At 41.7% G+C, this 56,780-nt stretch carries 60 protein-coding genes, 6 tRNA genes and 1 other annotated feature (1 of these 67 running past the window's edge); of the genes, 57 read left to right on the plus strand and 9 right to left on the minus strand.

What is annotated here, in order from left to right; genetic code table 11:
• Positions 1–95 precede the first annotated feature (95 nt).
• The 6 genes from O3602_RS02700 (at position 96) to O3602_RS02725 (ending at position 652) form a co-directional block, all read left to right on the plus strand.
• Positions 96–168: transfer RNA gene (locus O3602_RS02700), tRNA-Thr, on the plus strand.
• Positions 169–191: 23 nt separating this feature from the next.
• Positions 192–263, plus strand: a tRNA-Gly gene (locus tag O3602_RS02705).
• Between the two features lie 7 nt (positions 264–270).
• A tRNA-Leu gene (locus O3602_RS02710) sits at positions 271–356 on the plus strand.
• Positions 357–375: 19 nt separating this feature from the next.
• A tRNA-Arg gene (locus tag O3602_RS02715) sits at positions 376–449 on the plus strand.
• Between the two features lie 36 nt (positions 450–485).
• Positions 486–559, plus strand: a tRNA-Arg gene (locus O3602_RS02720).
• A gap of 19 nt (positions 560–578) precedes the next feature.
• Positions 579–652 (plus strand) — tRNA-Pro (locus O3602_RS02725).
• Between the two features lie 97 nt (positions 653–749).
• Here O3602_RS02725 and O3602_RS02730 read toward each other — a convergent pair.
• Together O3602_RS02730 and recX are read right to left on the minus strand one after the other, a co-directional pair.
• Entirely contained in the window at positions 750–1,283 is a 534-nt protein-coding gene (locus O3602_RS02730; protein ID WP_371611101.1) for a DUF402 domain-containing protein, read from the minus strand.
• 95 nt (positions 1,284–1,378) lie between these two features.
• Positions 1,379–2,161, minus strand: a complete 783-nt coding sequence (gene recX, locus O3602_RS02735; protein ID WP_371611102.1) for a recombination regulator RecX — start codon at positions 2,159–2,161, stop codon at positions 1,379–1,381.
• Between the two features lie 37 nt (positions 2,162–2,198).
• On the opposite strand from recX, the gene rlmD reads away from it, so the two are divergent.
• The 10 genes from rlmD (at position 2,199) to O3602_RS02785 (ending at position 11,701) form a co-directional block, all read left to right on the plus strand.
• Positions 2,199–3,551 (plus strand): 23S rRNA (uracil(1939)-C(5))-methyltransferase RlmD, encoded by a 1,353-nt coding sequence (rlmD, locus tag O3602_RS02740; RefSeq protein WP_003011951.1) that lies wholly within the window; start codon positions 2,199–2,201, stop codon positions 3,549–3,551.
• A gap of 10 nt (positions 3,552–3,561) precedes the next feature.
• Positions 3,562–4,005, plus strand: coding sequence for a cytidine deaminase (locus tag O3602_RS02745; protein ID WP_270298987.1), 444 nt, complete (start codon positions 3,562–3,564; stop codon positions 4,003–4,005).
• A gap of 13 nt (positions 4,006–4,018) precedes the next feature.
• Positions 4,019–4,255: a DUF1858 domain-containing protein gene (locus O3602_RS02750; protein WP_049474395.1), complete on the plus strand. Its 237-nt coding sequence runs from the start codon at positions 4,019–4,021 to the stop codon at positions 4,253–4,255.
• Positions 4,252–5,598, plus strand: coding sequence for a DUF438 domain-containing protein (locus O3602_RS02755; protein WP_049474396.1), 1,347 nt, complete (start codon positions 4,252–4,254; stop codon positions 5,596–5,598). Before O3602_RS02750 ends, O3602_RS02755 begins: the two co-directional genes overlap by 4 nt.
• A 2-nt stretch (positions 5,599–5,600) precedes the next feature.
• Positions 5,601–5,855, plus strand: a complete 255-nt coding sequence (locus O3602_RS02760; RefSeq protein WP_013903179.1) for a DUF1912 family protein — start codon at positions 5,601–5,603, stop codon at positions 5,853–5,855.
• Between the two features lie 180 nt (positions 5,856–6,035).
• Positions 6,036–6,383: a helix-hairpin-helix domain-containing protein gene (locus O3602_RS02765; protein WP_371611103.1), complete on the plus strand. Its 348-nt coding sequence runs from the start codon at positions 6,036–6,038 to the stop codon at positions 6,381–6,383.
• A gap of 266 nt (positions 6,384–6,649) precedes the next feature.
• Positions 6,650–7,228 carry a flavin reductase family protein gene (locus tag O3602_RS02770; RefSeq protein ID WP_270298977.1) on the plus strand — a complete coding sequence of 193 codons (579 nt, stop codon included), beginning with the start codon at positions 6,650–6,652 and terminating at the stop codon, positions 7,226–7,228.
• Positions 7,215–7,778 (plus strand): GNAT family N-acetyltransferase, encoded by a 564-nt coding sequence (locus O3602_RS02775; protein WP_371611104.1) that lies wholly within the window; start codon positions 7,215–7,217, stop codon positions 7,776–7,778. Before O3602_RS02770 ends, O3602_RS02775 begins: the two co-directional genes overlap by 14 nt.
• Positions 7,779–8,293: 515 nt before the next feature.
• A complete protein-coding gene (locus O3602_RS02780) occupies positions 8,294–9,031 on the plus strand; it encodes a hypothetical protein (protein ID WP_371611105.1) in 738 nt (245 codons plus the stop codon).
• Positions 9,032–9,049: 18 nt separating this feature from the next.
• Positions 9,050–11,701 (plus strand): valine--tRNA ligase, encoded by a 2,652-nt coding sequence (locus tag O3602_RS02785; RefSeq protein WP_371611106.1) that lies wholly within the window; start codon positions 9,050–9,052, stop codon positions 11,699–11,701.
• A 72-nt stretch (positions 11,702–11,773) separates the two neighbouring features.
• Here O3602_RS02785 and O3602_RS02790 read toward each other — a convergent pair whose 3' ends face one another.
• Positions 11,774–12,388 (minus strand): TVP38/TMEM64 family protein, encoded by a 615-nt coding sequence (locus O3602_RS02790; protein ID WP_009732361.1) that lies wholly within the window; start codon positions 12,386–12,388, stop codon positions 11,774–11,776.
• 182 nt (positions 12,389–12,570) lie between these two features.
• Here O3602_RS02790 and O3602_RS02795 point away from each other — a divergent pair, with 182 nt between their 5' ends.
• The 17 genes from O3602_RS02795 (at position 12,571) to O3602_RS02875 (ending at position 28,665) form a co-directional block, all read left to right on the plus strand.
• Positions 12,571–13,098, plus strand: coding sequence for a YqeG family HAD IIIA-type phosphatase (locus O3602_RS02795; protein ID WP_371611207.1), 528 nt, complete (start codon positions 12,571–12,573; stop codon positions 13,096–13,098).
• 2 nt (positions 13,099–13,100) lie between these two features.
• The gene (gene yqeH, locus O3602_RS02800) at positions 13,101–14,207 is read left to right on the plus strand and encodes a ribosome biogenesis GTPase YqeH (protein ID WP_049472983.1); all 1,107 of its coding nucleotides are present in this window, start codon (positions 13,101–13,103) and stop codon (positions 14,205–14,207) included.
• Between the two features lie 219 nt (positions 14,208–14,426).
• Complete coding sequence (gene yhbY / locus O3602_RS02805; RefSeq protein WP_003005853.1) at positions 14,427–14,738, plus strand: ribosome assembly RNA-binding protein YhbY; 312 nt, start codon at positions 14,427–14,429, stop codon at positions 14,736–14,738.
• 21 nt (positions 14,739–14,759) lie between these two features.
• Positions 14,760–15,392, plus strand: coding sequence for a nicotinate-nucleotide adenylyltransferase (locus O3602_RS02810; protein ID WP_003012335.1), 633 nt, complete (start codon positions 14,760–14,762; stop codon positions 15,390–15,392).
• Positions 15,389–15,985: a bis(5'-nucleosyl)-tetraphosphatase (symmetrical) YqeK gene (gene yqeK, locus O3602_RS02815; RefSeq protein ID WP_049506414.1), complete on the plus strand. Its 597-nt coding sequence runs from the start codon at positions 15,389–15,391 to the stop codon at positions 15,983–15,985. Before O3602_RS02810 ends, yqeK begins: the two co-directional genes overlap by 4 nt.
• The gene (locus tag O3602_RS02820) at positions 15,986–16,486 is read left to right on the plus strand and encodes a cysteine hydrolase family protein (protein WP_342986548.1); all 501 of its coding nucleotides are present in this window, start codon (positions 15,986–15,988) and stop codon (positions 16,484–16,486) included.
• A gap of 14 nt (positions 16,487–16,500) precedes the next feature.
• Positions 16,501–16,854 (plus strand): ribosome silencing factor, encoded by a 354-nt coding sequence (gene rsfS, locus O3602_RS02825; protein WP_371611107.1) that lies wholly within the window; start codon positions 16,501–16,503, stop codon positions 16,852–16,854.
• 300 nt (positions 16,855–17,154) lie between these two features.
• Positions 17,155–17,895, plus strand: a complete 741-nt coding sequence (locus O3602_RS02830) for a class I SAM-dependent methyltransferase (protein WP_371611208.1) — start codon at positions 17,155–17,157, stop codon at positions 17,893–17,895.
• A gap of 6 nt (positions 17,896–17,901) precedes the next feature.
• On the plus strand, positions 17,902–18,996 hold the full coding sequence (locus O3602_RS02835) for a nucleotidyltransferase (protein WP_371611108.1): 1,095 nt from the start codon (positions 17,902–17,904) through the stop codon (positions 18,994–18,996).
• 251 nt (positions 18,997–19,247) lie between these two features.
• The gene (locus O3602_RS02840; protein ID WP_003014291.1) at positions 19,248–19,502 is read left to right on the plus strand and encodes a type II toxin-antitoxin system Phd/YefM family antitoxin; all 255 of its coding nucleotides are present in this window, start codon (positions 19,248–19,250) and stop codon (positions 19,500–19,502) included.
• Between the two features lie 3 nt (positions 19,503–19,505).
• The gene (locus O3602_RS02845) at positions 19,506–19,760 is read left to right on the plus strand and encodes a Txe/YoeB family addiction module toxin (RefSeq protein ID WP_013903192.1); all 255 of its coding nucleotides are present in this window, start codon (positions 19,506–19,508) and stop codon (positions 19,758–19,760) included.
• A gap of 120 nt (positions 19,761–19,880) precedes the next feature.
• Positions 19,881–21,989, plus strand: coding sequence for an N-6 DNA methylase (locus tag O3602_RS02850; protein ID WP_371611109.1), 2,109 nt, complete (start codon positions 19,881–19,883; stop codon positions 21,987–21,989).
• Positions 21,982–23,268, plus strand: a complete 1,287-nt coding sequence (locus O3602_RS02855; RefSeq protein WP_371611110.1) for a restriction endonuclease subunit S — start codon at positions 21,982–21,984, stop codon at positions 23,266–23,268. The genes O3602_RS02850 and O3602_RS02855 overlap by 8 nt, the downstream gene beginning before the upstream one ends.
• A 3-nt stretch (positions 23,269–23,271) precedes the next feature.
• A complete protein-coding gene (locus O3602_RS02860) occupies positions 23,272–24,240 on the plus strand; it encodes a DUF6731 family protein (RefSeq protein ID WP_371611111.1) in 969 nt (322 codons plus the stop codon).
• Positions 24,237–24,791 carry a hypothetical protein gene (locus O3602_RS02865; protein WP_371611112.1) on the plus strand — a complete coding sequence of 185 codons (555 nt, stop codon included), beginning with the start codon at positions 24,237–24,239 and terminating at the stop codon, positions 24,789–24,791. Before O3602_RS02860 ends, O3602_RS02865 begins: the two co-directional genes overlap by 4 nt.
• A gap of 88 nt (positions 24,792–24,879) precedes the next feature.
• A complete protein-coding gene (locus O3602_RS02870) occupies positions 24,880–27,849 on the plus strand; it encodes a type I restriction endonuclease subunit R (RefSeq protein WP_371611113.1) in 2,970 nt (989 codons plus the stop codon).
• A gap of 99 nt (positions 27,850–27,948) precedes the next feature.
• On the plus strand, positions 27,949–28,665 hold the full coding sequence (locus O3602_RS02875) for a YebC/PmpR family DNA-binding transcriptional regulator (RefSeq protein ID WP_003005873.1): 717 nt from the start codon (positions 27,949–27,951) through the stop codon (positions 28,663–28,665).
• 52 nt (positions 28,666–28,717) lie between these two features.
• On the opposite strand, the gene O3602_RS02880 is transcribed toward O3602_RS02875, so the two are convergent.
• The 4 genes from O3602_RS02880 to O3602_RS02895 are packed head-to-tail and all read right to left on the minus strand — an operon-like array spanning position 28,718 to position 31,485.
• Entirely contained in the window at positions 28,718–29,044 is a 327-nt protein-coding gene (locus tag O3602_RS02880; RefSeq protein ID WP_371611114.1) for a DUF5960 family protein, read from the minus strand.
• On the minus strand, positions 29,025–29,396 hold the full coding sequence (locus tag O3602_RS02885) for a hypothetical protein (protein ID WP_371611115.1): 372 nt from the start codon (positions 29,394–29,396) through the stop codon (positions 29,025–29,027). Before O3602_RS02885 ends, O3602_RS02880 begins: the two co-directional genes overlap by 20 nt.
• Positions 29,393–30,805 carry a Y-family DNA polymerase gene (locus O3602_RS02890; protein WP_371611116.1) on the minus strand — a complete coding sequence of 471 codons (1,413 nt, stop codon included), beginning with the start codon at positions 30,803–30,805 and terminating at the stop codon, positions 29,393–29,395. Before O3602_RS02890 ends, O3602_RS02885 begins: the two co-directional genes overlap by 4 nt.
• Positions 30,806–30,807: 2 nt before the next feature.
• Complete coding sequence (locus O3602_RS02895; RefSeq protein ID WP_004219840.1) at positions 30,808–31,485, minus strand: XRE family transcriptional regulator; 678 nt, start codon at positions 31,483–31,485, stop codon at positions 30,808–30,810.
• A 159-nt stretch (positions 31,486–31,644) separates the two neighbouring features.
• On the opposite strand from O3602_RS02895, the gene asnA reads away from it, so the two are divergent.
• The 14 genes from asnA to trpB all read left to right on the plus strand — a co-directional run bounded on the left by asnA (position 31,645) and on the right by trpB (position 44,539).
• On the plus strand, positions 31,645–32,637 hold the full coding sequence (gene asnA, locus O3602_RS02900; RefSeq protein WP_003002453.1) for an aspartate--ammonia ligase: 993 nt from the start codon (positions 31,645–31,647) through the stop codon (positions 32,635–32,637).
• A gap of 247 nt (positions 32,638–32,884) precedes the next feature.
• Positions 32,885–33,424, plus strand: a complete 540-nt coding sequence (rsmD, locus tag O3602_RS02905) for a 16S rRNA (guanine(966)-N(2))-methyltransferase RsmD (RefSeq protein ID WP_037599242.1) — start codon at positions 32,885–32,887, stop codon at positions 33,422–33,424.
• Positions 33,414–33,902, plus strand: a complete 489-nt coding sequence (gene coaD / locus O3602_RS02910) for a pantetheine-phosphate adenylyltransferase (protein ID WP_003011880.1) — start codon at positions 33,414–33,416, stop codon at positions 33,900–33,902. The genes rsmD and coaD overlap by 11 nt, the downstream gene beginning before the upstream one ends.
• Positions 33,886–34,968: a SepM family pheromone-processing serine protease gene (locus O3602_RS02915; RefSeq protein ID WP_024054874.1), complete on the plus strand. Its 1,083-nt coding sequence runs from the start codon at positions 33,886–33,888 to the stop codon at positions 34,966–34,968. The genes coaD and O3602_RS02915 overlap by 17 nt, the downstream gene beginning before the upstream one ends.
• A gap of 161 nt (positions 34,969–35,129) precedes the next feature.
• Positions 35,130–35,840, plus strand: coding sequence for a thiol-disulfide oxidoreductase-associated membrane protein CcdA2 (ccdA2, locus tag O3602_RS02920; RefSeq protein WP_004219721.1), 711 nt, complete (start codon positions 35,130–35,132; stop codon positions 35,838–35,840).
• A gap of 26 nt (positions 35,841–35,866) precedes the next feature.
• Entirely contained in the window at positions 35,867–36,202 is a 336-nt protein-coding gene (locus O3602_RS02925; protein ID WP_155125474.1) for a hypothetical protein, read from the plus strand.
• A 59-nt stretch (positions 36,203–36,261) separates the two neighbouring features.
• Positions 36,262–36,822, plus strand: a complete 561-nt coding sequence (locus O3602_RS02930; protein ID WP_037606648.1) for a redoxin family protein — start codon at positions 36,262–36,264, stop codon at positions 36,820–36,822.
• A gap of 12 nt (positions 36,823–36,834) precedes the next feature.
• Complete coding sequence (msrB, locus tag O3602_RS02935) at positions 36,835–37,956, plus strand: peptide-methionine (R)-S-oxide reductase MsrB (protein WP_371611117.1); 1,122 nt, start codon at positions 36,835–36,837, stop codon at positions 37,954–37,956.
• A gap of 58 nt (positions 37,957–38,014) precedes the next feature.
• Entirely contained in the window at positions 38,015–38,749 is a 735-nt protein-coding gene (locus O3602_RS02940; RefSeq protein WP_003011571.1) for a response regulator transcription factor, read from the plus strand.
• Positions 38,746–40,458, plus strand: coding sequence for a sensor histidine kinase (locus O3602_RS02945; RefSeq protein ID WP_371611118.1), 1,713 nt, complete (start codon positions 38,746–38,748; stop codon positions 40,456–40,458). Before O3602_RS02940 ends, O3602_RS02945 begins: the two co-directional genes overlap by 4 nt.
• A gap of 284 nt (positions 40,459–40,742) precedes the next feature.
• Complete coding sequence (locus O3602_RS02950; RefSeq protein ID WP_045759156.1) at positions 40,743–41,318, plus strand: YutD-like domain-containing protein; 576 nt, start codon at positions 40,743–40,745, stop codon at positions 41,316–41,318.
• Between the two features lie 6 nt (positions 41,319–41,324).
• A complete protein-coding gene (rlmN, locus tag O3602_RS02955; protein ID WP_049483934.1) occupies positions 41,325–42,413 on the plus strand; it encodes a 23S rRNA (adenine(2503)-C(2))-methyltransferase RlmN in 1,089 nt (362 codons plus the stop codon).
• Positions 42,400–42,927: a VanZ family protein gene (locus O3602_RS02960; RefSeq protein WP_371611209.1), complete on the plus strand. Its 528-nt coding sequence runs from the start codon at positions 42,400–42,402 to the stop codon at positions 42,925–42,927. Before rlmN ends, O3602_RS02960 begins: the two co-directional genes overlap by 14 nt.
• A gap of 67 nt (positions 42,928–42,994) precedes the next feature.
• Positions 42,995–43,230, plus strand: a binding site (T-box leader).
• Between the two features lie 121 nt (positions 43,231–43,351).
• Positions 43,352–44,539, plus strand: a complete 1,188-nt coding sequence (gene trpB / locus O3602_RS02965; protein WP_003011775.1) for a tryptophan synthase subunit beta — start codon at positions 43,352–43,354, stop codon at positions 44,537–44,539.
• Between the two features lie 7 nt (positions 44,540–44,546).
• Here the strand turns inward: trpB and O3602_RS02970 are convergent, their stop codons facing one another.
• Positions 44,547–45,206, minus strand: a complete 660-nt coding sequence (locus O3602_RS02970) for an A24 family peptidase (protein WP_371611119.1) — start codon at positions 45,204–45,206, stop codon at positions 44,547–44,549.
• An 88-nt stretch (positions 45,207–45,294) separates the two neighbouring features.
• On the opposite strand from O3602_RS02970, the gene O3602_RS02975 reads away from it, so the two are divergent.
• Positions 45,295–45,513, plus strand: coding sequence for a YqgQ family protein (locus tag O3602_RS02975; protein WP_003017930.1), 219 nt, complete (start codon positions 45,295–45,297; stop codon positions 45,511–45,513).
• A complete protein-coding gene (locus O3602_RS02980) occupies positions 45,513–45,896 on the plus strand; it encodes a rhodanese-like domain-containing protein (RefSeq protein WP_342986535.1) in 384 nt (127 codons plus the stop codon). Before O3602_RS02975 ends, O3602_RS02980 begins: the two co-directional genes overlap by 1 nt.
• Positions 45,897–45,940: 44 nt before the next feature.
• On the opposite strand, the gene O3602_RS02985 is transcribed toward O3602_RS02980, so the two are convergent.
• Positions 45,941–46,666: a 16S rRNA pseudouridine(516) synthase gene (locus tag O3602_RS02985; RefSeq protein WP_003012315.1), complete on the minus strand. Its 726-nt coding sequence runs from the start codon at positions 46,664–46,666 to the stop codon at positions 45,941–45,943.
• A gap of 178 nt (positions 46,667–46,844) precedes the next feature.
• On the opposite strand from O3602_RS02985, the gene typA reads away from it, so the two are divergent.
• The 8 genes from typA to ftsZ all read left to right on the plus strand — a co-directional run.
• Positions 46,845–48,692, plus strand: coding sequence for a translational GTPase TypA (gene typA / locus O3602_RS02990; RefSeq protein ID WP_003017941.1), 1,848 nt, complete (start codon positions 46,845–46,847; stop codon positions 48,690–48,692).
• Positions 48,693–48,715: 23 nt separating this feature from the next.
• Positions 48,716–48,973, plus strand: a complete 258-nt coding sequence (locus tag O3602_RS02995; protein WP_003011812.1) for a DUF3165 family protein — start codon at positions 48,716–48,718, stop codon at positions 48,971–48,973.
• A 111-nt stretch (positions 48,974–49,084) separates the two neighbouring features.
• Positions 49,085–50,323: a hypothetical protein gene (locus tag O3602_RS03000; RefSeq protein WP_371611120.1), complete on the plus strand. Its 1,239-nt coding sequence runs from the start codon at positions 49,085–49,087 to the stop codon at positions 50,321–50,323.
• A gap of 754 nt (positions 50,324–51,077) precedes the next feature.
• Complete coding sequence (gene murD / locus O3602_RS03005; protein WP_342986532.1) at positions 51,078–52,427, plus strand: UDP-N-acetylmuramoyl-L-alanine--D-glutamate ligase; 1,350 nt, start codon at positions 51,078–51,080, stop codon at positions 52,425–52,427.
• Between the two features lies 1 nt (position 52,428).
• On the plus strand, positions 52,429–53,511 hold the full coding sequence (locus O3602_RS03010) for a UDP-N-acetylglucosamine--N-acetylmuramyl-(pentapeptide) pyrophosphoryl-undecaprenol N-acetylglucosamine transferase (protein WP_371611121.1): 1,083 nt from the start codon (positions 52,429–52,431) through the stop codon (positions 53,509–53,511).
• Complete coding sequence (locus O3602_RS03015; RefSeq protein WP_371611123.1) at positions 53,495–54,706, plus strand: cell division protein FtsQ/DivIB; 1,212 nt, start codon at positions 53,495–53,497, stop codon at positions 54,704–54,706. Before O3602_RS03010 ends, O3602_RS03015 begins: the two co-directional genes overlap by 17 nt.
• 142 nt (positions 54,707–54,848) lie before the next feature.
• On the plus strand, positions 54,849–56,237 hold the full coding sequence (ftsA, locus tag O3602_RS03020; RefSeq protein WP_003012265.1) for a cell division protein FtsA: 1,389 nt from the start codon (positions 54,849–54,851) through the stop codon (positions 56,235–56,237).
• A gap of 15 nt (positions 56,238–56,252) precedes the next feature.
• On the plus strand, positions 56,253–56,780 hold the 5' end (the start) of the coding sequence (gene ftsZ, locus O3602_RS03025) for a cell division protein FtsZ (RefSeq protein ID WP_003005955.1). 738 nt of this gene lie beyond the right edge of the window; 528 of the gene's 1,266 nt are visible here — the first part of the coding sequence; its start codon is at positions 56,253–56,255; the stop codon falls past the right edge of the window.

The following is a 56,780-nucleotide window of genomic DNA, read 5'->3' on the forward strand; positions in this document are numbered from 1 at the left end:
GTTTGGCGGAATTGGCAGACGCACCAGATTTAGGATCTGGCGCTTTACGGCGTGGGGGTTCAAGTCCCTTAACCCGCATAATAGAATAATAATGAGCCGGCTTAGCTCAGTTGGTAGAGCATCTGATTTGTAATCAGAGGGTCGCGTGTTCAAGTCATGTAGCCGGCATTTTTTTATATAAAGAAAGCAATGCGAACGTAGTTCAGTGGTAGAACACCACCTTGCCAAGGTGGGGGTCGCGGGTTCGAATCCCGTCGTTCGCTTGAGGAGGCCGGGGTGGCGGAACTGGCAGACGCACAGGACTTAAAATCCTGCGATTGGTAACGATCGTACCGGTTCGATTCCGGTCCTCGGCATAGACAAAGGTTGAAAGAAGCACCCTTAGCTCAACTGGATAGAGTACCTGACTACGAATCAGGCGGTTAGAGGTTCGACTCCTCTAGGGTGCATGGTCGGAAGGCTATGTAATAATTGAATAGGAATGAGCACCCTTAGCTCAACTGGATAGAGTACCTGACTACGAATCAGGCGGTTAGAGGTTCGACTCCTCTAGGGTGCATAAAGCGGTAGCTTTAGATCGGGAAGTAGCTCAGCTTGGTAGAGTACTTGGTTTGGGACCAAGGTGTCGCAGGTTCGAATCCTGTCTTCCCGATAGTGTATCGAAAAAGTCTAATGGTTGACATTAGACTTTTTTTGTAGTTATTTTTTTATTAATTTATAAGAAAAAAGAGCTTTCGCTCTTTTCAACTTTATTTATTTCGCAGTTCAACATAACGGTTATACCAAATTTTGATATATTCCTCAGAAAAAGGACCTTTGCTTTGGTTTATCCAATCTACTAGAACCTTAACATTTTTCTTTAAAATAAAGTCGATGTCATCTGAATAGTGCATTTTTTCTTTGTGCTGCTCGTATTCTTCAACATCTAACAATTTTTTTTCACCATTGGTAAAGACCTTGACATCGAGATCATAGTCGATATATTTTAAGGCTTCTTGGTCAATGTGAAAAGGACTTGCTAGGTTACAGTAGTAAGACACACCATTGTCACGGATCATGGCGATGATGTTAAACCAATATTTTTTATGGAAATAAACGATCGCTGGTTCACGCGTGATCCAACGTCTACCATCACTTTCAGTAACAAGTGTATGATCATTTACTCCAATAATTGCATTTTCGGTTATCTTTAATACCATGGTGTCACGCCATGTACGGTGTAAACTGCCATCATGTTTATAACTTTGAATTGTAATAAAGTCGCCTTCTTTAGGTAGTTTCATAACTTACCAACTTTCTACAATCTAAGTATATCCTCTATATTGTATCATATTTTTTCAAATTTTTTCTTATTTTTCTATTTAATTTTCAATTTGGTTTATGAATCTAAAAATTCTCTAATGGCTGATGTTATATCACTATAATCGTAGCCTTTTCTGGCCAGTACTTGGGTTAAACGTTGTTTTAGGTCATAGCCTTCATATTTTTTACTGTATTTACGGTATTGTTTTTCTAACTCTTTTAGAATGAGCTCATTTGTTGTTTCTTCATCTGCTTCTAGTTCGAGATTTTGGAATGCTGTCTTTGCTTGGTTGTAAGCAAAACCTTTTGAAATGAGTGCTTGGATGATTTTCGTTTCAATGGCTTTTAACGGATATTTTCCTTGGTATTTTTTTAGGAGTTTTATTGCGGTACGGTCGATCACTTCTGAAAAATCATAGTCTGCAAGAATTTCTTGAAGGGTAGATTTTGAGATTCCTTTTTGTTGAATTTTTTGTTGTAATAAGGCAGGGCCCTTATCGCCACTGAGAAGGTTGGCCTCTATCAGGTTTCTTGCATATTGACGATCATCTAACCACTTGTCTTCTTTTAGCTGTTGGACCACTTTATCAATAATGCCACTATCAATCTCATATTTTGTCAGGTAGTCTCGGACTTCTTTTGTTGTTCGAGCTTTAAAAGAAAGATGGTAAAGGGCCAGGTTTTTACCATAGGAGTATTGAGCAAACTCTTGGATTTCTTTTAGTTCCTCTTCACTGATTTCTTTCTCTTTGGAAAGGAAATATTTGACGATGGTGTCTTCTGTAATATAAAGTTTTTGATCATTGTCTAATTCCAGGAGGTAGAGTCTTTTTTTCTTTTCTAGTTTTGTAATTTTCATGTTTTTATTATACCGAAAAATGTGTTAAGATAGGGATATGAACGTTAAAGTAAAACAAAAAATTCCTTTGAAAATTAAACGAATGGGAATTAACGGAGAAGGGATTGGCTTTTATAAAAAAACACTTGTCTTTGTGCCAGGTGCCTTGAAGGGAGAAGATATCTTCTGCCAAATTACAAGTGTCAAGAAAAATTTTGCGGAAGCCAAACTCCTATCTGTGAATAAGGCATCTAAGTTTCGTGTGACGCCCATGTGTGATATCTATGAGACCTGTGGTGGCTGCCAAATCATGCATTTGAAGTATGACAAGCAGCTGGAATTTAAAACAGATTTATTGCAACAGGCCTTGAAGAAGTTCTCACCTGAAGGATTTGAACAGTATGATATTCGGCCGACAATTGGAATGCAGGAGCCTCTTTACTATCGGGCAAAATTGCAATTTCAAACAAGGAAATTCAAGGGCCAGGTGAAGGCGGGACTCTATGCTCAAAATTCACATTATTTGGTGGAATTAAAAGATTGTTTGGTTCAAGATCCGGTTATTCAAGCTATCGCCAACGATCTAGCGGATTTATTGACATATTATCAGATTCCGATTGCTGATGAGCGTAAAGAACTGGGTGTCAGAACCATGATGGTTCGACGGGCTCGGAAGTCTGGTCAGGTTCAGATCATTGTGGTCACCAGTCGTCAGATTAACGTAAACAATTTGGTGCAAGACTTGGTCACGAAACACCCTGAGATTGTCACAGTTGCCGTTAATAAAAATACGTCTCGTTCCAGTGAGATCTATGGGGAACAAACGCAGATTATTTGGGGAGAAGAGGCCATTTTGGAAGGTGTTTTGGATTATGAATTCTCCCTGTCTCCTCGAGCCTTTTACCAGTTGAATCCGGAACAAACTGAAGTATTGTATAGTGAGGCTGTCAAGGCTCTAGATGTTTCTCCAGAGGATCACCTGATTGATGCCTACTGTGGGGTTGGAACGATTGGGTTTGCTTTTGCTAATAGAGTGAAAAGTGTTCGGGGGATGGATATTATTCCTGAAGCGATTGAAGATGCCAAATACAATGCTAAACGGATGGGATTTGAGAATACCCACTATGAGGCTGGTACAGCAGAAGAGATCATTCCTCGCTGGTACCAAGAAGGCTATCGGGCCAATGCTGTGATCGTGGATCCACCTCGTACGGGCTTGGGGACAAAATTAATCGAGACCTTGTTGCACTATGCACCTGAAAAGATGGTCTATGTCTCTTGTAATGTCTCTACTTTGGCACGGGATCTAGTGGCTTTGACGAAGGTTTATCAGGTTGAATACATTCAATCAGTGGATATGTTTCCCCATACAGCACGGACGGAAGCAGTTGTGAAGTTAGTGAAGAAGTGAAAGTAGAAGAATGGATATTTGGGAAAAACTTTATCTTGAGGCTAAAGCTCTCTATGCGCCTCAAGAGGTTTCAGATTTTGTCTATGCTCGACATGTGGTTGCTGCTGTTGAGGCTGCAGATGGTCAGATTTTTACGGGCTTTTGTATGGAAGGAACCTGCGGTGTCTTTCATTTATGTGCCGAAAGAGCAGCTCTCTTCAACATGTATCAACAATCAGGACAGACTAAGGTCAAGCGTATTATTGCTTTTCGAGACAAGCCTCCTTATGGAGAAGGTTCCGGGATGCCTTGTGGAGCCTGTCGTGAATTTCTCCTTGAGCTAAATGCAGAGAATCGTCATCTAGAATTTATGGTGGATTATGAAAGTCGTAAGATCATTACTTTAGGTGAACTGATGCCTCTTTGGTGGGGCGAAGAACGGGCTCGTCAAAGAGAAAATAAAGGGAATGAGTAGAGGAAATAAATAAATGGACAATGTTATTGATGTATCGATTCCAGTGGCTCAAGTCATTGATCAACATCCGGAAGTATTGGACTTGTTGGTGGAGTTGGGCTTTAAACCTTTAGCCAACCCCATCATGCGTAATACAGTTGGGCGCAAGGTTTCCTTGAAACAAGGATCAAATTTAGAAGGTACCCCCATGGAGAAGATTGTACAAACGCTAGAAGCTAATGGCTATGAAGTAGTGGGGCTAGACCAATGAGTGATGAACGAATTCATGTCTTGAGAGATATCTTATTAGACCTGCATCATGGAGCATCTCCTGAGTCGGTCCAAGAGCGCTTTGATGCGACCTTTGCAGGGGTTTCTGCGATTGAGATCTCTCTCATGGAGCATGAACTGATGAACTCCGATGCAGGGGTTACTTTTGAAGATGTTATGGAGCTTTGTGATGTCCATGCCAATCTCTTTAAGAATGCGGTTCAAGGGGTCGAAGTAGCAGATACTGACCACCCAGGGCATCCTGTTCAAATCTTTAAACAGGAGAACTTAGCCCTTCGAGCCGCTATGATGCGGGTACGTCGCTTGCTAGACAATTATGAGACGACTGAGGATCCTGAGATGATTCAGGAGATTCATAAGGGCTTGTTACGTCAGCTGGGCTTGGTGGGTCAATTTGACCGGCATTACCGTCGTAAGGAAGAGTTGATGTTTCCGATTATGGAAAAATATGGTCATGATTCCCCACCAAAAGTGATGTGGGGAGTAGATGACCAGATTCGGGAACTCTTTGCTAAAACTTTGGATGCGGCAAAGAAATTACCGGATTCTAGTATTTCTGAAGTCAAGGAACGCTTTGAAGCCTTTGCACAAGAGTTTGAGGGCATGATCTTCAAGGAAGAGTCGATCCTCTTGATGATTTTGCTGGAGTCCTTTACCCAGGATGACTGGCTCTCCATTGCAGAAGAAAGTGATGCTTATGGTTATGCCATTATTCTCTCAAGTGAGAAATGGGTGCCGAAACGTGTGGACTTCAAGGAAGAAGGAGCAAGAGAGTCAGAGAGTTCAACTGAACCGCTTCCTTCTTCAAAAGGAGATGAGCACCGTCAGGTCATTGAGACTCCTGAGGGACAATTGACGATTACCTTCACGCCTAAGAAAAAAGAAGAGAGCTTCGATCGCAAGCAGCCACAAGCTTTTGGTCATGGATTTTTATCGGTGGAGCAAGCGAATTTAATCTTGAACCAGTTACCAATGGAGATCACCTTTGTCAATAAGGATGAAATTTTCCAATATTACAATGATGCTGCGCCTTTTGAGGAAATGATTTTTAAGAGGACGCCATCGCAGGTAGGACGCAATGTTGAGCTGTGTCACCCACCGAAATATTTGGAGAAGGTCAAAGCGATTATGCAGGGGCTTCGTGAAGGGAAAAAAGACAAGTATGAAATGTGGTTCAAATCAGAATCGCGTGGGAAATTTGTCCATGTCACCTATGCAGCAGTGCGTGATGAAGCGGGAGACTTTCAAGGCGTCTTGGAATATGTTCAGGACATTCAACCTTATCGGGAGATCGATACGGATTTTTATAGAGGAATGGAATAAAGATGAGTTACGAAACAGAGTTTATGAAGGAGTTTGAGGAGTGGATCAAGACCCAAGTTATGATCAATGAAATGGCTCTCGAAGAAAGTAAAAAGGTTTTTGATGAAGACCAGGACGAACGAGCTAAAATAGCCATGATTCGCTATGAAAGCCGTTTAGATGCTTATCAGTTCTTGCAAGGAAAGTTTGAAAATTTCCATGCTGGAAAAGGATTTCATGATTTACCAGATGGCCTCTTTGGTGAAAGAAAATATTAAAAACACCATATTGAAGGCGTTTAACTAGCTAGATTTACCTGAAAATTGAGCAATGACTTGATTTTTTAGGGGATTGTGATACAATAAAAAAGTTGAAATGACATCAACGGATTTTTGAATGGAATGATAGTGATGAAACCTTGTTGCCTTAGGAATTGATCACTGAATTTAGGAGGAAAAATGGCAAAGAAGAACGTAAACCGTGCGAAACAATACAAACATCAAAATAGACATCTTTTGAAAAAAGCTGTCGCAACTGTAACTGCAGCTGTGAAAGAAGCACCTAAAAAGGTTGAGAAAGCTACAAAAGCAGTGGCGAAAGAAGTGAAACATGCGGCTTCTTCAGTGGAAGAATTTGCTGCAAGTTTGGAAGGTGTAGCACTTGATCGTGCGCAAACATTCTATGATGAAGGTATTCGCTCTGTTGCGGACTTCGCAAACTGGACAGAAAAAGAGTTGTTGGCCCTTAAAGGAATCGGCCCAGCTACAACCAAGAAATTGAAAGAACTAGGCGTTAAATTTAAATAATCGCTTTTATGATTTCTTGCTATTTCCAGGAAAACTTGCTAAAATGAACCTATTAGAGGTGTTTTGAATCCCACATTTTACAGAAAGTGGCGGTGCTGAGAAGTCCACAAATGTGTCAAAACTAGTTGCTAATGGATGAAAATGAAATAAACAAAGTTGCGGGCATTGCCCGAAATTGGGTGGTACCGCGGATCAACACATTCGTCCCTGTCAGATTAATGACAGGGACGATTTTTCTTTTATCCCGCTAGCTGAAGGAGCTTGTCATGAAACAATCTTTTAACACCAGCAAACTCTACTACGGTTTTCCGATTTTCATCTTGGGGTATCAGGACCAGAACTTTGGGTACAATATCACAACCTGCAGTTCCTCTTATAGCTTGGGAGATTGGCTGGTCATCGGTGTTGGTGCTGAGGAAAATTCGGCTGACCAGATTAAGCATTACCAACAGTTCACTGTGAACATCCCTGACGAAAACCTCATGCTCCATATGGAACAGGCTGGCTTTATCAGCCATCGGGAGAAATTGAAACTCCTGGGGCTTGACTACGAGATTTCTGAACGGACCCAGGCTCCTATTTTAGAGGCTTGTCCAGTCGTTTTGGATTGCCAGGTGGATCGGATTATCGAGGAAGATGGCATCTGTCATATTTTTGCCAAGATTCTCAAGCGACTGGCTGATCCAGAGCTCTTAGATGACAAGGGGCATTTTAAAAATGACCATTTTGCACCGACTTACTTTATGGGGGACGGTCATCAGCGCGTTTATCGTTATCTGGACGACCGAGTCGACCCTATGGGAAGCTTTATGAAGAAAGCGAGGAAGAAGAATGACAAGAGCTGAGTTGCCAGATAAAATCGAAACGGAGCGTCTGGTTTTACGAGTCCGAACAGTGGCGGATGCTGAGGATATCCATGCTTACGCTAGTCTCCCAGAGGTTTCTTACCCAGCAGGCTTTCCACCCGTTAAGACCTTGGAAGATGAGATTTATTATCTAGAGCATATCCTTCCCGAGCGCAATGAAAAGGACAATCTCCCAGCAGGCTATGGAATTGTGGTCAAAGGAACCAATAAAATCATTGGCTCTGTTGACTTCAACCATCGCCACGAAGACGATGTGCTGGAGATTGGCTATACCTTGCACCCAGACTATTGGGGCCGAGGTTATGTTCCTGAAGCGGCGCGTGCTTTGATTGATCTAGCTTTTGAAGAATTGGGACTTCACAAGATAGAATTGTCTTGCTTTGGCTACAATGTCCAAAGTCGACGAGTCGCTGAGAAACTTGGTTTTACCCTCGAAGCTCGCATAAGAGACCGCAAAGATGCTCAAGGCAACCGCTGTGATGATTTGAGATATGGCTTGCTGAAGAGTGAGTGGGGGGTAAACTGTTAGTTGAACTGTTCGATAATTTCGAACAGTTTGGTGAGAATTAGACTTATAATCTGGACACTATCACATCTGCAGGTTATCTGGTGAGATCTAACAAAGCAATTCTGTATTGTACCTGAGTGTCCAATCCTTTGAAGAAGCTTATCATCAAAGAATATTTTGAATGATTATAGGTTTAAACAAGGAGATGTTCTGTAGTCTGGATTGCTTTTGTGAACTTTTAGTGTGAATTCAATCTATATGTGCAAGTGAGTAACATATTACTTTTTATTGCAATGAGTAGCAAAAGTGTTGCTCTCTTTCTATCTTTAAAGTAATATGAAATTTTAGAAGAAAAAGGAAAGATTTATAAGGAACAGAAAGATGAAAAAGCCATTTAGGGATTTAAAAAGTTTAACAGAATTCAGATAATTGTGTCTGAATTTGATATCTTGGTGGCTAAAGTCACAGAAGGGTATAGCTATACTTAGGATAGTTAAGATGTTTTCTGTAATAAAGATGATAAAGAGGGAAGTGAAATGGATAAACTAGAAAGTTTATTGAATTCAAAGGGAGTAACTTATTCAAAGCGTTGGAAACCCAATTTAGTGAATCAGTATAAGAATGTAATTTCTTCAGGATATTTACAAAATTTAGCAGATGAGGTTAGAAGTAATATTTCTTATAGTTTACAGTATCTAGAATTTTTACAATTACAATTAAATGAATTAAACCTTCATAGTATGATTGAAAAAATGATTTATAAGAATTATATCATCATTTCTATATCTGTTATTGAAGCTATTCTTGAGGAAATGATAAAATTTAATGGACTACAAACACAGGTCCACTTTACAATTGTTGGAAAAGAAATAGACTCAAATGAATTTTTAGATGAGCATGGGATTAGAAAAAAAGTTAGAACTCAAATTTTGCAAGCCGTTGAAAAACCTATTGATGTTCAAATGAAATTAGATGATTTACTAAAAAAGGTGAAATCTAGAAATAATAAGAAAAATAAACCTAAGATATTAAATTTTGATCGTGAAGAATTACGTGCTTTAAACGAATTTAGAAGACTGAGAAATAAAGTTCATCTTTCTAATATTGAAGACGGAAAAACAAATTGGCATGAATTTTCAATGAAAGAATATGTAACAATTAAGTTTTTACTCCATAGTATTTTAACTGATCAGAATTTAGAAAATACAAATCAACAAAAATATATTAATTTTCTAATTCTAAATGATGAAGAAAGAAAATTATTAAATATATAAACTAGAAAGGACACACACATGTCTAAAGAACTTTCACCTAAATACAATCCAGCCGAGGTTGAGGCTGGTCGTTACCAAAAATGGCTTGACGAAGATGTTTTCAAGCCTTCAGGCGATAAAAAGGCTAAGCCTTATTCAATCGTTATTCCACCACCAAACGTAACTGGTAAACTTCACCTTGGTCACGCTTGGGATACAACTTTGCAAGATATCATCATCCGTCAAAAACGTATGCAAGGTTTCGATACGCTTTGGCTTCCAGGTATGGACCATGCTGGGATTGCCACTCAAGCTAAAGTAGAAGCGCGTTTAGCTGAGGACGGCATCTCTCGTTATGACCTGGGTCGTGAAAAATTCCTTGATAAAGTCTGGGAATGGAAAGACGAGTATGCGACGACTATCAAGCAACAATGGGGTAAGATGGGGCTCTCTGTAGACTACTCTCGTGAGCGTTTTACCCTTGATGAAGGGTTGTCAAAAGCGGTTCGTAAGGTCTTTGTAGAGCTTTACAAAAAAGGTTGGATTTACCGTGGTGAATTTATCATCAACTGGGATCCAAAAGCCCGTACAGCCCTTTCTGATATCGAGGTGATTCACAAGGATGTCGAAGGTGCCTTCTACCACATGAACTACATGTTGGAAGACGGTTCACGTGCCCTTGAAGTAGCAACAACACGTCCTGAGACTATGTTTGGGGATACTGCCGTAGCGGTTAACCCAAATGATGACCGTTATAAAGACTTGATTGGTAAAAATGTTATCTTGCCAATCTTGAACAAGCCAATCCCAATCGTTGGTGATGAACACGCAGACCCTGAATTTGGTACTGGTGTGGTTAAAATCACTCCTGCCCATGACCCTAATGACTTCTTGGTTGGACAACGTCATAACTTGCCACAAGTCAACGTTATGAACGATGATGGTACTATGAATGAATTGGCTGGCGAATTCAACGGCATGGACCGCTTTGAAGCTCGTAAGGCTGTTATCAAGAAGTTAGAAGAAATTGGTGCCCTTGTTAAGATTGAGAAGATGACCCACTCAGTTGGTCACTCAGAGCGTACAGGGGTTATGGTTGAGCCACGCTTGTCTACACAATGGTTCGTTAAGATGGATCAATTGGCGAAAAATGCTATTGCTAACCAAGATACAGAGGACAAGGTAGAATTCTACCCACCTCGTTTCAACGATACCTTCCTTCAATGGATGGAAAATGTCCACGACTGGGTAATCTCTCGTCAGCTCTGGTGGGGTCATCAAATCCCTGCTTGGTACAATGCTAAGGGTGAAATGTATGTTGGTGAAGAAGCTCCAGAAGGTGACGGATGGAAACAAGACGAAGATGTCTTAGATACTTGGTTTAGTTCTGCCCTTTGGCCATTCTCAACTATGGGCTGGCCGGATGTCGACTCAGAAGACTTCAAACGTTACTTCCCAACGTCAACCTTGGTAACAGGTTACGATATCATCTTCTTCTGGGTGTCTCGTATGATCTTCCAATCATTGGAATTCACTGGTCGTCAGCCATTCCAAAATGTCCTTATCCACGGTCTCATTCGTGATGAGCAAGGGCGTAAGATGTCTAAGTCACTCGGTAACGGTATTGACCCAATGGATGTCATCGAGAAATATGGTGCTGATGCCCTTCGTTGGTTCCTTTCAAACGGTTCTGCACCGGGTCAAGACGTGCGTTTCTCTTACGAGAAAATGGATGCGTCTTGGAACTTCATTAACAAGATTTGGAACATCTCACGTTATATCCTCATGAACAATGAAGGGTTGACCTTGGATGTGGCTCGTGAAAATGTGGCTAAAGTGGCTGCTGGTCAAGCAGGTAACGTGACAGACCGCTGGATTCTCCACAACCTCAATGAAACGATCGGTAAGGTCACTGAAAACTTTGATAAGTTTGAATTCGGTGTCGCTGGTCACATCCTCTACAACTTCATCTGGGATGAGTTTGCGGACTGGTATGTTGAGTTGACTAAGGAAGTGCTTTATAGCGACAATGAGGACGAAAAAGTCATCACTCGTTCTGTCCTTCTATACACCTTGGATCAAATCTTGCGTCTCCTTCATCCAATCATGCCATTTGTGACTGAAGAAATCTATGGCCAAATCTCTGAAGGAACGATCGTGACTGCGGAATACCCAGTGGTTCGTCCAGAGTTTGAAAACGAAGAAGCAGCAGCCGGCGTTGAAGCTCTTAAAGATGTGATTCGCTCTGTTCGTAACTCACGTGCAGAAGTGAACGTAGCGCCAAGCAAGCCAATCACTATCTTGATTAAGACAAGCGACAGCAAGCTCAATGCCTTCTTCAATGACAACGTTAACTACATCAAACGCTTCACAAATCCAGAACACTTGGAAATTGCAGCAGATGTCGAAGTACCTGACTTGGTTATGTCCAGCATCATCACAGGGGCAGAAATCTACTTGCCACTTGCTGACCTTCTCAATGTCGAAGAAGAATTGGCTCGTCTTGAAAAAGAATTAGCCAAATGGCAAAAAGAACTGGATATGGTCGGTAAGAAGCTCTCTAACGAACGCTTCGTAGCCAATGCCAAACCAGAAGTCGTCCAAAAAGAACGCGACAAACAAGCCGACTACCAAGCGAAGTACGATGCGACCGTAGCACGGATTGATGAGATGAAGAAGTTGGTTAAATAAACACAGAAACACGGCGGGATGCCGTGTTTTTTTGTATGATTCTGTAAGAGAAAAAGTTTAAGTAACCTATTTTTAGACCATTTTCCAGAAATAATCGATGATATAGGTCAGGCCGTAGGTGTAGATGACGAGGGTGATGGGTTTGCAGAGGATGATGATGGTCATGTAGCGTTTGAAGGTCATATTGGTCAGACCTGCCAGCATACAGATGAAGTCGGCGGGACTAACCGGCCAGATCATCATGAAGATAAAGAAGCGATCGAACCGCTTGCCTTCATTGAGCCAGCCAATGTACTTGTCGTAGGTTTTCTGACTGACCATGGATTGGACAAACTTAGGTCCGTACATTCTGGCTAGGTGGAAGATAATGGCACAGCCAATGACGATCCCGATGTAATTGTAAATGGTCCCGATAATATGACCATAGATGAAGACACCTGCTACAGATGTCAGGGCGCCGGGAATAATAGGGACCACTGTCTGAAGGATCTGAAGAAAGATAAAGAGAGGTGGTCCAAAAATACCTGCTTGCAAAATAAAGGCAGACAGAGTTTCCTTGGATTGAAGGATGCCAGCAAAGTAGGCCCAGATACAAAAGGCCAAGGTCCCAAGAGCTCCAATGATGGACGACCAATTAATGATGCGCTGGAGAAGAGGAGAGACCTCTTTTAAGCTTGTTTGTTTCATAAAAAATTCCGAGTTCTTTTTCTTCTACTATACCATGTTTTTGGAACTTTGTAAGGATTTTGTCTATTTTTTGAGTAGTGAAAGCGACCTGATCGGAGTCTGTCGCTGTTTTAGTCGTGAAGCGGGTGCAAAATGGGCCTTTTTATGCTACAATGAAAGGAGTATAAAAAATGGAGAAAAACGTGTCAATCGAAAATTACAAACCAGATTTTGCGGTGGAAGCAGCCTATGATCTCACCGTTACAGACTTGAAAAAAAAAGGTATTAAGGCGGTCCTTGTGGATTTGGATAATACCTTGATTGCTTGGAATAATCCGGATGGAACTCCTGAGATGCGCCAGTGGTTGCATGACCTTCGTGATGGAGGGATTCGGGTTATCGTGGTATCTAATAATAGTCCCAAACGGGTCAAGCGCGCTGTTGAGAAATTTGATATTGACTATGAAGCCTGGTCGCTCAAGCCCTTTACCTTTGGGATTGATCGTGCCCTCAAACGTTTCCACTATGAGAAAAAAGAAGTGGTCATGGTCGGGGATCAACTGATGACCGATATTCGGGCTGCCCATCGTGCAGGCATTCGTTCGATTTTGGTCAAGCCTTTGGTCGAGCATGACTCGATCAAGACGCAGATCAACCGGGCGCGTGAACGCCGTGTTATGAAGCAAATGGCCGAAAAATATGGTCCGATTGTATATAAAAAAGGAATTTAAGAATGGAAGAATTATTCTGTATTGGCTGTGGAGCCCCCATTCAGACAGAAAACAAAGAGGGATTAGGTTATACTCCCCAATCAGCTCTTGAAAAGGGCTTGGAAACAGGCGAAGTCTATTGCCAACGCTGTTTCCGTCTGCGTCACTATAATGAAATCACAGATGTGCATCTGACAGATGATGATTTCCTAAAGCTCCTTCACGAAGTAGGGGATAGTGACGCACTCGTGGTCAATGTAGTGGATATTTTTGACTTTAATGGATCCGTTATCCCTGGCCTGCCACGCTTTGTAGCAGGGAACGATGTCCTCTTGGTTGGAAACAAAAAAGACATCTTGCCCAAGTCTGTCAAGGATAGCAAGGTGACCCATTGGTTAATGGAGCGGGCCCACGAAGAAGGCATGCGTCCTGTCGATGTGGTCCTCACCTCTGCTCAAAACAAGAGTGCTATCAAGGACTTGATGGAAAAGATCGAGCAGTACCGTAAGGGCCGTGACGTCTATGTGGTGGGTGTGACCAACGTTGGGAAATCGACCCTTATCAATGCGATCATCCAAGAAATCACTGGGGACAAGGATATCATCACGACCTCTCGCTTCCCAGGGACGACACTGGACAAGATCGAAATCCCACTGGACGATGGATCCTACATCTACGATACACCGGGGATTATCCATCGCCACCAGATGGCTCACTACTTGACGGCGAAAAACCTCAAGTATGTCAGCCCTAAAAAGGAAATCAAGCCCAAGACTTATCAGCTCAATCCAGAGCAAACCCTCTTCTTGGGTGGTCTGGGACGCTTTGACTTTATCAAGGGAGAAAAACAAGGTTTTACCGCCTTCTTTGACAACGAACTCAAGCTTCACCGAACCAAGCTAGAAGGAGCGACCGCCTTTTATGACAAGCATGTCGGTGGCTTACTAACACCTCCTAACAGCAAGGAAAAAGAAGAATTCCCACCATTGGTTTCTCATGAATTTACCATCAAGGACAAGACAGACCTGGTCATCTCAGGACTCGGATGGATCCGCGTCAATGGAGAAGCCAAAGTAGCCGTCTGGGCACCAGAAGGCGTCGCCGTCGTTACCCGCAAAGCTATCATTTAAAAATTTGAAAGGAAATAGTTTCTTTGTAGACTGGGCGAGTGCAACGAGCCTAGAAAGGATACTTTTCGCTGTGGTGAAAGCCTAAGTAGATATTTTACTACTTAGTCGCGGAAAATTTGAGACTTTAGGCTCAAATTTAAGTCATGGAACTCCGCTAGGAGGTCGCTGACGACCGCCACCACATCAGAAAAGTATCAAAAAAGAAACAATGAAAAAAATATGACATTAACATCCAAACAACGGGCTTTCCTCAATAGCCAAGCCCACAGCCTCAAACCCATTATCCAAATCGGGAAAAACGGGCTCAATGACCAAATCAAAACCAGTGTGCGCCAAGCGCTAGATGCGCGTGAACTCATCAAGGTGACCCTTCTTCAAAATACGGATGAGAATATCCATGAAGTAGCAGAAATCTTGGAAGAGGAAATCGGTGTGGAAACGGTCCAAAAGATTGGTCGGATTCTCATCTTGTTCAAACAATCAAGCAAAAAAGAAAATCGTAAAATTTCAGCGAAGGTAAAAGAAATTTAAGACATCGAGGAGAGCAAACCTATGGCAATTGAACTATTGACTCCCTTTACCAAGGTAGAGTTAGAGCCAGAGATCAAAGACAAGAAACGCAAACAAGTTGGTATTTTGGGTGGAAATTTCAATCCGGTCCACAATGCCCATTTGGTCGTTGCGGATCAAGTGCGCCAACAATTAGGGTTAGATAAGGTGCTCTTGATGCCTGAGTATGAGCCACCGCATGTCGATGCCAAGGGGACGATTGCAGAGCACCATCGCCTTAAGATGCTGGAATTAGCTATTGAAGGGATTGAAGGTCTGGAGATCGAGACGATTGAACTCGAGCGGAAAGGGATTTCCTATACCTACGACACCATGCTCTTGCTCAATGAACGGGATCCAGACACAGATTATTACTTCATCATTGGTGCAGATATGGTGGATTATTTACCAAAATGGCACCGCATCGATGAATTGGTGGAGATTGTACAATTTGTCGGGGTACAGCGACCACGCTATAAGGCAGGGACTTCTTATCCGGTGATCTGGGTGGATGTTCCTCTCATGGACATCTCCTCTAGTATGGTGCGTGATTTTGTGGCCAAAGGCCGGACGCCGAATTTTATGTTGCCAAAACCAGTCTTGGACTATATCAAGAAAGAAGGATTGTATCAATGACCTATGAAAACTATCTAGGCTTTTCTCGTGAGGTCTTGCTTGAAAAAATGCGTCAAATCCTGCCAGAAAAGCGGCTAACCCACTGTTTAGGGGTTGAGAAGGCTGCGCGTGACTTGGCCAAACGCTATGGGGCTGACGAAGAGCAGGCTGGCCTAGCAGGTTTGTTACATGACTACGCCAAGAAACTATCAGATCAGGAATTTCTGGACTTGATTGATCGCTATGAGCTGGATCCAGCATTAAAAAACTGGGGCAACAATGTCTGGCATGGGATGGTCGGGATTTACAAGATCCAAGAAGACCTCGGACTGACAGATCCAGCCATTCTTCGCAGTATTGAGATTCACACCGTGGGGAGTGGACAGATGTCGACCTTAGACAAGATTGTCTATGTGGCTGATTACATTGAGCACAACCGGACCTTTCCAGGGGTAGATCAAGCACGTGATATCGCCCAAGTCTCTTTGGATCGTGCCGTGGCCTATGAGACGGCTCGCACGGTCGAACACCTAGCCCACCAAGGATTGCCCATTTATCCCCAAACCCTTGAAACCTATAACGCCTTTGTGAAGTATTTGAAAGAGGAGCAGTGAGTGAAGACAGCTTTTATCATTATTGATGTACAAAATATCTTAGTGGAAACAGGTTTTGAGACAGGAAAGCTCTTAGAGAAGATCGCTTATTTGCAAGATCAGGCTAGAAAACAGCAGGTTGAAATCATCTATATACAGCATATTGAAACGCCAGAGGCTTTAACTTCGGAAGATTGGCAATTATCGCCCCTGTTGAAAAGACAGGAGAATGAAAAGGTATTTCAGAAGCGATACAATAGCATATTTAAAGAGACAGGATTAAAAGAATACTTGGATCAACAAGGGATTGAACAACTGGTCCTGTGTGGTATGCAGACAGAATATTGTGTCGATACATCCGTCAAAGTGGGGTTTGAATACGGCTACAAGCTGGTCATTCCAGAAGGAGCTGTCACAACCTTTGATGGAGAGGATATTCCGGCAGAAACGCTTAATGAATTTTATGAAAATATTTGGGCAGAACGTTTTGCGGATGTCTTAGATTACAAATCAATTTTTTAAGGAAAGAGGATTACATGAAAGAAAAAGAACTACTTGAACTAGTTGTCAAAGCAGCAGATGAAAAGCGTGCAGAGGACATTGTAGCTTTGGATGTTCAAAGCTTAACCAGTGTGACAGATTACTTTGTCATTGCAAGCTCTATGAATAGCCGTCAATTGGAGGCTATCGCTGAAAATATTCGCGAGAAGGTCGTTGAAGCTGGTGGGAATGCTAGCCACGTCGAAGGTGACTCAACTGGAGGTTGGGTCCTTCTTGACTTAGGTAGTGTGGTGGTCCATGTCTTCTCAGAAGAAATGCATGCCCACTATAACCTAGAAAAGCTATGGCACGAAGCAAGTGCTGTCGATCTTTCGGCAGTCCTAGCATAAGCAGGTAAACTCAGTTGGTAGCAACTGAGTTTTGTTGGTTAAATTGAAATTCTATGGAAAGAAAGGATTTGAACCCGTCCTGTACTCCTCGGGAAATAGATAGGACTATGTCAAATTGTTAACTTTAAAATTTATTGTTTGACGCAGTAGCTGATTGGACTCTTCATTCGCTTTTTAAGCTCGGAAGAGTACCTAATCAGCCTTGCGGGGGTGAGACAACGAACGAATTTTTTTGAAAACTCGTTCTGTCTCACTCCCCTAATTTTCTATCGGATTACGGGCGGACTTGGTATCATGAATATGGCGACTTATGAAACGTTTGCGGCGGTCTACGATGCGGTCATGGATGATAGTCTGTATGACTTGTGGACGGATTTTTCCCTCCGGCATCTTCCTAAAAGCAAGGAGCGGAAAAAATTACTGGAATTGGCTTGTGGGACAGGGATCCAGTCTGTCCGCTTTTCCCAAGCTGGTTTTGATGTGACAGGATTAGACCTGAGTGCGGACATGCTGAAAATTGCTGAAAAAAGAGCTGCTTCAGCCAAGCAAAAGATTGATTTTATCGAGGGCAATATGCTGGACCTTTCGCAAGCAGGCACTTATGATTTCGTGACCTGCTACTCGGATTCTATCTGCTATATGCAAGACGAGGTAGAAGTAGGGGATGTCTTCAGAGAAGTATACAATGCCCTTAATGAAGATGGTGTTTTTATCTTTGATGTCCATTCGACCTATCAGACAGATGAGGTCTTCCCAGGATATTCTTACCACGAAAACGCAGAAGATTTTGCCATGCTCTGGGATACCTATGAGGATGCGGCCCCTCACTCGATCGTCCATGAGCTGACCTTCTTTGTTCAAGAAGAGGATGGCTCCTTTAGTCGGCACGATGAAGTTCATGAGGAACGCACCTATGAAGTTTTAACATATGACATCTTATTGGAGCAGGCTGGCTTTAAATCTTTCAAATTGTATGCGGACTTTGAAGACAAGGAGCCAACAAAGACCAGCAAACGATGGTTTTTTGTAGCACAGAAGTAGGAAAACATGACAGTTACAGGTATTATTGCAGAATTTAATCCCTTTCACAATGGTCACAAGTACCTGTTGAAACAGGCAGAAGGGCTGAAGATTGTGGCCATGTCTGGGAATTTTGTTCAACGTGGCGAGCCTGCCATTGTTGACAAGTGGACACGTGCGCAGATGGCTCTGGAAAATGGAGCGGATCTAGTGGTCGAGCTCCCCTTTCTCGTGGCTGTTCAGTCGGCTGATCATTTTGCCAAGGGAGCGGTAGAAATCTTGTCCCGTCTAGGAATCGACCAATTGACCTTTGGGACAGAAGAAGTCTTAGATTACCAAGCGATTGCGACAGTCTACTCGGAGAATGAGGCGGAAATGGAAGCTTTCCTGCGAAGTCTTCCAGACGATTTATCCTATCCACAAAAGACCCAAAAAATGTGGGAAACCTTTGCTGGAGTGGAGTTCACAGGGGATACTCCCAATCATATCTTGGGGTTAGCCTATGCCAAGGCTTGTGCTGGGAAGGGGATTGCGCTCAAGCCTATCCAACGGCAAGGTGCAGGCTACCATTCAGAAGAAAAAGAGGTGGCCTATGCTTCTGCGACTAGTCTACGCCTACACAAGGAAGATCAGGACTTTGTCGCTAGATTCATGCCCAATAGCCAACTCTTTCAGTCGGCTCCACAGGTATCTTGGGAGAATTATGACCAACTGCTCCTTTATCAAATCCTAACCCATTCGGATTTGACACAGATTTTTCAGGTCAATGAAGAACTGGCCAATCGGATAAAGGATGCGGTTCGGAGTGCTAGCTCTGTGGAAGACCTGGTGGAGAAAGTCGCAACCAAGCGCTATACCAAGGCGCGTGTGCGCCGCATCTTGACCTATATCTTGGTAGGGGCGATGGATCAAGCTCTTCCTGATGCCATTCATGTCTTAGGATTTTCCGCAAAGGGACAAGCCCACCTCAAAGGCTTGAAAAAATCAGTAGAAATCGTGACTCGAATCGGTAAGGAACCTTGGGATGCTTTGACCCAACAAGCGGATCAGGTGTATCAGCTAGGCCATCCCCAATTGCGAGATCAGATCTGGGGTCGGGTGCCAGTGAGGGTGGAAGAATAAAATGTCTCACGGAAATCTCCTTTTCCCCAAAAATAAAGGTGTTTTTGTCACATAAGGTAAGAAGTTTATGATGCACGGAAACAATGTTTATCTACTGTCTAAAAATTCCTTTTAGACAGTAGATTTTTTTTTACCAAATTTAGAAATTTTTTACGAATAATTAATTGGAGAAGGGAAAACTTGTACAAGTTCCTGACAAGTTTTTCTTTTTCATGTATAATAATAGAAAAGAGGTAGAATGAGGTATGGCAATGGAAGCAGTCGTTTATTCAACATTCCGCAATCATTTGAAGGATTATATGAAGAAGGTGAATGATGAGTTTGAGCCTTTAACGGTCGTGAATAAGAATCCAGACGAAGATATTGTGGTCATCTCTAAGAGCGAGTGGGACAGCCTACAAGAAACCCTGAGACTAGCTCAGAACAAGGAATTGTCAGATAAGGTCTTGCGGGGCATGGCAGAAGTCCGAGCTGGTCAGGTTCAACTCCATGAGATTGAGGGGTAACAGATGTTACTCAAGTTTACAGAAGATGCCTGGAAGGATTATTGTTACTGGCAAAGTCAGGACAAAAAAACACTGAAGCGAATCAATACCCTTATCAAAGAGATCCAAAGGGACCCATTTGCAGGGATTGGTAAGCCTGAGCCTTTGAAATATGACTTTCAAGGAGCATGGTCAAGACGGATTGATGCAGAGAATCGCCTGATTTATATGCTAGATGAGTCAGGTGTCGCTTTTCTGTCATTTAAAGATCATTACTAGGTCTTTGTACTTAAAGATCTTGTATAATCGTTTTACTTAAAATATTATTTGAGCCCGCTTTATAAGTGGGCTTTTATGGTATAATAAAAGCGAATGTTAATATAAAAACAGGGGAAGCAAATGTCTAATTTTAAAGAAAAACTACCATTATTTCAATCGAACGACGTTCAGATTTCAAATGTGGTCAATGCAGTTTGGTCGATAGCAAATACCTTACGTGGGGCTTATCGTGCGGATAAGTATCGAGATGTCATCATTCCGATGTTTGTCTTGACTCGTCTAGAAGCTGCCTTATTGCCAACCAAAGACGAAGTAGTGGCCCTTTATCAGTCAAATCCCAATACACCAGAGAAAGTTCTTGAGAACAAATCTGGCTACAAATACTATAATACCAGTCCTTTCACACTTGAAAACCTCCAAAATGATCCCAATGCGATCGAAGAAAATTTTATTGCCTATCTAGATGGCTATTCGCATCGTGTGAAGGATATTATTGAAAATCTGAAGTTTAAAGAACAAGTCCACACGCTTGCAAAGTCTGGGCGTCTTTTTACTGTCATCAAAAAGTTCTCTCAGATCGACTTATCGCCAAGTTCGGTGGACTCTATGGTGATGGGCTATATGTTTGAGGATATTATCCGTCGCTTTTCTGAAAATGAGGAAGCTGGATCGCACTATACACCTCGTGAAGTTATTGCTCTAATGGTCAATCTGCTCTTGATCGAAGCCGATGAAGAATTATTTGTCGATAAAAAAGAGTTGAAAATCTTAGATATGGCAGCTGGAACAGGTGGTATGCTAGCGACAGCCAAAAGTTACATCCGTCAACTAGATACAGGAGCGACTGTCCGTCTTTTTGGTCAGGAAATTTTAGATGAGACTTTTGGGATTGGTCGAGCGGATATGTTGATTCGTCAGGAAGATTCGGATTATTTTGTGAAGGCGGACACCCTAAAAGATCCCGATCCATTCCCAGACACGAAGATGAGTTTTGTTATTGCCAATCCTCCCTTTGGTCAATCTTGGGGCGGGAAAGATGCGGACGATGGCGTCGAAGAAGCTGTTAAGGCAGATCATAATCTCTTTGTGACTACAGAAGGTCGACAAGGACGTTTTGTAGCGACTCCGGGAACTGGCGATGCCCAGCTGCTTTTCCATCTTCATGGTTTAGCTAAACTAGAGGAAAATGGACGAGCTGCTATCATTTCAAACGGTTCCCCTCTCTTTTCTGGAGGTACTTCATCTGGGGAAAGTCAGATCCGTCGTTACATCCTTGAGAATGACTTGTTGGAAGCTATTATTGCCCTTCCAGGACAGTTTTTCTACAATACAGGGATTGGGATTTATATCTGGATTTACAATAAAAACAAATCTCCTGAGCGTCAAAACAGGGTCCAGTTCATCGATGCGACGGAAGAGTTTGTTCCTTTGCGTAAATCTCTGGGACAAAAACGTCGTGAGTTGTCTCAAGACAATATCCGCCAGATCCTCAAATGGTATGATGATTTTAAAGAAAATGACCATGTGAAGATCTTTGATAAGAATGAGTTTCTATACCGAGAATATACAGTCATGCAACCTCTGCAACGTCGTGGCTGGATTACTGAAGAAACCATTGAGAAGGCCAAAAGCGTTCCTTTCCTAGCTAAACTATTCGACGAATACCAGTATCAAGAATTACTAGAGATGGAACCACGATCAGCCAAAGATGAGAAGAAATTACAAGACTTCGAAGCTGGAAAAGCCAAACAAGAAGCTGTCTTAGATGCTCTTGGTGAAGGAATCACGGATGACAGTTATCCTAACTTTGAAAGCTTTGTCCAAGTCATTAAGGACTTATTGGGGGATATCAAGGTAACGCCTGCAAATATCAATGCTTTAGCCCTAGCTATGAGTGAAATGGACAAGACAGCAGAAGTCATCCGCACTAAGAAGAAAGACAAGCCAAATGAGATTGCTGGAGGGATTGTCTATGATAAGACAACCAAGGACAGTGAAATCGTCAAGCTGACAGAGGACGTTGAAGACTATTTTGCGCGTGAGGTCTATCCCCATGTACCTGACGCCCATTACTGGTTTGATGAGGAGAAGGGCTATGGAGCCGAGATTCCTTTTACCCGCTATTTCTATCAATACCAAGAACCAGAAAGTGCAGACAAGCTCTTGGCAGAATTTTATGACTTGGAAGCAGAACTACAGACTCTCTTGGAGGAACTAAAACATGACTAGGATGAAAGAGAGTGGTATCGACTGGATTGGACAGATTCCGGAAGAGTGGGAGAGTGGGAAAGTTAAGTATTTTTCAAAAATATCTGCAGGTGCGACTCCCGATAGAAATAATTTGTTGTTTTGGAACGGGGATATAAATTGGATGTCATCTGGTGAAGTTAATCAAGAAATTGTAAAATATACTGCTGAAACTATAACAAATTTAGCATTGAAGAACTCTTCGACAAAACTGTTGCCCATTGGTACGGTAATGCTTGCTATGAATGGGCAAGGAAAAACAAAAGGTACTGTAGCAATTTTAGCTATTGAGACGGCATCAAATCAATCATTAGCGTCATTTATAGTCGATGGAAACAGGCTAAATAATCAGTATTTATATTACTTTTTTAAAGCTGGATACTCTTATATAAGAGGGTTAAAAGGCGAGGATAGGGATGGACTAAACTTACAGTTAGTTTCAAATATTACTGTTCCTTTATTTGATATCAAAGAACAACAAAAAATTGCTGATTTTCTAGACAAGAAAACCACCCAGTTAGATAAAGCTAAAGCACTACTGGAGGAGCAAATTCAAAAGCTCAAAGACTACCGCTCTAGCTTGATTTATGAGACCGTCACAAAAGGACTGGATAAAACAGTCCCAATGAAAGATTCAGGAATCGACTGGATTGGACAGGTTCCTGAAGGATGGGGAGTGAAAGCTATCAAATATATCTTTGATGAAATTGGTAGTGGTTCTACGCCTAAAAGCGATAATGAAATATTCTATGATGGTGATATAAATTGGATTCAATCTGGAGATTTATATCAAACTGATACAGTGACGAGTGTAAGTAAAACTATTAGTTATCAAGGTTTTAGATCTACTTCGGCATTAAAAATATATCAACCACCTTTTGTTGCTTTAGCAATGTATGGTGCTTCAGTTGGCAATGTGGCTGTGAGTTATATTGATGCTTGTGTTAATCAGGCAGTTGTCGTAATGTCGGGATCCTCTGAAAAAGTTGGTTTTGGGAAATATGCCATAGAAGCAAGTAAAAGTAATTTAATTTTTTCTGCACAAGGTGGAACTCAACCAAACATCAGTCAAAATTTAATTAAAAATTGGAGTATTCCTCAGCCTAAAAGTGAAGAACAAGACCAAATTGTTGATTTTCTTGATAATGAAACAAGCAGAATTGATGAACTAATTAAAATCAAGTTCAAGCAAATTGAAAATATTAATAAACAACGACAAACGCTTATTTATGATTATGTAACAGGGAAGAGGAGAGTATAATAAATGGTTGCATATGGTGATGATAATCGAAAAAAGGTCAAATTCCTCTATTTTCAAACTCGTGTTGAGTATAGACAAAATAATAATATTGTTCATGAGATGTATGACTTAACTACGTGGTGTTCAGATGTGATGGCTAGTTTATCTATTTCAGATAAGAATTATGAATTTGGTGGAGACACAATTCGTTTGCAAAACATGCATGTGAATCATGATGGGCTATTGGAACTACGTTTTACGAGGTTAAGTGAAATCCAAACATCATATGTAGCTCGTAAGACTTCAGATATGGAATCAGATTTTATATTGGAAGAAAATGAGTATCCTGCTCAAGATACAATGATATTATTTGATCCTGAAAACTGTGTTGCTATGGTACAAAGAAATATTCAAGGTCTGTCTATTCATGGAATTATTGAATATATAAATTATTTCTGGAATTTAGAAAGAACAGATAAACAGAAAATAGATTTTTTACCAATAGTATCTAAAGAAATATTTCAGAGAGTACGAAGATGCAATGGGGTTAAAAAACTAACAATAAAAACAGCGAACACGTTTGACAAGGAGAATAATGTTGCAAGAAAGGTTTCGGATAGTCTTAACGGTGTTTTAGAAAAAATAATAAATGATGCTTCACCGTTAAATGGCCTAAATATAGAAGTTTCTTTTGTCGCAGCGCCTAGGACTAAAGAGGAAATACTAGACATTGAAGAAGTTGATGAAATTATGAAGCAAATCGAAGAAAATCCTCATTCATTTTCAAAGGCCCATATGTCTATATTGAATGAGTATAATAAAATTGAACCTTTGAACTTATTAAATGCGCTTATTTTTGACACTTATGAATTTACTTTACCACCCAAACAAAGATTAAATCCTGAAAGTGTTCTTTTTGAAATGAAGAGATTATATCTGGGTGATGAATATACAACGGCGCGCAAGCATGAAATAAATAGGACAATACAATGAAAAATTCTATTCTAAATATGACTTATCCTTGGTTTCTGGGATTATTTGTTTTATTTTTAAGTCTATGTTTGTCTATAGGACCTGACATGTTAGGGTACGAAAATATTCTAGAATCTCTTATTCAGTTTTCGGGACTAATTATTGGATTTTATACATCTATGTATGGGATTGTTTTAGTTGCAGGAAATTTACTACTTACTAAGTTTGAAGAAAATAGAGTTGAGAAAGTATTCAAGAATAATCTAATTCAATCCTTAATATCAGCTTTTGCTATATATATTTTTTCTGTTATTATGCAAGAACTGCGCCATCATGAAAATGTATTGTTTTTATTAGGTGAGAATCAGATAAAAATTAATTATGCCGGTTTTTATATTTGGATATTTAGTGCAGGTGTATTTTTAGGTATGTCATATCGTTCAATAAGATTGCTTTTAAAAATGTTGTTCTACAAACCTGAGAATGGTGTAAAATTGAAATCAAACACAGACGCAGAAACAGAAGAAGAAAAATCAGAAAGATACTCCCGAATTAACGGAGAAAAATACTAAATATTGAAGATTGTCTGGTATAGATAGTAAAATGAATTTTCTGTAAGTTGGTAAATACTGGAATTAGAGAAAAAGAAAGTGAGAAACTATGGCAAATTTGGGCTTGAAGGAGCGCTATGATTTCCAGCAGTGGATTATCAAAGACTTAAAAGAAAAAAATGGTTATATCCAGCGGGATGCTGCCCAGTACGACCCTCGATTAGCCATGGATGTGGAACTCCTCTGGGATTTTCTGATGGAAACCCAGGAGGAGACCATGGATTATCTTCTTAAAAAACTGAGTAAGGAGACGATCATCAATCTCATCAATACAGAAATCGTCAAGGGTGGGTTTTTGTTCGCCTTAAAAGAGGGTGTCTTTATTGAAAACAAGCAACTGCGTCTTCTCTATCGCAAACCTGCGACTAGTTTTAATGAAAAGGCCCTTCAGCAATACCAAGCCAATCGCCTGTCTGTGATTGAGGAGGTGGTTTATGAAGAGGATGATCGCATCGACCTTGTTATCTTCATCAATGGATTGGCTCTTTTTGCTATTGAGCTTAAGTTCAACCCAAATGGACAATCGGTCCAGGATGCTATTAAGCAGCTCAAGGGTCGTAATCCCAAGAATCGCCTCTTTCGTTTTGAGCAGGGAGTTTTGGCTTCCTTTGCTGTAGATATCTTGGAAGTTTACATGACTACCCAGTTAAAAGGTCAAGAAACCTACTTCCTACCCTTTAATATGGGAAAAGGAGAAGGGATTGACACAGGAAGTGGAAACCCCCATAATCCAGACGGAGTGGACACAGAGTATTTATGGCTAGATGTCCTGACCATGGATAGTATTCTCCAACTGGTTGAGAGTTTCATCTTTTATGAAGTCGATAAGACTAACTCTAAAAAGAAAACTCTTATCTTCCCAAGATATCATCAACGTAGAGCGGTCAGTCGTCTTCTGGAAGATATGAAGATCAATCATACGGATAACAATTATTTGATTCAACACTCAGCTGGTTCAGGGAAAACAAATACCATTGCTTGGCTTGCCCACAGTTTAGTGTCTCTTCATGATGATCAAAATAGAAATATCGTTGATACAGTTTTAATTGTCACAGACCGTATTGTAGTAGACCGTCAGTTACAAGACGCTGTTAGACAGATTAATCATAAGAACGGTGTCGTGAAAGTGATGGGTGATCGTGAGACATCAAGTGATTTAGCTGATGCCATCGCAGGGAATACAAAGATCATTGCTACCACAATCCATAAATTCGCACAGATTAATCAGTCGGATTGGATGTCTGTAGGCAACACTGCCAACAAGAAGTTTGCTATTTTGATCGATGAGGCGCATAGCTCTACGACGGGCTCTTATATGAGTTCAGTTAGTCAGGTCTTGACTGAAACGGATACAGAAGATAGAACCATCGATGAGGTTCAGGAAGTAACCGTTGCGGATGCGATTGAGCAGGAGATTGCGCGTACAGGTAAGCAAGATAACGTTTCAATCATTGCCTTTACAGCCACTCCTAAGGCAACCACCCTACAGTTGTTTGGTACGACACAGTCAGACGGGTCTAAAGTTCCTTTTGATGTCTACAGTATGAAACAAGCAATCAATGAAGGCTTTATCTTGGATGTCCTGAACAACTATACAACGTATAAGAGATACTGCAAGTTAAATAAAGCTGTAGAAGAAGATCCTGAACTGAAAACTACAATTGCCAAACGTAAGATTGCTAAGTTTATTGAATTATCTGATGAAAATATCAATCAAAAAGTTGAGATCATTATGGATCATTTTATCAGCCATGATATTATGGCTGAGTTAGGTGGACATGGGAAGGCAATGATTGTGACGTCTGGACGTGAAGCTGCGGTGAAGTACCAACTAGCTTTTCAGAAATATTTTGAAGAACATAGTATTACTAGTATTGGGACCTTGATTGCTTTTTCAGGTAAGGTAAATTATCGTGGTAAGGAATACTCTGAATCACAGATGAATCACTGTAAAGAAGATGCCCTAAAAGATCAGTTTAATACAGCTGACTATCAGATCTTGATTGTGGCCAATAAATACCAAACAGGATTTGACCAACCTAAGTTGGTGGCCATGTATGTAGATAAGAAATTACGGAGTGTTGCGGCTGTTCAGACATTGTCCCGTCTGAATCGAATCTTCAGAGGTTACAACAAGAAAACCTTTATTCTTGATTTTAAAAACACTTATGAAGACATTCAATCTGCTTTTGCTCCTTATTATCGAACAACGATTTTATCAGAAACAGTTTCGCCTCGGGATGTCTTAGACTTGGATCGGAAATTAGACGAATATGGTATTTTAGATACAGAGATTGTACATGAGTTTAATCAATATTTGTATCAAGAGAAACGCTCTAGCCGAGATAAACAAAAGATGGTGGCTCTTCTGAATCAAGGCTATGAGAGAGTTAGACGCTACACTGATAAAGAACAGTTATCCATTCGAAAGGTCATTCGAGGTTTCTTACGCATGTATACCTTCTTGATTCAAGCAACTGCATATCAAAATGAAGTCTTACACGAACGATACAATTATCTTCAACGCTTAGTGAAGATGATTGATGTTCGGATTGGTAGTGATGACTTTACGATCGCTGATAAGATAGTCGTTGATTATATGAAACATAAAAAGACAGGTTCATTTGTGGGAGTTTCTGAATTAGATCAAAAGTATGAGGTGAACTTACCTAAACCAAGTTTATCATCAGTGACAGAGGACCAAGAAAAGCGCTTATCTGAAATCTTGGAAGAAATAAATGAACAGTTTGATTTGAATATTGAACCTGAAGTTGGAATGAGCGGTGCAGTTTCTATTCGAGAGTTATTGAAGAAGAATCCAAGGCTCAAACAATCAGCACATGTGAACTCTCGTGAAGATTTTAAGTTTGCTTTTGAAGAGGAAATAGACAATGCATTAACAGAAGGGTATTCTCAAAGTCAAGATTTGTATGGAGCACTTCTCAACAATGAAGCCTTTAAAAAACGGATTGCCAATATCTTCATCGATGATGTTTATCGACATTTGAAAGCCGAATAGTATCCTCACTAAAAATAGAAAAATCTAGTCTAACTTCGATGATTTGTGATATAATGTTAAAGATTGAAAATAATTTGAAAAAATTTAAGGAGAATCCTCATGGGACGTAAATGGGCCAATATTGTTGCCAAGAAAACTGCCAAAGATGGTGCCAACTCAAAAGTGTATGCTAAATTTGGTGTGGAGATCTATGTAGCTGCTAAAAAGGGTGAACCAGATCCAGAACTAAATACTGCTTTGAGATTCGTTATTGACCGTGCGAAACAAGCGCAAGTGCCAAAACACGTGATTGATAAAGCGATCGATAAGGCAAAAGGAAACACTGACGAAACCTTTACAGAAGGACGTTACGAAGGATTTGGACCAAATGGTTCGATGTTGATCGTTGATACCTTGACGTCAAATGTTAACCGTACAGCTGCCAATGTCCGTGCTGCTTTTGGTAAAAACGGTGGGAACATGGGAGCTTCAGGTTCTGTATCTTACCTCTTTGACAACAAAGGTGTTATTGTCTTTGCTGGTGATGATGCCGATGCGATCTTTGAACTTTTGCTTGAAGCAGATGTTGATGTAGATGATGTCGAAGCAGAAGAAGGAACGATCACAGTCTATACTGCACCAACTGATCTTCACAAAGCGATCGTTGCTTTGCGTGAATCAGGTGTCGAAGAATTCCAAGTAACAGAATTGGAAATGATTCCTCAATCAGAAGTTGAGTTGTCAGGTGAAGATTTGGAAACCTTTGAAAAACTTTACAGCGTTCTTGAAGACGACGAGGACGTACAAAAAATCTACACCAACGTAGATGGATTCTAATCACTCGTAAGGACTGTAGTGAATCCCATAAATCAAGAAAAAGGATAGCTTCTTAGATCAAGCTATCCTTTTTCTCTGTCTGATGAGGATCTATCTTTTGTAAGTGATGTCCTGTATAAGCGTAAATACGGGTCAGGGGTGATTGGGAGAGTGTGGAAACCTTAAAATAGAAATAATGGTCTCGATGATCTCGACTTTTAGTATGGTGAAGACGAAAGTAGTTTCGCTGGCCTGCTGCCATGGAGTGGAGAATATCATCTTCTAAAAAGACGAGCGGTGTAGAAGTAGCTGCCCACTTGTAAAAGTCCATCTCAAATTGGTGGTAATTCTCGGAAAAATAATCAAATTGTAATTCGTGTCTAGTCTGAATAGGTTTCATAGGGTGTTTCCTCAGATTCAATAAAAATGATAGAGTCTACGAGGAGACGGTGGTAGTGGCCATCGCTTTTGAGAAGAAACTCAGAAGCAGATAAGGTGTGAATCGAACCTGTGTAGGTTGCAAATTGATTCCCCTCAAGAGTTGTGATCGAGATCGTCGTTTGTTGTTGAAAGGCCTGCTCCAGGAGCTGGATCTGTTCAGCAAGTGGAAGAACTGTGAGCTGACTGCGGTCAATTTCTTTTGTATGCAGGGCGGTTGTGTGCTCGGATAAAAAGAAGCCAGCCCATTTGGCCATGCCACGATCTTGAAATTCTCGGGCGGATTGATAAGGGAGATAAGAACGGTCGATCATGTTAATCCATCTAAGCCTCCTGCGGAATGTCCGCCTGTTAGTTTACTGCGTGCAATGGCGCGTGAGTTTTCTAGTAGTGAGGAGCCTTTCTGAAGAGAGGTAAAGCCAAATTGATCCCGAATGCGGTCAATGGTCTGCTGAAGTTTTTCCTCTTTTTCTAGAGCTATTGGATCGTCAAAGAGAGAAAAGAATTGGAGGGACTCCTCGACAAGTTCTCCATAAAAAACGCCGATCTGCCGAATGGCTCCTCCTTCGTACTTGGAGCGAAAGAGCTGCAGAACCGTATCGGATAAAACTTTGGTGGATTGGGTAGGCTCAATCTTTTGCTGGCAGTGAATGGACGGAAGCCCCTCGATTTTGGAGTAGGAGGCATGAATGGAGACCAGTTGGGTCTTCTTTTTTTTCCGTCGCAAGCGAATAGCCACCTGTTCAGCCATCTCCCGAAACACCAGTTCAATGTCGGCTTGTAGATGGTAGTCATAGGGCAAGATTTGAGAGTTGCCAATGCCTCGCGATTTCGGACGATAAGGCTTGTGGACATTGCTTTCATCAATGCCATGAGCATGAAACCACAGTTGAAGGCCCATGACTCCGAATTCTTTCTTTAAGAGATCTGGGTGAGCCTGAGCCAGTTCGGCAATCGATGTGATCCCGATCTTTTGCAATCGCTTTTCAGTACGACGTCCAATGCCCCAAAAATCAGTGAGCTGGGGCAGTTTCCAGACCTTACTTTCTACATCTTCATAAGACCAATTGGAGCGCATATTTCGGCAATGCTTGGCTTCATTGTCCAAGGCTAGCTTGGCAAGAAGGGGATTGGCATTGCTGAGGCCGATGGTAGAGTAGATGCCAGTTTCCTGCCAGATCCTTTTTTGGATCCTGGCAGAAAGGAGATCCAGTTTTTCCTTTCGAGAGAGGGAGGGATCTGGAATAAAATAATTTAAGGAAGAAGTCAGATCGATAAAACCTTCGTCAATCGAGTAAGGGAAAATATCATCTGGTGCCGCAAATTCCTGAAAGACTTTTTGAATCTCCATATTGACCTGAATGTAGGCATTCATCCGTGGAGGGACAATCAGGGTCCTCTTGGCCCAGGATTCAATGGATGCAATAAAGGCTGGATCTGTTGGCAATCCTTGTTTTTTAGCGACGTAGCTATTAAATTTTCTGGTTTTGAGGTCAAAAGGTAGGTCGTAGCTACGGCTGACATTTTTCTTGCCAAATACTTGTTTGAAAACGGGAGAGCTCGCCAAAATCAGGCCAGCAGAATTGTCGCTTCGACTCATGACGCAAAGGGAAGTCGTCAAGGGGTTGAGCCCCAGACGGACACATTCACAGCTAGCATAAAAACTTTTCATATCCACAAAAGCAATATCAGAATGAGGCTCACGTGAATAATCAAATAGCATATTTAAACCTCGAGTGGAAGAAAATGCCCGACCACAATGCCGACGATTTTGGGCTCGTCTTCATAGGGAGCAAATAAATCATCGTAGTCAGGGTTGATAGATTCTAAGCGCAAACCTTCCGCTTCCCGATAGACTTTCTTGATGTAGGTTTTTCCATTCCAGATGAGGGCATAGACAGCACCATCATAGTCAAAACCAGTCTGCTTCATGAGGGCAACAGAGCCATTGGGATAGAGAGGTTCCATCGAATCTCCGGATACCCAAGAAGCGAAATCGTGCTGGATCTCTTGATCAAAATAGACAGTTTCATAGTCCGTTTCGTTGTCATAAAAGGTGTGTCCTAAACCGGCTGCTAGCTCAATCGAAAGAACCTTATAAGCTGTTAAGGAAACAACTTTTTGCTGCTGTTCCAATAACTGGCTGGCCAACTGGTCGACTTTCTTTTGATGAGGTGGGGTTAATAAAGGGTAGGTGTAGAGTGCGGAGTCTTTGTTAATAAAGTAGTCCTCTTTAACGGAGAGGCGCTTGGCCAACCTCCTGAGATTTTTTTCGTGTGGCTCCGCTAAGCCATTCTCCCAACTGGAGTAAGTCTTGCGAGAAATCTTGAGATCCTCGTAGACATCTGCTTGGGTCAAGCCTTTTTCCAGGCGTCTTTCTTTTAGTTTTTTTGCATCAAACATGTCAGTTCTCCTATGTAACGTTTTAAAAGTTACATATAGTTTATCAAAAATGAATCCTTTTTGCAAGAGAAAAATTCAGTTGAAAACGAATGAAAAGACTTGATTTTGATTGAAAAAAGAGTATAATCATTTCTAAAATGTCTATAAATGAGGAACTATATGAAAAAAAGTTTTATCCACCAACAAAAAGAAATTTCGTTTGTTAAAACGACGTTTACGCAGTATTTAAAAGATAAATTGGACATCATTGAAGTCCAAGGACCGATTTTGAGCAAGGTCGGAGACGGGATGCAGGATAACCTTTCGGGGATTGAACATCCGGTATCTGTAAAGGTCCTTCAAATTCCTGATGAGACTTATGAAGTCGTGCATTCACTTGCAAAATGGAAACGCCATACCTTGGCACGTTTTGGTTTTGGCGAAGGAGAAGGTCTCTTTGTCCATATGAAGGCTCTTCGTCCAGATGAAGATTCGCTAGACGCTATCCACTCTGTTTATGTAGACCAATGGGACTGGGAAAAAGTCATCCCCAATGGTCAACGCAACATCGCCTACCTCAAAGAAACGGTTGAAAAAATCTACAAGGCGATTCGTTTGACAGAACTAGCAGTAGAAGCGCGCTATGATATTGAGTCAGTTCTTCCAAAACAAATTACCTTCGTTCACACAGAAGAGTTGGTGGAACGCTATCCAGATTTAACTCCAAAAGAGCGTGAAAATGCCATTGCCAAAGAATTCGGAGCTGTCTTCTTGATCGGGATTGGTGGAGAGCTTGCAGATGGCAAACCACACGATGGACGTGCACCTGACTACGATGACTGGACAACAGAGTCTGAAAATGGCTACAAGGGCTTGAATGGCGATATCCTCGTCTGGAATGACGTTCTAGGTTCAGCCTTTGAGTTGTCTTCAATGGGGATCCGTGTCGATGAGGAAACCCTTCGTCGCCAAGTTGCGATCACAGGGGACGAGGATCGTCTCCAATTAGAGTGGCACAAGGCTTTGTTAAATGGTCTCTTCCCACTCACGATTGGTGGAGGGATTGGACAATCTCGTTTGGCTATGTTCTTACTTCGTAAGAAACATATCGGTGAAGTCCAAACTAGTGTCTGGCCTCAATCTGTCCGCGATGAATATGAAAATATCCTATAAGGAAGAAAGAGAGTGGGACAGAAATCGGTAATTCGTTAGAATTCGATTTCGTCGTCCCACCTCCGCACAGTTGAGTCGGGCTGTAAAAGCTGATGAAATCAGCGTAGTAGAGCCCACTCAACCACTGCGTCTTACTCTACAATCCAAAAATAATTGAGAGGCTAGGACTTTTGTCCCAGCCTCTTTTAATTGTCGCTTGACCATATCAAATCGCAATTTTATGATTTTTTTTGGTATAATGGTCCCTATGAAAATAGTATCTGGAACCTATGGGGGACGTCCCCTCAAAACACTTGAAGGAAAAACAACAAGGCCAACTTCTGATAAGGTCAGAGGAGCCATGTTCAATATGATTGGTCCTTACTTTGATGGTGGAAGAGTGCTGGATCTCTATGCTGGAAGCGGTGGGCTCTCTATTGAAGCCGTTTCTCGAGGCATGTCAGAGGCTGTTCTAGTAGAACGAGATCGTAGAGCGCAGGAGATTGTAGCAGCCAATATTGCCATGACCAAGGAAAAGGAACGGTTTCAACTGCTAAAAATGGAGGCCAAGCAAGCCTTGGGTCTTCTAACGGGCACCTTTGACTTGGTGTTCTTGGATCCTCCGTATGCCAAGGAAGAGATTGTTCGCGATATCGAAACCTTGTGCGAGCGCCAACTTTTGTCAGAGGACGTCATGATTGTGTGCGAAACCGATAAACACGTAGAACTTCCTGAGGAAATCGGACAAGTGGGAATCTGGAAAGAAAAAATCTATGGAATTAGTAAGGTAACAGTATATGTCAGATAGAAGTGGATTGTTTACAGGATCGTTTGATCCGATTACCATTGGGCATGTGCAATTGATCGAGCGAGCTAGTCGCTTGTTTGACCGTGTCTATGTCGGAATTTTTTATAATCCGGAAAAAGTCGGACTCTTTTCCATTGAGCAGCGCGTGCGCATGGTGAAAGGGGCCCTGGCTCATTTGGAAAATGTTGAAATTGTGACGTCAACTCAAGAGTTAGCTGTGACAGTGGCGCGCAATCTTGGGGTCATCACCTTGATCCGGGGCTTGCGCAATGCACAGGATCTAGTATACGAAGCCAATATGGATTATTTTAATCACCAGTTGGCGCCTGAATTGGAGACGGTTTATCTCTATGCCCAGCCTCCTTACCAGGCCATTAGTTCAACACGTATTCGAGAGTTGCTGGCTTTTCAGCAGGATATCTCACCTTATGTCCCAAAGAGTGTAATGGAGGAAATCAAAGATGACACAAGCGAATAAACCAAGCTTGACCACTAAAAAGAAAAAGGGACGGTTGAAAGAATACCGATGGCCGATTGCAGGCGTTCTTTTCTTGCTCCTTTTGCTAGCTGCTTTTGTGATTCGCCTTCCCTATTATATTGAGATGCCAGGAACGGCAGAAGATATTCGATCCGTCATGACAGTAGATGGAAAAATGGACACCAAGTCAGGATCCTATGATTTTGTAACCGTAGCAGTGAAAGAGGCAACCCCGGCTGATTTGATCTATGCTTGGGCGACCCCTTTTACAGATATCTACTCTGCCAAGGATATGACAGGTGGTAGTTCGAGCCAAGAATTTACGCGGATCAACCAATTCTATATGGAAACCTCGCAAAATATGGCCATCTACCAAGGGTTAAAGACAGCTGGGAAAGAAACCCAGATGGACTTTCTTGGTGTTTATGTCATGCAAGTGGCAGATGATTCGACCTTTAAGGGAATCTTGAACATCGCGGATACTGTAACTGGGGTGAATGGCAAGACCTTTAAGAGTTCCAAAGAATTGATTGACTATGTTGGTTCTCAAAAAATTGGCGACCCTGTTTCGGTGACCTATATCGAGGATGGGCAAACAAAGACCGCAGATGGGAAGATCATCAAATTGTCCAACGGGAAAAACGGAATCGGGATTAGCCTGATCGACCGGACTGAAGCCAAAGGCGATGTTCCTGTCCAGTTTGCGACTCAAGGGATTGGTGGACCAAGTGCTGGCATGATGTTTAGCCTAGCCATCTATACCCAGGTGGCTGATCCAGATCTTCGTCAGGGACGCCATATTGCAGGGACAGGAACCATTAACCAAGATGGAACGGTTGGTGATATCGGTGGGATTGACAAGAAAGTCGTCGCAGCCGATAAAGAAGGAGCAGAAATTTTCTTTGCCCCTAATAACCCTGTTTCCAAAGAAGAAAAGAAAGCCAATCCTAAGGCCAAATCAAACTATGAAACAGCTAAAGAAGCAGCGAAACAAATTCATTCGAAGATGAAAATTGTCCCCGTCAAAACCTTGCAGGATGCCATCGATTATTTGAAAAAGAACTGAAGTAGCCTGTTTGACAAATTTCGTACTTGAACGTATGACATCGTGTTAGCAGAGGGGAACATTCATCTTCTAATCAAATTCAAGTTTTTGCTTATCAATCTCTCTATTTTTAGAGGGATTTTTTCTTTATACTGGTATCAGAAAGAAAGGGAGGTAGTGAAATGATTCAAACCAGTTTGTTTTCCATTTCAGTATTCTTAGCGGGAGTTCTATCCTTTTTCTCCCCATGTATTTTGCCACTGATGCCAGTCTATGTAGGGATTCTATTGGATTCTGAACGTGTGAAAACTGTTCGAATTTTTGGAAGAGATATTTCTTGGTATGGCTTGGTGAAGACTCTTTGTTTTATCGCAGGTCTATCAACTGTTTTCCTAATTCTAGGATACGGTGCAGGGGCTCTTGGTCAGGTATTGTATGCTCCATGGTTTCGCTATCTGCTAGGAGGGATTGTGATCTTACTAGGGATTCACCAAATGGAAGTGATCAATCTGAGACAACTCCAAAAGCAAAAGACTATCCAACTCAAAAAGAATCGGGAGCGCAATGAATTCTTCAATGCTTTTCTGATAGGGGTCACCTTCAGTTTTGGTTGGACCCCTTGTGTCGGACCAGTTTTGAGTTCTGTTCTAGCCATTGCAGCTTCTGGAGGAGATGGTGCATTGCAAGGCGCTCTCCTGATGCTGGTATATACATTAGGCTTGGCTCTGCCTTTCTTGCTTTTGGCCTTGGCTTCTAGCTGGGTTCTACAACATTTTGCTAAACTCAAGCCCCATATGGGAACCTTGAAAAAAATTGGTGGTGCCCTCATCATCTTGATGGGCATCTTGCTGATGCTAGGAAATCTTAATAGCCTCGCATCCCTGTTTCACTAATCTTGAATGATTAAAGGAGAAAAATCATGAAAAAAATTCTTGCACTTTCTATTGCTACACTTAGCATCGTCACTTTAGCAGCTTGTTCTGGACAGAAATCAGATTCAGACATGAAAAAAACGGACGATAGTAGTATGATGAAGAAGGACGATATGAAGAAGGACGATATGAAGAAGGATGACATGAAGGATTCATCCATGTCCGATGATAAAATGAAAAAAGAAGACATGAAAGATTCATCTATGATGTCTGACAGCAGTTCTGAAATGAAGGACGATATGAAAAAGGATGAGATGAAATCCAGCGATTCAGAAATGAAAGACGAAAAGAGTGGATCATCTGATATGAAATCAGACAACTAATGAAAGAAGGGAGAGGTCATCTGAGGATGACTTTCTCCTTATTTAAAGAGGTAATAATGATGAAGAAATTAGCTTTAGTAGCTGCAGGATTCTTGTGTACTGGACTTTTGGGGGCTTGCTCTAATCAAGGAATGGGATCATCCAACAAAAGTGAGACTAAGCAGACATCCACAACGGGACCTTCAGAGCAAGCTGGAAAGAAGGTTCAAGAGTTTAACCTGCAAGGAGTAGACGGTAAGACCTACCGCTTATCCGATTACAAGGGAAAGAAAGTTTACCTCAAATTTTGGGCTTCCTGGTGCTCAATCTGTCTTTCAACATTAGGCGACACAAATGATTTAGCAAAGGCAGAGGAGGGTAAGGATTATGTGGTCTTATCCGTTGTAGCTCCAACCTTTAATGGTGAAAAATCGGAAGCAGATTTCAAAAACTGGTACCAGTCTTTGGATTACAAGGATTTCCCAGTCTTGATGGACAGTAAGGGAGACTTGCTCAAAAAGTATGGGATTCGCTCTTATCCATCTGCTCTCTTTATTGCAAGCGATGGAACTCTCGCTAAGACCCATATCGGTTATATGAGCAAGGAAGACATCGTCCAGACTCTAAAAGAAATGAAGTAAGGAGGACATAAAATGGAAACAAAATGGAAACTCATTTCCATTCTTTTAGTGGGGCTATTTTGTTTTGGAATCTTTTTCCTTGTCAAAGGATCCATGGCCTTGGATACATCAGATGCGACGACTGAGCAGATCAAAAAAGCATCGATGAGTCAGACTCCAGTAGCCAAAAAAGAAACAAATGAAACGGTTGATCCAAAGGATCAGCGTGAAATTTATTTGGCTGGTGGTTGCTTCTGGGGCGTAGAGGAATATTTCTCCCGTGTTCCAGGTGTGATTGATGCCGTATCAGGCTATGCCAATGGAAAGGGAGAAACAACCAAGTATGAATTAGTCCCTCAAACAGGCCATGCTGAAACAGTTCATATCACTTACAATGTCAAGCAGGTATCTCTGAAAGAATTGCTCCTGCATTATTTCCGGATTATCGACCCAACGTCGAAGAATCGTCAAGGAAATGATCAAGGAACTCAATACCGAACAGGTGTCTATTATGTCTCCCAAGAAGACCTTCCAACTATTAACCAAGTCTTTGAAGAGGTAGCAAAAAAATACGACAAACCGTTAGCGGTGGAAAAAGAGCCACTGACTAATTTCATCAAGGCTGAGGACTACCACCAGGATTATCTAAAGAAACATCCGAATGGGTACTGCCATATCGATGTCAATCAGGCTTCTTATCCTGTTATTGATGCTAGTCGCTACTCTAAGCCAAGTGATGAGGAAATCAAAAAGAAGTTATCTCCTGAAGAGTATGCGGTGACACAAAAAAATGATACCGAACGGGCCTTCTCCAATCGTTACTGGGATCAGTTCGATGCCGGTATTTATGTAGATGTCGTGACCGGTGAGCCGCTCTTTTCCTCTAAGGATAAATTTGATTCTGGTTGTGGTTGGCCAAGTTTCAGTCGTCCTATTAGTCCTGATGTGGCAATCTATAAGGAGGATAAGAGTTTCAATATGACGCGGACAGAAGTTCGGAGCCGTGTGGGAAATTCCCATCTGGGCCATGTTTTTACCGACGGTCCCAAGGAAAAAGGCGGCCTTCGCTATTGCATCAATAGTTTGTCTATTACCTTCATTCCCAAAGCAGAAATGAAAGAAAAGGGCTACGGTTATTTATTGGACTATGTCTGAGACATTTGGAACCACAATTTGCTATAATAAGTATAGCAAAGACAAGTAGGTGAAAGACATGTATGCGATCATGATTGTGGAAGATGAAGAGCTTATCCGGCAGGGACTGACTTCCTTAGTGGATTATGAACAGTTTGGAATGACCGTCATCAACCAGGCAGAAAATGGCCGTGAGGCTTGGGAAAAGTTTAAAGAGCAACCAGCCGATATCCTTCTAACCGATATCAATATGCCACAAATGAATGGCTTGGATCTGGCCCATCTCGTCAAAGAGCAGTCTCCGTCTTGTCATATCATTTTTTTGACAGGTTATGATGATTTTGAGTTTGCGAGGAAAGCCATCAAGTTAGGTGCAGATGATTATTTGCTGAAGCCTTTTTCAAAAGATGATATTGAAGAGATGTTAGCAAAGGTGAAAGGAAAACTTGATCAAGAGCGTAAGAAAGCGCAAGTCGAAGATTTGGTCAGTCATGGTTATTCGACAGACTTGGAAGAAGCCATTCATGCTCGTTTAGCAGACTCTCAGTTAACTCTAAAGGATCTGGCCAATCAACTTGGTTTCAGTGCCTCTTATTTAAGCGTATTGATCAAGAAAAAATTGGGACTCCCCTTCCAAGACTACCTCATCCAGGAGCGAATGAAGAAGGCTCAACTCTTGCTTCTCACGACAGATCTAAAGATTTATGAGATCGCCGATCAGGTTGGTTTTGAAGATATGAACTATTTTTCTCAACGCTTTAAGCAGGTTGTTGGGGTGACACCAAGGCAGTACAAAAAAGGAGAGCATGAATGAAACGATATCCCTTGCTGATTCAGCTGGTCCTCTACTTTTTTCTCTTCATTCTCTTGCTGTTTGGTCTTATTGGTAGTCTTTACTATCAAACGAGTTCAGGGACGATCCGCCAGCAAACAGAGCGAACGACAAGAAATAGTATCGATCAAAGCAGTCAGTTCATCACCTCCTATCTAAAAAAATTAAAGCAGACCACCACGGTTCTTAGCAAAGAGCAGGCTGTTCGCCAATTTGCACAAGACAAGAGTGCGAATCAAGAAACGGTTCAACACCTGATGCGAACGATGATTGAAACGGATCCGGACCTAGTCTCAGCGGTCTTGGTGACCAAGGATGGACGTCTGGTAGCGACAGATTCCAAAATCAGCATGCAGACTTCCTCAGATATGATGAATGAAAGTTGGTATCAAGAGGCGATTAAGGAAAGAGCCATGCCGGTCTTGACGCCAGCTCGAAAGGAATCCTTGACTTTGGAAAAAGAAAAATGGGTGGTTTCTATTACCCAAGAAGTGGTCGATCAGGCTGGCCAAAATCTCGGAGTAGTACGCTTGGATATTGGCTACGATAGCCTTCAGGCTTATTTGGATCACCTGCAACTAGGGAAACAAGGCTTTAGTTTTATCATTAATCAAAAGCATGAGTTTGTCTACCATCCTAAAAAAGCGGTCTATTCCTCCAGTCAAGAAATGCAGGCTATGCAGCCCTATATTGCTGTGAAAGATGGTTATGGCAAAGGAGGGCAGAATTTTATCTATCAGGTTCCGATTCCAGATAGTGATTGGACCTTGATTGGAGTGGCTTCACTTGAAGGACTTCAGATGCTTCAGTCGCAACTTCTTTACTCTTTCATTGGCCTAGGATTACTGGCTTTGATCATGTGTTTAATAGGGATCGGCTTTGTTCTGCGTTTGTGGATCAAACCCTTACGAGACCTTCAGACCATCATTTTGAGGATTGGAGCAGGAGATGCTCACGTGAGAGCTGCAGCCAAAGGATCTCCAGAATTGGTGGATCTCGCTCAAGCGTTTAATACCATGTTGGACCAAATCGATCACCTTATGCAACAGGTTAAGGAAGAGGAGCAGAACGCACGGCGGTACGAGTTGCGGGCACTTTCGGCTCAGATTAATCCGCATTTCCTCTACAATACCTTGGATACGATTGTCTGGATGGCGGAGTTTAATGATAGTCGGCGCGTGGTCGACATCACTAAGTCTCTGGCTCAATATTTTCGACTGGCTCTTAACCAAGGCCAGGAACAAATCCTACTGAGAGATGAAATCGACCATGTCCGCCAGTATCTTTTCATTCAAAAACAACGTTATGGTGAAAAGCTCAACTATGAAATTCTAGAAGATGAACGGTTGGGCGACTATCAGCTTCCAAAATTAGTGCTTCAGCCCTTAGTGGAAAATGCGATTTACCATGGCATTAAAGAGATCGATCGGCCAGGTCTCATTCGAGTGACAACTGAAGTCAGTGGAGACTACGCCTGCGTATCGATTTTTGACAATGGACGAGGGTTTGACCGATCAGGATCAACAGACCAAACCCTTCTTCGTTTAGGAGGTGTTGGCTTGAAAAATGTGGACCAACGATTGCATCTTCAATTTGGCGAAGCCTATCATATGGAGATTGATTCTAAGGCAAATAGCTATACCAAAATTACTCTTTTTTTGCCACTTGCATCCGGCAATGAATATTCATAGAGGCTGGGACAAAAGTCCTAGCCTCTCAATTATTTTTGGATTGTCGAGCAAGACGCAGTGGTTGAGTGGGCTCTACTACATTGATTTCATCAGCTTTTACAGCCCTACTCAACTGTGCGGAGGTGGGACGACGAAATCGAATTGTAACGAGTTACCGATTTCTATCCCACTCTCTTTTTGCTCTCAAAGGAATTTCAACTCTTTTCTAGTCAAATCTGACGCAAGTCATCAAATTTATGATAAAATAAAGTGTTACAGTAAATAGATTTTGATGAAGGAACACTATGCGAAAAGAGATTGACCCTGAATTATATAATTACAATAAATTTCCTGGACCTGTCTTTCATCAGGTAGGAGACCAAATCCGTTCAGAAAACCTCTCCTTTGAGCTCTTGAAAAATGAGAAGGAAGCTTTTGATGCGACTGTTTTTGGTCAGCGATTTTCTGAGATTTTAACCAAGTTTGATTACATTGTTGGTGATTGGAGCAATGAGCAGTTGCGCTTGCGTGGCTTCTATAAGGAAGAGCGCGATGTTGCAACGATGGATAAACTAAGTCGCTTAGACGATTATTTGTTAGAATATTGTAGCTATGGTTGTGCTTATTTTGTCCTTGAAAATAAGGAGCCTCATCGTGCTTCCTTTGATAAGAAATCACCGGTCAAAAAAGCTCAATCAGAAGAAAGAGAGCCCAAGAAGCGTTCGCGCAATCGCAAACAAAAAGATCGTTTCCAAAAACGAGAACGCGACAAGGGACAACCAGCGAAAAACTCGAAAAAAACAAGACCGTCTGCTGAGACTAAAAAGACAACGAAGACAGACAACAAACGTCATTTTGTGATTCGACAAAAAGAGGAGTAAGAAAGAATGAAACCATCCATTTATAGTTTAACACGCCAGGATATGATTGATTGGGCGGAAGAAAACGGCGAAAAGAAATTCCGTGCAGCACAAATCTGGGAATGGCTCTATCGCAAACGCGTCCAGTCTTTCGAAGAAATGACCAACCTTTCTAAGGACTTGATTGCGAAGTTAAATGATCAATTCGTCGTCAACCCACTCAAGCAACGGATTGTGCAAGAGTCAGCAGATGGAACAGTCAAGTATCTTTTTGAATTGCCAGACGGCATGTTGATTGAAACCGTCTTGATGCGTCAGCACTATGGATTATCTGTCTGTGTAACGACTCAGGTAGGATGCAATATCGGTTGTACCTTCTGTGCTTCTGGTTTGATCAAAAAACAACGCGATTTGAACAATGGGGAAATCGTGTCTCAAATCATGTTGGTGCAAAAATACTTTGACGAACGTGGCCAAGATGAACGGGTCAGCCATATCGTTGTCATGGGGATCGGAGAACCATTTGACAACTATAACAATGTCTTGAAATTTATCCGGACGGTCAACGATGACAAGGGATTAGCGATTGGTGCTCGTCATATTACCGTGTCAACTTCTGGTTTGGCTCATAAAATTCGTGACTTTGCAAATGAAGGTGTGCAGGTCAATTTGGCAGTGTCTCTTCATGCACCAAACAATGACTTGCGCTCTAGCATCATGAAGATCAACCGGGCCTTTCCAATTGAAAAATTGTTTGCGGCGATTGAATACTATATTGAGACTACGAACCGTCGGGTGACCTTTGAGTACATCATGTTGAATGAAGTCAATGATGGAGTCGAGCAAGCCTTAGAGTTGGCAGAATTGCTCAAGAATATCAAGAAATTGTCTTATGTTAACTTGATTCCTTACAATCCTGTCAGTGAGCATGACCAATATAGCCGGAGTCCCAAAGAACGGGTCATTGCCTTCTATGATACCTTGAAAAAACAAGGTGTTAACTGTGTAGTGCGTCAAGAGCACGGTACAGATATTGATGCTGCCTGTGGTCAATTGCGTTCAAATACCATGAAACGGGACCGGGAGAAAGCGATTGTTGAACATGCGCAACCTTAAACAAGGGCTGATCGATCATACAGAACTAACCAAAAGAGGAAGAAGGCTGTTACGGAGTGGCAGCTTCTTCTATTTTATCCTTTTGTGTCTGATGTGTTTTTTGCCCCAACAGCCAGAGCCGGGTATGGAAACACCGGGTATTCAACATTTCGGTCGCATCGTTGTCCTGCTGGTTCCTCTTAATTCGGTGATGAATCTTGGCCAGATCACCAGTGTCCTCCAACTCATTAAGGTCATTCTCCAAAACATAGCCAATATCTTTTTGTTAAGCCCGCTGGTCTTTCAACTCCTCTGGCTATGGCCCTGGTTGAGGAGTTGCAAACGGGCCTTGTGCTTCGGCTTTGTTATGAGCTTGTGGATTGAATGCAGCCAAGTTCTGTTAGATCTCTTGTTTGATGCCAATCGTGTCTTTGAGCTAGATGATTTGTGGACCAATACCTTAGGCGCTTATCTGGCTTATTTAGGCTTTCAGTATTGCAGAGCACGATTGCTAGCGAAAAATGGGGAAATGTAAAATCCGAACATTTTAACCACTTTTTAAAATTTTTGTTGACAAAGTCAGAAGCGGGAGCTATAATAGCTTCAAGACATCAGAAAAGTAGAGATTTTTCTCACTTCCAGGGAGCTTGTGGTGATTGCGAACAAGCAGTGGTGAATCTTGAAATGGGCTGATGCGTTTATGATGATGAATTTGAAACAATAAAAATTCGGTGAGCACACCTTATCGTGCACCCTGTTGTTAGACAGGTCAGAGATGTAGGAGAAAGAATATCTTCCTACAATTGAGGTGGCACCGCGGTATCGAATCGTCCTCACACAGATTTTTCTGTGTGAGGTTTTTTGTATTTCAAAGGAACCCAGTGAGACTGCAGCTCAAAGGGCCGGCGAGAGAAAAAGATCATAAACAGGATTGAAAATATAGAAAAGAGGATACAATCATGACAGAAACAAAAGGCTATTTCGGACAATTTGGTGGATCTTTCGTACCAGAACCCATTCAAAACTTGCTCAATCAATTAGAGGAAACCTTTGAACAATATAAAAATGATCCAGAATTTATCGCAGAATACAAACATTATTTGAAAGATTATTCTGGCCGGGAAACACCGCTCTACTTTGCGGAAAGTTTGACAGAACATTTAGGTGGGGCAAAAATTTATTTGAAGCGCGAAGACTTGAATCACCTAGGTTCGCATAAATTAAATAATGTCTTGGGGCAAATTCTCTTGGCCAAGCGCATGGGCAAAACGCGCGTAATTGCTGAAACAGGAGCTGGTCAACACGGTGTGGCTACAGCAGCTGCGGCAGCTAAGTTTGGCATGGCCTGTGATGTCTACATGGGGGCAGAAGACGTGGAACGCCAACGCTTGAATGTCTTCCGCATGGAAATGATGGGGGCAACCGTCCATGCGGTTGAAACCGGTACTAAGACCTTGAAAGACGCCGTTGATGCTGCCTTTGGAGCATGGATGGCGGATCTGGATGCCTTTTACGTTTTGGGTTCTGCTGTTGGCCCTCACCCTTACCCAACCATTGTTCATGAATTCCAAAAAGTGATTAGTGAAGAATCTAAACGTCAAATCTTGGAAAAAGAAGGCAGTTTGCCGGATTATGTGATTGCCTGTGTCGGTGGTGGCTCTAATGCCATCGGTGCCTTTTCTGAGTATGTTGCAGAAGGGGAAGTCGGCTTGATTGGGGTAGAAGCAGCTGGTCATGGCTTGGACACCGATCAACACGCAGCGACCATGACCAAAGGGACTATCGGTGTGGTTGATGGTATGAAGACCTATGCAGTCTTTGGCGAAGATGGAAAAGTAGCGCCAGTGTACTCGATCTCTGCTGGTTTGGACTACCCAGGGGTTGGTCCAGAGCATGCTTTCTTTAAAGATTCTGGTCGTGTCGAATATGTAGCAGCGACAGATGATGAAGCAGTAGAAGCTCTTCTTCTTCTCAGTAAGACAGAAGGGATCCTCCCAGCCATTGAAAGCTCACACGCGATTGCAGAAGCGGTCAAACGTGCTCCACAATTGGATAAAGACAAGATCATTATCATCAACGTTTCCGGACGTGGGGATAAAGATGTGGCTGCCATCGCCGATTATCTAGAAGCGAAGGCTGCAAAATAAAAAGAATTTATCTGCAAAACATCGTATAAAGCAGTAAAGCGTGATAACTGAGAAAGAGACAGGGAACAAAGGGAATCCGGTCTCTTTCTTTTTTGAGAGCAAAGACGAGAATGCCTAAGATGGATGCGATCTGAATGAGAATGAGGATCTTGGTAGAGGAAAAGGACAGCGAGAAGGTGGCGAGTAAGAGGAAATCTCCTGCTCCCATTCCGATAAAGAAAAAATGAGCTCCAATCGCAAGGAGTAAAAAGACCAGCATGAGGAGATTACTACCGGATAAAAAGAGGACCAGGGCATGGAGACAGCACCAGATGAATAAAGGGTATTCCATAAAGCGAAGGTCATAGATGGCTAAAACGGCAGCTCCCAGTAGTGTTAGAAGTTGAGGCAGGGAAAGGTAACCATTGGCGCAGGCTAAAAAGAGCAGGCCACTCCAGACCTCAAAAAGGCAGTACCAAAATGGGTAGATCTGATGACAATAGCGACAGCGAAAGCGATGCAGGAGTTGCGAGAGGATAGGGATGAGGTCCCAAACTCCAAGGACGTGCTGGCATTGATCGCAATGACTGCGAGGAGTGAGAATGGATTGGTTTGGAAAACGATCGACAACTAGTCCCAAAAAAGAGGCGATACAAGTACCGATGGTAAAAAAATAAAAGTTGATCATACTTATTTATTCGTAAAGCAATCGAAAAAATGTCATCATTTACTTGAAAATCTTGTAAAGCCTTTCTAAATTTGATACAATAATGAACATGAAAAACCTGTATGATGTTCAACAATTTTTAAAACGTTTTGGAATCATCATTTACGTAGGGAAGCGCCTCTATGACATCGAATTGATGAAAATTGAGCTTCAACGTCTTTATGATGCAGGCCTGATGGAGCGGCTCGATTATTTAGAAGCCGATACCGTTTTAAGAAGAGAACACAAGCAAGAATTAGAATTTTTGAAAAAGAGTGAGGTAGAGTGATGGGAAATATCATTTTTTGGTTGGTTATTTTAGGAGTGTTTGGATGGATGGCGTTTAATTATTTCCGCATCCGTAAAGCTGCTAAATTTGTGGATAATGCAACCTTTGAAGAGCTGATTCGTAAAGGGCAGTTGATTGACTTGCGAGAGCCAGCTGAGTTTCATGCCAAGCATATTTTAGGAGCTCGTAACATTCCTTCTACTCAGTTGAAATTGAGTCTTGCAGCCTTGCGCAAAGATAAACCAATTTTGCTCTATGAAAATAGCCGTAGTTCGCGTGTAACCAATGCGGCTCTCTTTCTCAAGAAAAAAGGTTATACAGACATTTATGTCTTGTCTTACGGTCTCGATTCTTGGAATGGGAAAGTGAAAAAAGACGCCTAATAAAAAAGAGCTCTAACTGCACCAAATGTGTGGTTAGAGCTTTTTTATCTCGTTTTTTCAAGGAAGTCTTTGACCCATGTGAGCTCTACCTCATTTAAAGGTCGGCTTTCGCCAGGTGCTAACTGAGGATCCAAGGTGAAAGGGCCAAAAGACAAGCGTTTTAAGGTCATTACTTTGACTCCAATAGCTAAAAACATCTTTTTCACTTGGTGGTGTTTTCCTTCCGAGATCCGGACCTGGGCCTTGCTGTAGCTGGGGTGGCTTTCTAGAATGGTCAAGGAGGCAGGCTTGCAGATAGGGCCGTCAGTGAATGAAATCCCATTCTGAAATTGCTCGATGTGGGCTGCATAGAGCGGACCATTGACTTCTACCTCATAGACCTTCTCCACATGGTATTGAGGATGGAGCAGTTGAAAGCCTAAGGGACCATTATCTGTGACGAGGAGCAGACCACTGGTATCGCGATCGAGGCGACCAAGTGGATAGAGGTCTGGGTACTCTTGCTGAGGGTCCACTAGATCGATCACCGTTGGATGGTGGGCGTCTCTTTTGGCGGTCACGGCCCCGATTGGTTTATGGAGCATGTAGTAGTGGTGACGTGGTTTTTGAATGATTCGTTCCCCGATTTGAATCTGTTGGAGTCCAGGGTCGATGTTTTGGGATAGCTTTTGAGCTGGTAGGTGATCGACCAAAATTTGCCTTCGGGCCAGAAGTTGTTTGATGTCTTTACGAGCGTACTGATGGTCTGCCATCAATTGATCTAATCTCATGGGAGCCTCTTTTTCTGAAATTCTTATCATCAGTGTATCATGAAAAGAAAAGGAAATCGAGTCGGAGAAAAGAAATGAAGATGAAAACATTTACAACTAGCTGAACTGTGTTTTTTAGATAGGACTGTGGTATAATTGTTCAGTTAGAAATATTATTTAAAATTTTATAGAGGAAATCATGACAAAATTAAGAGAAGATATTCGTAACGTTGCGATCATTGCCCACGTTGACCATGGTAAAACAACCTTGGTAGACGAATTGTTGAAACAATCGCACACCTTGGATGAACGTAAAGAATTGCAAGAACGTGCAATGGACTCAAACGACCTTGAAAAAGAACGTGGGATCACGATCCTTGCTAAAAATACAGCCGTTGCTTATAACGGAACTCGAATCAATATCATGGACACACCGGGACACGCGGACTTTGGTGGAGAAGTGGAACGGATCATGAAAATGGTCGATGGGGTTGTATTGGTCGTTGATGCCTACGAAGGAACCATGCCTCAGACGCGTTTCGTATTGAAAAAAGCCTTGGAACAAGATCTTGTTCCGATCGTTGTAGTTAACAAAATCGATAAACCATCTGCTCGTCCAGAAGAAGTTGTAGATGAAGTTCTTGAACTCTTCATCGAATTAGGTGCAGATGATGACCAATTGGAATTCCCAGTTGTTTATGCATCAGCGATCAACGGAACTTCTTCACTTTCAGATGATCCAGCTGATCAAGAGCACACAATGGCACCGATCTTTGATACTATCATTGATCACATCCCAGCTCCAGTTGATAACTCAGATGAGCCCCTTCAATTCCAAGTATCCCTGCTTGATTATAACGACTTCGTTGGACGTATCGGTATCGGACGTGTCTTCCGTGGTACTGTAAAAGTTGGGGACCAAGTAACCCTTTCTAAATTGGATGGAACAACTAAGAACTTCCGTGTTACCAAACTCTTTGGTTTCTTTGGTTTGGAACGTCGTGAAATTCAAGAAGCTAAAGCGGGTGACTTGATCGCGATCTCTGGTATGGAAGATATCTTCGTTGGAGAAACGATCACACCGACAGACGCAGTTGAAGCTCTTCCAATCCTTCACATCGATGAACCAACGCTTCAAATGACCTTCTTGGTTAACAATTCACCATTTGCTGGTCGCGAAGGAAAATGGGTAACCTCTCGTAAAGTTGAAGAACGCTTGCAAGCGGAATTGCAAACAGACGTTTCTCTTCGTGTTGACCCAACTGATTCACCTGATAAATGGACAGTTTCAGGACGTGGGGAATTGCACTTGTCTATCTTGATCGAAACCATGCGTCGTGAAGGATACGAATTGCAAGTGTCTCGTCCAGAAGTTATTATCAAGGAAATCGATGGTGTCAAATGTGAACCGTTTGAACGTGTGCAAATTGACACACCAGAAGAATACCAAGGATCTGTTATCCAAAGTCTTTCTGAACGTAAAGGTGAAATGTTGGATATGATCTCAACTGGTAACGGTCAAACTCGTTTGGTCTTCCTTGTTCCAGCGCGTGGGTTGATTGGCTACTCAACAGAGTTCTTGTCAATGACACGTGGTTACGGAATCATGAACCACACCTTTGACCAATACTTACCAGTGATTCCAGGAGAAATCGGTGGACGTCACCGTGGTGCTCTTGTTTCAATCGATAACGGAAAAGCAACCACTTACTCTATCATGTCTATCGAAGAACGTGGTACGATCTTTGTCAATCCAGGTACAGAAGTTTACGAAGGAATGATCATCGGGGAAAACTCTCGTGAGAACGACTTGACCGTAAACATTACGAAAGCCAAACAAATGACCAACGTTCGTTCAGCTACTAAGGACCAAACAGCGGTTATCAAGACTCCTCGTATCTTGACCTTGGAAGAATCTCTTGAGTTCTTGAATGACGATGAGTACATGGAAGTAACACCTGAATCTATCCGTTTGCGGAAACAAATCTTGAACAAAGCAGAACGCGAAAAAGCAAATAAAAAGAAAAAATCAGCAGCTGCTGAATAATACGGAAAGAAAGGAGAAACAAAATGGTCTATTTTATCTTAGGAATTTTGATTCTCCTTTTTTACCTTTTTATGACACCAAAAAGCATTCGTGGCACGTTAGATAGTGTGGTATTGGTTATTTTGATCGTCTCGATTATCGTATTAACCTGTCTCGCTGTTTTTCAGATATTCCAACTACCATCTGAGTTTTTTGTCGGCGCCTTACTAGCCTTTGTTGGCTACCTGGCTTTGGTGGATATTTCAAGATTACCAACCGAGTTAAAAAAACGGAAACAGTAGAAGCTCAATATAAATCGTTAGAGTTATAAAAGGGAAATTCTTCTCTTTTGTAACTCTTTTTTCTTTGGTATGAGCCAAAAATTACTTCAAAGAATGAAAAAGGAGCACACCTTGATCGGTTTGCTAATTGATTGTGCTAAGGGTATAATAAAGGAAAGAAATAAGGAGGGAATAGAGATGAAATCAAAAATGATTAGAAATCTGTTTCTGATTCTTGGTGGGATTAGTGTTTTACTCTTAGGATCTTGTAGTTGGAACTCTATACCAAAAAAATCTTCTGACGAGTTTTCACAGTATGAATATGCTGTTAGCTTTTATTCCTATCGCCCAAAGGGCAAAAGGGATATCCTAACGAAGATTTTTTTCATTGACAAGAAAGGAGAACAAAAAGAATATTCTCTAAAAGGGTATAATGTTGGTACGCTTTTCCAAAAAGGAAATGAACTCTATGCCTACTCTTTTGGAACTAGACCTCATTTGGTGTTCAAGTCCCCTTCTACTTATTCCGTTTATCCAAGTCAATTTTCCTTTATGGATTTTACTAACTATCCTGTTCGATTTGTTTCAAAGGGACAGAAAGGGCCGATTGAAGGATTATCTGTGGAGGATGGGAAGGTAGGTGTGTTGCGAAGTCGCATCCGCTACACCAACTCTAAAAACAAGCAGGTACTGTCACCAGAGGTTGATCTGAGCCTTGATAAAGGAATCGAAGTCAATTCAAAAATTTTTGTTACAGGATTTGATTTAGTTGGTGATGATATGAGTTTTCTCTACCTAGATGAGGAAAAGAACGAATTTGAGTTTATTGAGTTGCAGGATCCGTCTCAGTCTGATTTTCAGGAACTTTTATTGGTAGACGGGAAAGTGATAACCGTTGGGAATCCTAAATTTACTCGCTTTGATGATGAGAAAAAGCGAGAGGAAAAGAAAAATAAAATTAGCCTGACAAGTGTTGATCCAGAGACGTTAGAAGTAAGCGAAGAGACCTTTGAAGCTGAGAGAGTCCTCACTGCTTATCCTATTCATAATCACTTTCGCTTTGTGACATCAGATCATCGATTGCTAGAATATACAAGTGACTTAAAACTTGTTTCTGAAAAAGATTTATCCGGAACTGATTTTATCAAGCTTTTTAGTGATAAAGGTTTAAAAGTCCAAAAAGTTTGTTATACGGATGATAAGGTCGTAGTCTTAGCGACTCCAGCAAAAGCTTCCACTAAAGAAATGGGGACCATTGTTGAATTTGATGCTGCAACCTTAGAGGTGAAAAAACGGATTATGATTCCACTCTCTGAAAAAACAGAATGGGAGACGGATTCCGCTGATTTGCTTCTTATTGATCATCCCTAAAATTTTTTGCCAAGAAATATAGAAAAGAAAGATGGGTTAGAGTAGACGGAGCTTTAACTTTCATTTCTAATATAGACAACACCTACCGGTAAGTAATCACTTATTACATTTCGGTGGGTGTTATTTGACTCGGACAATAGAAGTCGAATCCGATGGTGATAGTTTACGTTTTCTTTGTTGATCTAGCCTTAGATGATTGAGGTTATCCTACCTATGTACATGAATTGCCCTACTCATGGGATTATCTAGTTGCCTTTAACAATCATGAACGATGGGATGATACAAGAGCAAAGTTCTATGTATATATGATGCCTGAAAGCTCTTATATGCCTGCAATATCCTTTAACCTCAACTTTTCTTTTGATGAAAGATAGATTCTACAAGGGACACCTTTAAAAAAATCTAAGCAGAGTAGATTTGATGTTCTCTATCGTCTAGACAATATAGGAATGGGGTATAGTTGAGGATTGTCAGAAACTGAAACAAGCTATTTACAAGGCTTATCTCAAGGAATCTAATGAGTTTAGAGGAGTCTGTCTATACTCCATAAAAAACAAAAGAACCTTGTAACAAACTAAATATTAAACTAGGAATGCCTCTTAAACAGTTAGTGAAATAGATAGAGGTATAAGAATGAGAAATAACATCAGTTGAATGGATTTAATCGGATGTTGTTTCTTTTTCTGTCTTTGGGCTTTTTAATTTTGCTAAAAAAAGGTAAAATAGAGAGTGATAAAAATGGAGCGAAGAAATCATGAAATTTGTGAAACAATTTGAAAATAAAAAGGTTCTTGTGTTGGGTTTGGCTAAGTCAGGCGAGTCAGCTGCTCGTTTGTTGGATCGCTTAGGAGCGATTGTGACCGTCAATGATGGCAAACCTTTTGAAGAAAATCCAGCAGCACAAAGTTTACTGGAAGAAGGGATTAAAGTCGTGACAGGAGGTCACCCTCTGGAATTGTTGGATGAAGACTTTGCAGTCATGGTCAAAAATCCAGGGATCCCTTATTCTAACCCGATGGTCGAAAAAGCGCTTGAAAAAGGCATTCCAGTCCTTACTGAAGTAGAATTGGCCTATCTGATTTCGGATGCGCCAATTATTGGGATTACAGGATCAAACGGAAAAACGACGACGACAACCATGATCGGGGAAGTCTTGACGGCTGCCGGCCAAGGTGGTCTATTGTCTGGAAATATCGGTTTTCCAGCTAGCCAAGTTGCACAAACAGCGACTGAAAAGGATGTTCTGGTCATGGAATTGTCTTCTTTCCAATTGATGGGAATTGAAGCCTTCCATCCAGAGATTGCAGTGATTACCAACCTCATGCCAACCCATATCGACTATCATGGTTCTTTTGAAAATTATGTAGCTGCCAAATGGAATCTTCAAAAGAATATGACAGAAAAAGATGTCATTGTCTTGAACTTCAACCAAGACTTGGCCAAGGAACTCGCTACAAAAACCAAGGCAAGGGTCCTTCCATTTTCAACGGTCGAAAAGGTGGACGGTGCTTATTTGGAAGATGGACTTCTCAAGTATAAGGGAGAAGTTGTTATGCGTGCAGATGAACTGGGCGTTCCAGGTAGTCACAATGTAGAAAATGCCTTGGCAACGATTGCGGTTGCAAAAGTCCGTGGTGTGGAGAATGAGGTCATTAAAGAAACCTTGTCGGCCTTTGGAGGAGTGAAACACCGCCTTCAATATGTGGATGAGATTCAAGGTGTCAAATTCTATAATGATAGTAAATCGACTAACATTTTAGCAACACAAAAAGCTCTTTCTGGTTTTGATAACAGCAAGGTGATCTTGATTGCAGGAGGGCTCGATCGTGGCAATGAATTTGATGAATTGGTGCCTCACATTACTGGCCTAAAGGAAATGGTGATTCTAGGGGAATCAGCTCCTCGAGTGAAACGCGCAGCCGATAAAGCAGGCGTCCCTTATGTCGATGCGGCAGATGTAGCAGATGCTACAAAGAAAGCCTTCGACTTGGCTAGCCCCGGAGATGTTGTACTACTAAGTCCTGCCAATGCCAGCTGGGATATGTATCCTAATTTTGAAGTGCGAGGGGATGAATTCCTTGCTACAGTAAAAGGGTTGAAATAAGATGAAAAAAATAATGTTTACTGGTGGGGGAACCGTGGGACATGTGACCCTTAATCTCCTCTTGATTCCAAAATTTATCGAAGATGGATGGGAAGTCCATTATATTGGAGACAAAAAAGGAATCGAATACCAAGAGATCAAAAAGTCTGGCTTAGACGTACGCTTCCATTCAATTGCAACGGGGAAATTGCGTCGCTATTTCTCTTTCCAAAATATGATGGATGTGTTCAAGGTAGCTTGGGGAACGCTCCAGTCCATTGCAATCCTGCTTCGTGTGCGTCCACAAGTTCTCTTCTCAAAAGGGGGATTTGTCTCGGTGCCTCCAGTGATCGCAGCTAGACTCACGCGTGTCCCTGTCTATATCCATGAGTCCGATCTTTCTATGGGATTGGCCAATAAAATTGCTTATAAATTCGCCACCAAGATGTACACGACTTTTGAGCAAGCACATGGTTTGACAAAGAGTGAGCATATCGGTGCAGTAACCAAGGTCACAGATCATATTCCGCCGACTTCAGAAGTTTTAGAAGAAAAAACAAAAGGTTTTCGAAAAGAGTTGCCGACTCTTCTCTTTGTCGGAGGATCAGCTGGTGCGCGTGTTTTTAATGAATTTGTGACAGAGTATCAAGCAGACCTCTTGCAGCACTACAATATCATCAATTTGACAGGCGATTCAACATTGAATCAGGCTGAGGGCGGTTTGTATCGAGTGGATTATGTAACGGATCAGTATTTGCCCATGCTCCAGAAGGCTGATTTAGTGGTGACTAGAGGTGGAGCCAATACCTTATTTGAACTCTTAGCTATGAACAAACTCCATTTGATAGTACCACTAGGAAAAGAAGCCAGCCGTGGCGATCAGATTGAAAATGCCCAATATTTTGTGGATAAAGGTTATGCAGAGCAATTGCAGGAAGATCAATTGACACTCGAAACCTTTAATGAAACCATTCAAGAAATGTTGAAGCAAAGCCAAGTCTACCACCAAGCAATGGAAAAATCTACAGAACTCCTTTCACTAGACGATTTTTATGGCCTGCTTCAAAAAGATATCAGTAAGGGAAAAGATGACGGACGACAATAAAAAAACGCCAACGGATGACAAAATTACAGAATTGTCAGCCTGGCAAAAAAGAAACAAAGAATATTTAGAAAAAAAAGCGCTTGAAAAAGCGAAAGAAGCCGAAACAGAGGAAACTGAAAGCGAAGAAGCAAAAGAAGACGAAGACCTTTCAGAAAAAGAGACAGCTTCTGTCTCAGAGGAAGAATCTGACGAAATAAAAGAGTCTGAAGAGGAAGATGAATCTGAGGTCGAAGAGAATTCAGAAGCAGATGGAGAAAGTTCAGAAGGAGAAGAGGACGATCCGGCTATAGAGGAGCTAGATCCTTCAGAGAAGCAAGAGAAAAAGCCTTCATTATTTGAACGCTTGAGGACGAAAAAGCCAAAGAAGGAACCGGCAGTGGCAAAACGTCATATCTATCGTGCCCTTCCTGTTATCGGCATCAGCTCGATCGTCGCGCTTTTCTCAATCTATTTTTTAAGCCCCTTATCCACACAGAAAGTGATTGAATTTTCAGGGAACAAAGCGGTTGATCAGAAACAATTGTATGAACAAAGTCACATCAAAGAAGAAGATTATACTCTGACGACCTTCCTTCATAAATCGGTCTATGAACAAAATATGAAAACGGCTAGTCCATGGATCAAAGAGGTTCACATGAATTATCAATTCCCAGTGACCTTTAAAGTCAATGTCGTAGAACACAAAGTGGTTGCCTATTATGTGACCGGAGAAGACCACTATCCAGTATTGGAAAATGGAGAAGTGGTGGAGACAGTAACTCCAGCTTCGGAATTGCCGTCCTCCTATATTAGCTTGAAATTCTCAGATCGAGAATTGGTTAGACAATTTGTCCAAGAAATGAAGTCTATTTCTTCTTCCATTACGGATAAAATTGTTTCGGTTGATCTGACACCGAGCAAGGTCACCAAGGATCTGGTGACCATTACCATGAAAAACAATAATAAAATCTTGGTGCCTGTTTCCCAAATTACCCGCAAGCTTCCTTATTATAAGGCTATCAGCAAGCAATTAGATGATGATTCGACTATCGATATGGAAGCTGGAGTTTTCAGCTATAGTGAACAATCCATTGCAGATGCCAAAGAGCAAGCTGAAAAAGAAAAGGCTGAAAGTACAGAAAATCAAGAAGAACATTCTGAGGAAGCAAGCCAAGAACAGAATCCAGAAGGAGAGAATTCTTCTGGGAATGAGTAAAGCCCATAAATTATCTCAAATAATTGAAGAAAAAATGTCCATTTTAGGCTTCTTTGTGATATAATGAAGTTTGGATAGTTCCAACTAAAAGGGCTATAAATAGATGTAAAGTGAAAACAAATAAAGAGAGAGGACTGGTGTAATGGCTAGAGACGGCTTTTTTACAGGTTTAGATATCGGTACTAGTTCAATAAAAGTATTGGTGGCAGAACATGTCAATGGAGAAATGAATGTAATTGGAGTCAGCAATGCAAAAAGTGCTGGCGTCAAAGATGGAATTATAGTAGATATCGAAGCTGCTTCAAATGCAATTAAAAATGCAATCAGCCAAGCTGAAGAAAAAGCAGGGATTTCAATCAATCTAGTCAATGTTGGGTTGCCTGCAAACTTACTACAAATCGAAGCAACTCAAGGAATGATTCCAGTCACAAGTGATTCAAAAGAAATCACAGATGCAGATGTTGAAAATGTTGTCAAATCTGCACTCACAAAAAGCATGACACCGGATCGTGAAGTAATCACCTTCATTCCTGAGGAATTCACAGTTGATGGTTTCCAAGGAATCCGTGATCCACGCGGAATGATGGGGATCCGACTTGAAATGCGTGGCCTTCTTTATACAGGACCTCGTACAATCTTGCACAATTTGCGTAAAACCGTTGAACGTGCAGGCTTGCAAGTTGAAAATATCATCATTTCCCCACTTGCTATGATCAAAACAGTCTTGAACGAAGGTGAACGTGAATTCGGAGCAACGGTGATTGATCTAGGTGGTGGCCAAACAACAGTGGCATCTGTTCGAAATCAAGAACTTCAATTTACAAATATCTACCAAGAAGGTGGCGATTACGTTACCAAAGATATTTCTAAAGTATTGAAGACTTCTCAAAAGTTGGCAGAAGGCTTGAAGTTCAACTACGGTGAAGCTTATGTACCATCTGCTGGGAACGAAGTCTTCCATGTAGAAGTCATCGGTGAAGTAGAGCCGGTTGAAGTTACAGAGAAGTACTTAGCTGAAATCATTTCAGCACGTATTAAACACATCTTTGAGCAAATCAAGCAAGACCTTGAGAGAAGACATCTGTTGGATCTTCCTGGTGGTATTGTGATTATCGGTGGAGGTGCGATCCTTCCTGGTGTTGAAGAATTGGCTCAAGAAGTCTTTGGTGTAAATGTGAAATTGTTTGTTCCAAATCAAATTGGAATTCGCAATCCAGCTTTTGCCCATGTGATTAGCTTGTCTGAATATGCAGGCAATTTGACAGATGTGGATATTATTGCTCAAGCTGCGGTTCATGGAGACGAAGTCTTGCGTCAACAACCGATTCAATTTGATCGTCCTGTGCAACCACAAGTACAACCACAACCTGCTACTCCAGCACAACCGGTAGTACCTGCATACAATGCTGAGAAAATTGAATCTCCAGTGGATGCTCAAGGAATTCCAGCAGCAAGCAATGATAGCAAACAAGAACCAAAAACTACATTCACAGACCGAATGAAAAATTTGATCGGTAATATGTTTGATTAAGGAGTGTAAGTATTTATGACATTTTCATTTGACACAGCAGCGGCACAAGGTGCAGTAATTAAAGTAATCGGTGTCGGTGGCGGTGGCGGGAACGCCATCAATCGTATGATTGACGAAGGCGTTGCCGGTGTAGAATTCATCGCAGCTAATACAGATGTTCAAGCACTTTCAAGTGCAAAAGCTGAAACAGTTATCCAATTGGGTCCAAAATTGACTCGTGGATTGGGTGCTGGAGGTCAACCTGAAGTTGGTCGTAAGGCGGCTGAAGAAAGCGAAGAAGTATTAACAGAAGCTTTGCAAGGTGCAGATATGGTCTTCATCACTGCAGGGATGGGTGGAGGATCTGGTACAGGTGCTGCACCAGTCATTGCTCGTATTGCCAAAGCTGTAGGTGCTTTGACAGTAGCCGTTGTGACTCGTCCATTCGGGTTTGAAGGTTCAAAACGTGGCAACTTTGCTATTGAAGGGATCAACGAACTTCGCGAGCATGTAGATACCTTGTTGATTATTTCTAATAACAACTTGCTTGAAATTGTAGACAAG

The organism is Streptococcus sp. 27098_8_186 (assembly GCF_041432055.1).
In the GTDB taxonomy this organism is placed as follows: Bacteria; Bacillota; Bacilli; order Lactobacillales; family Streptococcaceae; genus Streptococcus; species Streptococcus dentalis.

Excerpts from the sequence above, each read along its gene's own strand:
- O3602_RS02730 (WP_371611101.1), bottom strand. The coding sequence starts at position 1,283 with ATGAAACTACCTAAAGAAGGCGACTTTATTACAATTCAAAGTTATAAA.
- recX (WP_371611102.1), bottom strand. The coding sequence starts at position 2,161 with ATGAAAATTACAAAACTAGAAAAGAAAAAAAGACTCTACCTCCTGGAA.
- rlmD (WP_003011951.1), top strand. The coding sequence starts at position 2,199 with ATGAACGTTAAAGTAAAACAAAAAATTCCTTTGAAAATTAAACGAATG.
- O3602_RS02745 (WP_270298987.1), top strand. The coding sequence starts at position 3,562 with ATGGATATTTGGGAAAAACTTTATCTTGAGGCTAAAGCTCTCTATGCG.
- O3602_RS02750 (WP_049474395.1), top strand. The coding sequence starts at position 4,019 with ATGGACAATGTTATTGATGTATCGATTCCAGTGGCTCAAGTCATTGAT.
- O3602_RS02755 (WP_049474396.1), top strand. The coding sequence starts at position 4,252 with ATGAGTGATGAACGAATTCATGTCTTGAGAGATATCTTATTAGACCTG.
- O3602_RS02760 (WP_013903179.1), top strand. The coding sequence starts at position 5,601 with ATGAGTTACGAAACAGAGTTTATGAAGGAGTTTGAGGAGTGGATCAAG.
- O3602_RS02765 (WP_371611103.1), top strand. The coding sequence starts at position 6,036 with ATGGCAAAGAAGAACGTAAACCGTGCGAAACAATACAAACATCAAAAT.
- O3602_RS02770 (WP_270298977.1), top strand. The coding sequence starts at position 6,650 with ATGAAACAATCTTTTAACACCAGCAAACTCTACTACGGTTTTCCGATT.
- O3602_RS02775 (WP_371611104.1), top strand. The coding sequence starts at position 7,215 with ATGACAAGAGCTGAGTTGCCAGATAAAATCGAAACGGAGCGTCTGGTT.
- O3602_RS02780 (WP_371611105.1), top strand. The coding sequence starts at position 8,294 with ATGGATAAACTAGAAAGTTTATTGAATTCAAAGGGAGTAACTTATTCA.
- O3602_RS02785 (WP_371611106.1), top strand. The coding sequence starts at position 9,050 with ATGTCTAAAGAACTTTCACCTAAATACAATCCAGCCGAGGTTGAGGCT.
- O3602_RS02790 (WP_009732361.1), bottom strand. The coding sequence starts at position 12,388 with ATGAAACAAACAAGCTTAAAAGAGGTCTCTCCTCTTCTCCAGCGCATC.
- yqeH (WP_049472983.1), top strand. The coding sequence starts at position 13,101 with ATGGAAGAATTATTCTGTATTGGCTGTGGAGCCCCCATTCAGACAGAA.
- yhbY (WP_003005853.1), top strand. The coding sequence starts at position 14,427 with ATGACATTAACATCCAAACAACGGGCTTTCCTCAATAGCCAAGCCCAC.
- O3602_RS02810 (WP_003012335.1), top strand. The coding sequence starts at position 14,760 with ATGGCAATTGAACTATTGACTCCCTTTACCAAGGTAGAGTTAGAGCCA.
- yqeK (WP_049506414.1), top strand. The coding sequence starts at position 15,389 with ATGACCTATGAAAACTATCTAGGCTTTTCTCGTGAGGTCTTGCTTGAA.
- rsfS (WP_371611107.1), top strand. The coding sequence starts at position 16,501 with ATGAAAGAAAAAGAACTACTTGAACTAGTTGTCAAAGCAGCAGATGAA.
- O3602_RS02830 (WP_371611208.1), top strand. The coding sequence starts at position 17,155 with ATGGCGACTTATGAAACGTTTGCGGCGGTCTACGATGCGGTCATGGAT.
- O3602_RS02835 (WP_371611108.1), top strand. The coding sequence starts at position 17,902 with ATGACAGTTACAGGTATTATTGCAGAATTTAATCCCTTTCACAATGGT.
- O3602_RS02840 (WP_003014291.1), top strand. The coding sequence starts at position 19,248 with ATGGAAGCAGTCGTTTATTCAACATTCCGCAATCATTTGAAGGATTAT.
- O3602_RS02845 (WP_013903192.1), top strand. The coding sequence starts at position 19,506 with ATGTTACTCAAGTTTACAGAAGATGCCTGGAAGGATTATTGTTACTGG.
- O3602_RS02850 (WP_371611109.1), top strand. The coding sequence starts at position 19,881 with ATGTCTAATTTTAAAGAAAAACTACCATTATTTCAATCGAACGACGTT.
- O3602_RS02855 (WP_371611110.1), top strand. The coding sequence starts at position 21,982 with ATGACTAGGATGAAAGAGAGTGGTATCGACTGGATTGGACAGATTCCG.
- O3602_RS02860 (WP_371611111.1), top strand. The coding sequence starts at position 23,272 with ATGGTTGCATATGGTGATGATAATCGAAAAAAGGTCAAATTCCTCTAT.
- O3602_RS02865 (WP_371611112.1), top strand. The coding sequence starts at position 24,237 with ATGAAAAATTCTATTCTAAATATGACTTATCCTTGGTTTCTGGGATTA.
- O3602_RS02870 (WP_371611113.1), top strand. The coding sequence starts at position 24,880 with ATGGCAAATTTGGGCTTGAAGGAGCGCTATGATTTCCAGCAGTGGATT.
- O3602_RS02875 (WP_003005873.1), top strand. The coding sequence starts at position 27,949 with ATGGGACGTAAATGGGCCAATATTGTTGCCAAGAAAACTGCCAAAGAT.
- O3602_RS02880 (WP_371611114.1), bottom strand. The coding sequence starts at position 29,044 with ATGAAACCTATTCAGACTAGACACGAATTACAATTTGATTATTTTTCC.
- O3602_RS02885 (WP_371611115.1), bottom strand. The coding sequence starts at position 29,396 with ATGATCGACCGTTCTTATCTCCCTTATCAATCCGCCCGAGAATTTCAA.
- O3602_RS02890 (WP_371611116.1), bottom strand. The coding sequence starts at position 30,805 with ATGCTATTTGATTATTCACGTGAGCCTCATTCTGATATTGCTTTTGTG.
- O3602_RS02895 (WP_004219840.1), bottom strand. The coding sequence starts at position 31,485 with ATGTTTGATGCAAAAAAACTAAAAGAAAGACGCCTGGAAAAAGGCTTG.
- asnA (WP_003002453.1), top strand. The coding sequence starts at position 31,645 with ATGAAAAAAAGTTTTATCCACCAACAAAAAGAAATTTCGTTTGTTAAA.
- rsmD (WP_037599242.1), top strand. The coding sequence starts at position 32,885 with ATGAAAATAGTATCTGGAACCTATGGGGGACGTCCCCTCAAAACACTT.
- coaD (WP_003011880.1), top strand. The coding sequence starts at position 33,414 with ATGTCAGATAGAAGTGGATTGTTTACAGGATCGTTTGATCCGATTACC.
- O3602_RS02915 (WP_024054874.1), top strand. The coding sequence starts at position 33,886 with ATGACACAAGCGAATAAACCAAGCTTGACCACTAAAAAGAAAAAGGGA.
- ccdA2 (WP_004219721.1), top strand. The coding sequence starts at position 35,130 with ATGATTCAAACCAGTTTGTTTTCCATTTCAGTATTCTTAGCGGGAGTT.
- O3602_RS02925 (WP_155125474.1), top strand. The coding sequence starts at position 35,867 with ATGAAAAAAATTCTTGCACTTTCTATTGCTACACTTAGCATCGTCACT.
- O3602_RS02930 (WP_037606648.1), top strand. The coding sequence starts at position 36,262 with ATGAAGAAATTAGCTTTAGTAGCTGCAGGATTCTTGTGTACTGGACTT.
- msrB (WP_371611117.1), top strand. The coding sequence starts at position 36,835 with ATGGAAACAAAATGGAAACTCATTTCCATTCTTTTAGTGGGGCTATTT.
- O3602_RS02940 (WP_003011571.1), top strand. The coding sequence starts at position 38,015 with ATGTATGCGATCATGATTGTGGAAGATGAAGAGCTTATCCGGCAGGGA.
- O3602_RS02945 (WP_371611118.1), top strand. The coding sequence starts at position 38,746 with ATGAAACGATATCCCTTGCTGATTCAGCTGGTCCTCTACTTTTTTCTC.
- O3602_RS02950 (WP_045759156.1), top strand. The coding sequence starts at position 40,743 with ATGCGAAAAGAGATTGACCCTGAATTATATAATTACAATAAATTTCCT.
- rlmN (WP_049483934.1), top strand. The coding sequence starts at position 41,325 with ATGAAACCATCCATTTATAGTTTAACACGCCAGGATATGATTGATTGG.
- O3602_RS02960 (WP_371611209.1), top strand. The coding sequence starts at position 42,400 with ATGCGCAACCTTAAACAAGGGCTGATCGATCATACAGAACTAACCAAA.
- trpB (WP_003011775.1), top strand. The coding sequence starts at position 43,352 with ATGACAGAAACAAAAGGCTATTTCGGACAATTTGGTGGATCTTTCGTA.
- O3602_RS02970 (WP_371611119.1), bottom strand. The coding sequence starts at position 45,206 with ATGATCAACTTTTATTTTTTTACCATCGGTACTTGTATCGCCTCTTTT.
- O3602_RS02975 (WP_003017930.1), top strand. The coding sequence starts at position 45,295 with ATGAAAAACCTGTATGATGTTCAACAATTTTTAAAACGTTTTGGAATC.
- O3602_RS02980 (WP_342986535.1), top strand. The coding sequence starts at position 45,513 with ATGGGAAATATCATTTTTTGGTTGGTTATTTTAGGAGTGTTTGGATGG.
- O3602_RS02985 (WP_003012315.1), bottom strand. The coding sequence starts at position 46,666 with ATGAGATTAGATCAATTGATGGCAGACCATCAGTACGCTCGTAAAGAC.
- typA (WP_003017941.1), top strand. The coding sequence starts at position 46,845 with ATGACAAAATTAAGAGAAGATATTCGTAACGTTGCGATCATTGCCCAC.
- O3602_RS02995 (WP_003011812.1), top strand. The coding sequence starts at position 48,716 with ATGGTCTATTTTATCTTAGGAATTTTGATTCTCCTTTTTTACCTTTTT.
- murD (WP_342986532.1), top strand. The coding sequence starts at position 51,078 with ATGAAATTTGTGAAACAATTTGAAAATAAAAAGGTTCTTGTGTTGGGT.
- O3602_RS03010 (WP_371611121.1), top strand. The coding sequence starts at position 52,429 with ATGAAAAAAATAATGTTTACTGGTGGGGGAACCGTGGGACATGTGACC.
- O3602_RS03015 (WP_371611123.1), top strand. The coding sequence starts at position 53,495 with ATGACGGACGACAATAAAAAAACGCCAACGGATGACAAAATTACAGAA.
- ftsA (WP_003012265.1), top strand. The coding sequence starts at position 54,849 with ATGGCTAGAGACGGCTTTTTTACAGGTTTAGATATCGGTACTAGTTCA.